The organism is Corynebacterium sp. HMSC035E02, from assembly GCF_001836065.1.
Lineage (GTDB): Bacteria > Actinomycetota > Actinomycetes > Mycobacteriales > Mycobacteriaceae > Corynebacterium > Corynebacterium hiratae.
The window spans coordinates 1-54,981 of the sequence record NZ_KV827362.1 but is presented as its reverse complement, the minus strand read 5'-3'; the positions used below and the strand labels follow the sequence as shown (position 1 = coordinate 54,981).

The 54,981-nt window shown below is 61.2% G+C and carries 54 protein-coding genes, 4 tRNA genes and 5 pseudogenes (1 of these 63 only partly in view); 37 read left to right on the top strand and 26 right to left on the bottom strand.

Annotation, left to right across the window (positions count from 1 at the left end; genetic code table 11):
- On the top strand, positions 1-1,036 hold the 3' portion of the coding sequence (locus tag HMPREF2635_RS09350; protein ID WP_070701467.1) for a phospholipase D family protein. The gene continues 224 nt to the left of window position 1, outside the view; the window shows 1,036 of its 1,260 coding nt (coding positions 225-1,260); the start codon falls outside the window, past its left edge; the stop codon is at positions 1,034-1,036.
- On the opposite strand, the gene HMPREF2635_RS13085 is transcribed toward HMPREF2635_RS09350, so the two are convergent.
- The 6 genes from HMPREF2635_RS13085 to HMPREF2635_RS09325 all read right to left on the bottom strand — a co-directional run bounded on the left by HMPREF2635_RS13085 (position 1,013) and on the right by HMPREF2635_RS09325 (position 7,903).
- The gene (locus HMPREF2635_RS13085) at positions 1,013-1,693 is read right to left on the bottom strand and encodes a DNA adenine methylase (protein WP_210401607.1); all 681 of its coding nucleotides are present in this window, start codon (positions 1,691-1,693) and stop codon (positions 1,013-1,015) included. The two genes, HMPREF2635_RS09350 and HMPREF2635_RS13085, sit on opposite strands and share 24 nt — an antisense overlap.
- Before the next feature lie 161 nt (positions 1,694-1,854).
- Complete coding sequence (locus HMPREF2635_RS09345; RefSeq protein WP_070821653.1) at positions 1,855-3,120, bottom strand: type II toxin-antitoxin system RelB/DinJ family antitoxin; 1,266 nt, start codon at positions 3,118-3,120, stop codon at positions 1,855-1,857.
- A gap of 512 nt (positions 3,121-3,632) precedes the next feature.
- Positions 3,633-4,928: an ABC transporter permease gene (locus tag HMPREF2635_RS09340; RefSeq protein WP_070821652.1), complete on the bottom strand. Its 1,296-nt coding sequence runs from the start codon at positions 4,926-4,928 to the stop codon at positions 3,633-3,635.
- Positions 4,925-5,599: an ABC transporter ATP-binding protein gene (locus HMPREF2635_RS09335; protein WP_070821651.1), complete on the bottom strand. Its 675-nt coding sequence runs from the start codon at positions 5,597-5,599 to the stop codon at positions 4,925-4,927. The genes HMPREF2635_RS09340 and HMPREF2635_RS09335 overlap by 4 nt, the downstream gene beginning before the upstream one ends.
- Positions 5,596-7,206 (bottom strand): permuted SH3 domain-containing protein, encoded by a 1,611-nt coding sequence (locus HMPREF2635_RS09330; protein ID WP_070701470.1) that lies wholly within the window; start codon positions 7,204-7,206, stop codon positions 5,596-5,598. Before HMPREF2635_RS09330 ends, HMPREF2635_RS09335 begins: the two co-directional genes overlap by 4 nt.
- A 223-nt stretch (positions 7,207-7,429) precedes the next feature.
- Complete coding sequence (locus tag HMPREF2635_RS09325; RefSeq protein ID WP_010189769.1) at positions 7,430-7,903, bottom strand: hypothetical protein; 474 nt, start codon at positions 7,901-7,903, stop codon at positions 7,430-7,432.
- A 202-nt stretch (positions 7,904-8,105) separates the two neighbouring features.
- Between HMPREF2635_RS09325 and hemL the strand changes: the two genes are divergently transcribed.
- From hemL to HMPREF2635_RS09290, 7 genes are all read left to right on the top strand, one after another.
- The gene (gene hemL / locus HMPREF2635_RS09320; protein ID WP_070821650.1) at positions 8,106-9,440 is read left to right on the top strand and encodes a glutamate-1-semialdehyde 2,1-aminomutase; all 1,335 of its coding nucleotides are present in this window, start codon (positions 8,106-8,108) and stop codon (positions 9,438-9,440) included.
- A gap of 32 nt (positions 9,441-9,472) precedes the next feature.
- A complete protein-coding gene (locus tag HMPREF2635_RS09315) occupies positions 9,473-10,081 on the top strand; it encodes a histidine phosphatase family protein (protein ID WP_070547311.1) in 609 nt (202 codons plus the stop codon).
- Entirely contained in the window at positions 10,081-10,686 is a 606-nt protein-coding gene (locus HMPREF2635_RS09310; protein ID WP_046647790.1) for a TlpA disulfide reductase family protein, read from the top strand. The genes HMPREF2635_RS09315 and HMPREF2635_RS09310 overlap by 1 nt, the downstream gene beginning before the upstream one ends.
- Positions 10,687-10,703: 17 nt before the next feature.
- A complete protein-coding gene (locus HMPREF2635_RS09305; protein WP_046647905.1) occupies positions 10,704-11,489 on the top strand; it encodes a cytochrome c biogenesis CcdA family protein in 786 nt (261 codons plus the stop codon).
- A gap of 12 nt (positions 11,490-11,501) precedes the next feature.
- Positions 11,502-13,133, top strand: a complete 1,632-nt coding sequence (locus tag HMPREF2635_RS09300) for a cytochrome c biogenesis protein ResB (protein WP_070821649.1) — start codon at positions 11,502-11,504, stop codon at positions 13,131-13,133.
- 125 nt (positions 13,134-13,258) lie between these two features.
- Positions 13,259-14,275: a c-type cytochrome biogenesis protein CcsB gene (gene ccsB / locus HMPREF2635_RS09295; protein ID WP_070821648.1), complete on the top strand. Its 1,017-nt coding sequence runs from the start codon at positions 13,259-13,261 to the stop codon at positions 14,273-14,275.
- The gene (locus HMPREF2635_RS09290; RefSeq protein WP_070537506.1) at positions 14,276-14,542 is read left to right on the top strand and encodes a helix-turn-helix domain-containing protein; all 267 of its coding nucleotides are present in this window, start codon (positions 14,276-14,278) and stop codon (positions 14,540-14,542) included.
- Here the strand turns inward: HMPREF2635_RS09290 and HMPREF2635_RS09285 are convergent.
- Complete coding sequence (locus HMPREF2635_RS09285; protein WP_070821647.1) at positions 14,539-14,829, bottom strand: hypothetical protein; 291 nt, start codon at positions 14,827-14,829, stop codon at positions 14,539-14,541. The genes HMPREF2635_RS09290 and HMPREF2635_RS09285 overlap by 4 nt on opposite strands.
- Positions 14,830-14,872: 43 nt before the next feature.
- On the opposite strand from HMPREF2635_RS09285, the gene HMPREF2635_RS09280 reads away from it, so the two are divergent.
- On the top strand, positions 14,873-15,214 hold the full coding sequence (locus HMPREF2635_RS09280; protein ID WP_070669685.1) for a DUF4229 domain-containing protein: 342 nt from the start codon (positions 14,873-14,875) through the stop codon (positions 15,212-15,214).
- A gap of 6 nt (positions 15,215-15,220) precedes the next feature.
- On the opposite strand, the gene HMPREF2635_RS09275 is transcribed toward HMPREF2635_RS09280, so the two are convergent.
- Genes HMPREF2635_RS09275 through HMPREF2635_RS09255 form a run of 5 tightly spaced genes read right to left on the bottom strand, consistent with a single transcriptional unit; the run spans position 15,221 to position 19,449 of the window.
- Complete coding sequence (locus HMPREF2635_RS09275) at positions 15,221-16,105, bottom strand: 1,4-dihydroxy-2-naphthoate polyprenyltransferase (RefSeq protein ID WP_070821646.1); 885 nt, start codon at positions 16,103-16,105, stop codon at positions 15,221-15,223.
- A 5-nt stretch (positions 16,106-16,110) separates the two neighbouring features.
- Complete coding sequence (locus HMPREF2635_RS09270; protein WP_010189755.1) at positions 16,111-16,965, bottom strand: metal ABC transporter permease; 855 nt, start codon at positions 16,963-16,965, stop codon at positions 16,111-16,113.
- A complete protein-coding gene (locus HMPREF2635_RS09265; RefSeq protein ID WP_010189752.1) occupies positions 16,962-17,816 on the bottom strand; it encodes a metal ABC transporter permease in 855 nt (284 codons plus the stop codon). The genes HMPREF2635_RS09270 and HMPREF2635_RS09265 overlap by 4 nt, the downstream gene beginning before the upstream one ends.
- A complete protein-coding gene (locus HMPREF2635_RS09260) occupies positions 17,813-18,523 on the bottom strand; it encodes a metal ABC transporter ATP-binding protein (RefSeq protein WP_010189751.1) in 711 nt (236 codons plus the stop codon). The genes HMPREF2635_RS09265 and HMPREF2635_RS09260 overlap by 4 nt, the downstream gene beginning before the upstream one ends.
- Complete coding sequence (locus tag HMPREF2635_RS09255) at positions 18,523-19,449, bottom strand: metal ABC transporter substrate-binding protein (RefSeq protein ID WP_070821645.1); 927 nt, start codon at positions 19,447-19,449, stop codon at positions 18,523-18,525. Before HMPREF2635_RS09255 ends, HMPREF2635_RS09260 begins: the two co-directional genes overlap by 1 nt.
- Positions 19,450-19,556: 107 nt before the next feature.
- Between HMPREF2635_RS09255 and HMPREF2635_RS09250 the strand changes: the two genes are divergently transcribed.
- On the top strand, positions 19,557-20,246 hold the full coding sequence (locus HMPREF2635_RS09250) for a metal-dependent transcriptional regulator (protein ID WP_046647781.1): 690 nt from the start codon (positions 19,557-19,559) through the stop codon (positions 20,244-20,246).
- Here HMPREF2635_RS09250 and menE read toward each other — a convergent pair.
- The 6 genes from menE to dcuC form a co-directional block, all read right to left on the bottom strand.
- On the bottom strand, positions 20,243-21,391 hold the full coding sequence (gene menE / locus HMPREF2635_RS09245) for an o-succinylbenzoate--CoA ligase (protein ID WP_070561621.1): 1,149 nt from the start codon (positions 21,389-21,391) through the stop codon (positions 20,243-20,245). The genes HMPREF2635_RS09250 and menE overlap by 4 nt on opposite strands.
- 11 nt (positions 21,392-21,402) lie before the next feature.
- Positions 21,403-21,564, bottom strand: a complete 162-nt coding sequence (locus HMPREF2635_RS13440; protein ID WP_010189743.1) for a hypothetical protein — start codon at positions 21,562-21,564, stop codon at positions 21,403-21,405.
- An 84-nt stretch (positions 21,565-21,648) separates the two neighbouring features.
- Positions 21,649-21,867, bottom strand: coding sequence for a hypothetical protein (locus HMPREF2635_RS09240; RefSeq protein WP_039673551.1), 219 nt, complete (start codon positions 21,865-21,867; stop codon positions 21,649-21,651).
- 103 nt (positions 21,868-21,970) lie between these two features.
- Positions 21,971-22,951, bottom strand: a complete 981-nt coding sequence (locus HMPREF2635_RS09235; protein ID WP_070821644.1) for a 1,4-dihydroxy-2-naphthoyl-CoA synthase — start codon at positions 22,949-22,951, stop codon at positions 21,971-21,973.
- A gap of 344 nt (positions 22,952-23,295) precedes the next feature.
- Entirely contained in the window at positions 23,296-23,757 is a 462-nt protein-coding gene (locus HMPREF2635_RS09230; RefSeq protein ID WP_070821643.1) for a DIP1984 family protein, read from the bottom strand.
- 257 nt (positions 23,758-24,014) lie between these two features.
- Complete coding sequence (gene dcuC, locus HMPREF2635_RS09225) at positions 24,015-25,424, bottom strand: C4-dicarboxylate transporter DcuC (RefSeq protein WP_070821642.1); 1,410 nt, start codon at positions 25,422-25,424, stop codon at positions 24,015-24,017.
- 85 nt (positions 25,425-25,509) lie between these two features.
- Between dcuC and HMPREF2635_RS09220 the strand changes: the two genes are divergently transcribed.
- Genes HMPREF2635_RS09220 through HMPREF2635_RS09190 form a run of 7 tightly spaced genes read left to right on the top strand, consistent with a single transcriptional unit; the run spans position 25,510 to position 33,569 of the window.
- Positions 25,510-26,529 (top strand): o-succinylbenzoate synthase, encoded by a 1,020-nt coding sequence (locus tag HMPREF2635_RS09220; protein ID WP_070669553.1) that lies wholly within the window; start codon positions 25,510-25,512, stop codon positions 26,527-26,529.
- Between the two features lie 48 nt (positions 26,530-26,577).
- Positions 26,578-28,914 (top strand): ATP-binding cassette domain-containing protein, encoded by a 2,337-nt coding sequence (locus tag HMPREF2635_RS09215; RefSeq protein WP_070821641.1) that lies wholly within the window; start codon positions 26,578-26,580, stop codon positions 28,912-28,914.
- 23 nt (positions 28,915-28,937) lie between these two features.
- Positions 28,938-29,531 carry a hypothetical protein gene (locus HMPREF2635_RS09210; protein WP_070821640.1) on the top strand — a complete coding sequence of 198 codons (594 nt, stop codon included), beginning with the start codon at positions 28,938-28,940 and terminating at the stop codon, positions 29,529-29,531.
- Positions 29,524-31,215, top strand: a complete 1,692-nt coding sequence (gene menD, locus HMPREF2635_RS09205; RefSeq protein WP_070821639.1) for a 2-succinyl-5-enolpyruvyl-6-hydroxy-3-cyclohexene-1-carboxylic-acid synthase — start codon at positions 29,524-29,526, stop codon at positions 31,213-31,215. The genes HMPREF2635_RS09210 and menD overlap by 8 nt, the downstream gene beginning before the upstream one ends.
- Before the next feature lies 1 nt (position 31,216).
- The gene (locus tag HMPREF2635_RS09200; RefSeq protein WP_039673566.1) at positions 31,217-31,660 is read left to right on the top strand and encodes a DUF3592 domain-containing protein; all 444 of its coding nucleotides are present in this window, start codon (positions 31,217-31,219) and stop codon (positions 31,658-31,660) included.
- Between the two features lie 8 nt (positions 31,661-31,668).
- Positions 31,669-32,868, top strand: a complete 1,200-nt coding sequence (locus HMPREF2635_RS09195; RefSeq protein WP_070669548.1) for a glycosyltransferase family 4 protein — start codon at positions 31,669-31,671, stop codon at positions 32,866-32,868.
- A gap of 11 nt (positions 32,869-32,879) precedes the next feature.
- Positions 32,880-33,569: a demethylmenaquinone methyltransferase gene (locus HMPREF2635_RS09190; RefSeq protein WP_070821638.1), complete on the top strand. Its 690-nt coding sequence runs from the start codon at positions 32,880-32,882 to the stop codon at positions 33,567-33,569.
- A gap of 21 nt (positions 33,570-33,590) precedes the next feature.
- On the opposite strand, the gene HMPREF2635_RS09185 is transcribed toward HMPREF2635_RS09190, so the two are convergent.
- The gene (locus tag HMPREF2635_RS09185) at positions 33,591-34,829 is read right to left on the bottom strand and encodes a geranylgeranyl reductase family protein (protein ID WP_070821637.1); all 1,239 of its coding nucleotides are present in this window, start codon (positions 34,827-34,829) and stop codon (positions 33,591-33,593) included.
- A 94-nt stretch (positions 34,830-34,923) separates the two neighbouring features.
- On the opposite strand from HMPREF2635_RS09185, the gene HMPREF2635_RS09180 reads away from it, so the two are divergent.
- From HMPREF2635_RS09180 to rplA, 9 genes are all read left to right on the top strand, one after another.
- A complete protein-coding gene (locus tag HMPREF2635_RS09180; protein WP_070821636.1) occupies positions 34,924-35,928 on the top strand; it encodes a polyprenyl synthetase family protein in 1,005 nt (334 codons plus the stop codon).
- Positions 35,929-36,004: 76 nt separating this feature from the next.
- Positions 36,005-36,086, top strand: a tRNA-Tyr gene (locus HMPREF2635_RS09175).
- A gap of 242 nt (positions 36,087-36,328) precedes the next feature.
- Positions 36,329-36,404 (top strand) — tRNA-Thr (locus HMPREF2635_RS09170).
- Positions 36,405-36,438: 34 nt separating this feature from the next.
- Positions 36,439-36,510, top strand: a tRNA-Met gene (locus HMPREF2635_RS09165).
- A gap of 129 nt (positions 36,511-36,639) precedes the next feature.
- A tRNA-Trp gene (locus tag HMPREF2635_RS09160) sits at positions 36,640-36,715 on the top strand.
- A gap of 24 nt (positions 36,716-36,739) precedes the next feature.
- Positions 36,740-37,069: a preprotein translocase subunit SecE gene (secE, locus tag HMPREF2635_RS09155; protein WP_070669544.1), complete on the top strand. Its 330-nt coding sequence runs from the start codon at positions 36,740-36,742 to the stop codon at positions 37,067-37,069.
- 122 nt (positions 37,070-37,191) lie between these two features.
- Positions 37,192-38,115 carry a transcription termination/antitermination protein NusG gene (gene nusG, locus HMPREF2635_RS09150; protein WP_070821635.1) on the top strand — a complete coding sequence of 308 codons (924 nt, stop codon included), beginning with the start codon at positions 37,192-37,194 and terminating at the stop codon, positions 38,113-38,115.
- Positions 38,116-38,280: 165 nt separating this feature from the next.
- A complete protein-coding gene (rplK, locus tag HMPREF2635_RS09145; RefSeq protein WP_070520976.1) occupies positions 38,281-38,724 on the top strand; it encodes a 50S ribosomal protein L11 in 444 nt (147 codons plus the stop codon).
- 110 nt (positions 38,725-38,834) lie between these two features.
- Positions 38,835-39,539, top strand: a complete 705-nt coding sequence (rplA, locus tag HMPREF2635_RS09140; protein ID WP_070821634.1) for a 50S ribosomal protein L1 — start codon at positions 38,835-38,837, stop codon at positions 39,537-39,539.
- Positions 39,540-39,642: 103 nt separating this feature from the next.
- On the opposite strand, the gene HMPREF2635_RS09135 is transcribed toward rplA, so the two are convergent.
- The 5 genes and pseudogenes from HMPREF2635_RS09135 to HMPREF2635_RS09120 all read right to left on the bottom strand — a co-directional run bounded on the left by HMPREF2635_RS09135 (position 39,643) and on the right by HMPREF2635_RS09120 (position 44,325).
- Positions 39,643-41,031, bottom strand: a complete 1,389-nt coding sequence (locus HMPREF2635_RS09135; RefSeq protein WP_070821633.1) for a type III PLP-dependent enzyme domain-containing protein — start codon at positions 41,029-41,031, stop codon at positions 39,643-39,645.
- Positions 41,028-42,329 carry an FAD/NAD(P)-binding protein gene (locus tag HMPREF2635_RS09130; protein WP_070821632.1) on the bottom strand — a complete coding sequence of 434 codons (1,302 nt, stop codon included), beginning with the start codon at positions 42,327-42,329 and terminating at the stop codon, positions 41,028-41,030. The genes HMPREF2635_RS09135 and HMPREF2635_RS09130 overlap by 4 nt, the downstream gene beginning before the upstream one ends.
- Positions 42,326-43,342 (bottom strand): pyridoxal-phosphate dependent enzyme, encoded by a 1,017-nt coding sequence (locus HMPREF2635_RS09125; RefSeq protein WP_070821670.1) that lies wholly within the window; start codon positions 43,340-43,342, stop codon positions 42,326-42,328. The genes HMPREF2635_RS09130 and HMPREF2635_RS09125 overlap by 4 nt, the downstream gene beginning before the upstream one ends.
- Positions 43,343-43,381: 39 nt before the next feature.
- Positions 43,382-43,697 (bottom strand): annotated as a pseudogene (locus HMPREF2635_RS13080) (FAD-binding domain-containing protein); the annotation flags it as partial.
- Positions 43,698-43,803: 106 nt separating this feature from the next.
- Positions 43,804-44,325, bottom strand: coding sequence for a TetR/AcrR family transcriptional regulator (locus tag HMPREF2635_RS09120; RefSeq protein ID WP_070821669.1), 522 nt, complete (start codon positions 44,323-44,325; stop codon positions 43,804-43,806).
- A gap of 134 nt (positions 44,326-44,459) precedes the next feature.
- Between HMPREF2635_RS09120 and HMPREF2635_RS09115 the strand changes: the two genes are divergently transcribed.
- From HMPREF2635_RS09115 to HMPREF2635_RS09090, 7 genes and pseudogenes are all read left to right on the top strand, one after another.
- A complete protein-coding gene (locus HMPREF2635_RS09115) occupies positions 44,460-45,539 on the top strand; it encodes a GNAT family N-acetyltransferase (protein ID WP_070821631.1) in 1,080 nt (359 codons plus the stop codon).
- 93 nt (positions 45,540-45,632) lie between these two features.
- Positions 45,633-45,860, top strand: a pseudogene (locus HMPREF2635_RS13880) (hypothetical protein); the annotation flags it as partial.
- Between the two features lie 256 nt (positions 45,861-46,116).
- Positions 46,117-46,293: pseudogene (locus tag HMPREF2635_RS13875) on the top strand (MFS transporter); the annotation flags it as partial.
- Between the two features lie 37 nt (positions 46,294-46,330).
- On the top strand, positions 46,331-47,113 hold the full coding sequence (locus tag HMPREF2635_RS09105) for an MFS transporter (RefSeq protein WP_168167660.1): 783 nt from the start codon (positions 46,331-46,333) through the stop codon (positions 47,111-47,113).
- An 82-nt stretch (positions 47,114-47,195) separates the two neighbouring features.
- Entirely contained in the window at positions 47,196-47,732 is a 537-nt protein-coding gene (locus tag HMPREF2635_RS13870; protein WP_070821628.1) for a helix-turn-helix domain-containing protein, read from the top strand.
- Positions 47,733-47,839: 107 nt separating this feature from the next.
- Entirely contained in the window at positions 47,840-48,724 is an 885-nt protein-coding gene (locus HMPREF2635_RS09095) for an NAD(P)-dependent oxidoreductase (RefSeq protein ID WP_070821627.1), read from the top strand.
- Entirely contained in the window at positions 48,721-49,929 is a 1,209-nt protein-coding gene (locus HMPREF2635_RS09090) for an MFS transporter (RefSeq protein ID WP_070821626.1), read from the top strand. The genes HMPREF2635_RS09095 and HMPREF2635_RS09090 overlap by 4 nt, the downstream gene beginning before the upstream one ends.
- Here the strand turns inward: HMPREF2635_RS09090 and HMPREF2635_RS09085 are convergent.
- A complete protein-coding gene (locus HMPREF2635_RS09085; protein WP_070821625.1) occupies positions 49,884-50,795 on the bottom strand; it encodes a LysR substrate-binding domain-containing protein in 912 nt (303 codons plus the stop codon). The genes HMPREF2635_RS09090 and HMPREF2635_RS09085 overlap by 46 nt on opposite strands.
- A 79-nt stretch (positions 50,796-50,874) precedes the next feature.
- Between HMPREF2635_RS09085 and HMPREF2635_RS09080 the strand changes: the two genes are divergently transcribed.
- The 4 genes and pseudogenes from HMPREF2635_RS09080 to HMPREF2635_RS13860 form a co-directional block, all read left to right on the top strand.
- The gene (locus HMPREF2635_RS09080; protein ID WP_070821668.1) at positions 50,875-51,768 is read left to right on the top strand and encodes an EamA family transporter; all 894 of its coding nucleotides are present in this window, start codon (positions 50,875-50,877) and stop codon (positions 51,766-51,768) included.
- Positions 51,768-53,141, top strand: a complete 1,374-nt coding sequence (locus HMPREF2635_RS09075; RefSeq protein ID WP_070821624.1) for an MFS transporter — start codon at positions 51,768-51,770, stop codon at positions 53,139-53,141. Before HMPREF2635_RS09080 ends, HMPREF2635_RS09075 begins: the two co-directional genes overlap by 1 nt.
- 94 nt (positions 53,142-53,235) lie before the next feature.
- Entirely contained in the window at positions 53,236-53,769 is a 534-nt protein-coding gene (locus tag HMPREF2635_RS13865) for a helix-turn-helix transcriptional regulator (RefSeq protein WP_083321296.1), read from the top strand.
- 12 nt (positions 53,770-53,781) lie between these two features.
- Positions 53,782-54,066 (top strand): annotated as a pseudogene (locus HMPREF2635_RS13860) (bifunctional DNA primase/polymerase); the annotation flags it as partial.
- A 551-nt stretch (positions 54,067-54,617) separates the two neighbouring features.
- Here the strand turns inward: HMPREF2635_RS13860 and HMPREF2635_RS09070 are convergent.
- A pseudogene (locus HMPREF2635_RS09070) lies at positions 54,618-54,981 on the bottom strand (IS256 family transposase); the annotation flags it as partial.

The window sequence follows — 54,981 nt, the reverse complement described above, 5'->3', positions numbered from 1 at the left end:
CTTGTTAAGTATCGTTACGAGCCTCCACGTGATTCATGATGAAAACGGCCAGACATTCCACACAAAACTTTTCAACTTTGTAGGGACCAAGCAAGCTTCTCTCGTCGTTGGATCAAATAATCTGACTGCAGGCGGATTGTGGACGAACTATGAATCGTCGATTCAACTCTCACTGGACTTGGCTAAGCCAGAATTCCAAGTGATGCAGCAATCTGTAGACAACTACCTTTCAAAGTTGAGCTCTAACACTGAGACTGTGAAGCAGATTAAAAGTCGGGCCGATATTGATGAATTAGAGGCGAATGGATATGTAGAAAAAGAAGTTAGGAGCAAAGTCCATACAAAAAAGAAAAGCGGAAATCGGGAAAACAGGAAGAGTTCTTTTGGTTCGAGTAAGCGTGCTCCGCTACCTGGTTTATCCACATTTAGCAAGACGGTTGAGGGAATCGTTGTTTCGGGAGATGCTACAGTTGACAATCCCGATCTATCGTCTCTCATTGATGCGAGCGATTTTACGGAAGCAACTTTGTGGTTAGAAACACGCAAAATGACAGGTGGTTCCCGCAATATTCTTGATCTTTCAAAGACCTCTTTACTGCTTAGCGGTACGGTTGCGGGGACTGAGTATGCCCACAGCGATAAAAAATACATGCGGGGGGCTGTGGAATTTTTTGGCCTTGACCCAGACGATACCGATGTAGAGAAAGAGATTGTTATTAACTTTGATGGTGTCGACTATGGGGGAAATATTATTAAGTTTCCAGAAGGTGAGAAAGCAAACGGCACGTGGCGTGTTCAAATTCGCGGAGTATCTGCAGCTGGAAAAAGAATTACGTCAACGTTTAGAGAAAAAGCTAATGGTGGGCACTATCTTCCTGAAAAAATCGTCTCGTTTACTCGATTGAATCCGAACTATTACTTTCTTTCTGTCTTTGATGGGGGAGAGCTTAGCAACTTTATGAAAGCGTCATCGATTACTGCGTATAACGGCCGTACTGATCAAGCGAAGCTTCTAGGAATCTTGGAAGGGCGTTAGCCATTCGCGATGCTTTTTTACGCGCCTACCTGAAATTCCACCATTGGCGCCTCCGAGAGTCAGCTCGATAGCATTATCGTTCAAGGGGATTCCTTCGGAAATGAAGATCGACGCATTGGTGTGAGTGCGAAGATATTTGGCAAATTCCCTGACATCAAAGCCGAAGCCATACTTTGTGGTTCCTGAATATGGAGGGTCGACGTAAATGACGGCGTTGTCCGGAACCTCCTTTTCTAGGATTTCAGAAACGTCACAACGGTGCGCTTGCACTCCTATTGCGTGACGTGCAATCTCATGGATTCTACGCTCCAATTCCTTCGGCTGGGGCTGCATGGGGTTTGCTGGGCTTCGGCGAACACTGGTGGCTGTGGGCTGCCAGTATTCTCGGAAAAAAGCATTCTTCCAAGCGACACCGTCCCACCATAGTTGTTTCCCGCCGAATGAACATGCTTGTAAAATTGGATAAATTTCAGCCTCGTATTGATCAGGGCTACGCTTTGATAGACGCGTCATATAATCTTTGACTTGGCGCTTATCGTCTGGGATATCTGCGATAAGCTCTGCAAAGACTTGTATATTAAAGGTCCCTGTTCCAATAGCAGACCAAAAGGTTCCCCATGAACTTGAATCCAACATGGTGATGCGAGCTGGGTCCACTCCCCTATTGATGAGTTCAACCGAAATGGCACCCGAGCCACAGCACAAGTCGTAAAAGGGAGTGTTTGAATCAGGGGCAGAGTGAATTAGTATGTCTGCAATTTGTGCTGCAATGCGTTGCTTCCCACCTTGGTAAGTGCACGGAACCCGTAGTTGAGGGATCATTTTTTAACTCTCCGGATGAGGATCCGAGCATAAGAGCGCCGACCATTTATAATTCCAACCCCGCCTCTGTCTTCCGGATGGGGGATATATCCTGCAGAAGTAAGGGTGTTTTGTGAGACATTGGTGCGTGCGTTTCCGTTCGCAAGCATCACAATTTCAAACTGCTCTGGGGTGTAGCGATCTAGGAATGTAATAGGAACCCCCATCAAACCAGGGTAATCCGTGGGGATGTCCATGGTGCGGCCTACCTCGATAGCGTCGTAGTTGTCAAACTTGGGATACATTGTTGGATTGTATGATTTGGATAGCTCGATTCTTTCATGCCGACGTGAGTTATCTAGATTCGTGAACCAACGGACGCCTTTGACACGAATGAATCGGCGTCCTGATTCGTCAATTCCGCAGTTTGCTGCACCCAGGGGGTAGGAGTCGGGAACGTGAAATTTCCTATCCCCTGAACGAATCGATTCCCCATACCAAACTTTATTGTCTCGGAAAAGTGGAAAAACTTCCTTGTAAGTTGATGCATTCATGTTCCCTAGGATCAGAAATGTTTTATCGTATTCAATGAGTTGGGAAATGTATTCGCGAAAAAGGCTAAATGGGGGGTTCGTAACGATGATGTCTGATTCTTTGAGGAGTGCAATGCACTCGGGAGAACGGAAATCTCCATCTCCGTCGAGCAGGCAGATCGAGTTTCCAGCTATATCAAATACTGGATCAAGATTAAGGGAACCGTCTGGCAAGACTAAGTCCTCTCCAGGGACTCTCGTCACTGTCGTGATGTAGGGCTGTCGTTCATCCTCCAGAGGGTAGTCTTGTCCTGCAATTTGAGAGGATGCATAGCAAATTGACTTTAGGCTTGCTAAGCCTAGCTTCTCGAAGTTGAGGAGAAAGTACCTAAAAAAGGCAGATTCAAAAGGATCGTCACAATTGCATAGGACGCTCTTTCCTGAGAATTGATCAGGATAATGCGCTAACTCTTTTTCAATATCTTCGTATTGGGTATAAAATTCGTCCTTCTTGGCGCGAAAAGCTTGGTTTAATGTTGCGTTTCTGGGTGTGGTATGGGGGCGTGGAGGAGTTGCCTTTCTCGTTGCTTTTGTGTCGAATTCAAAAGGAATGCGTCCAGTGCGTGCAACGTTAGAGAGGAAAGCATTGATTGCCGCACTCATTGTGATACCCAGTTCTTTAAAAACTGCGTTTGCATCGTCCTTAAGGGATTGTGGGATGCGAATGGTGGTGGTTGGGTTATGGTTCATGTTGTCTCTATCTCGTTTCTTGCGAAGCTTTTGTAGCACATTGTAGCACAAACTTAGGTGTCCCTTAGATTGAAATTCGGTTCCTAGTTAGAGAAACATGACTGACGGCGAGTTGATTGCTTTAACTAATTCGTTGAGTCTGAACGAGGACGTGTAGCCTGTTCTCTTTAATGCTCTGGACTGGTCGATAGGTTGGTGGTTTACCAATTGCATGGACTCCGTAGCTTGGCATCGATTTTGTGGATGTGTATTCCATGTAAACGGTGCCTCCGTGCTGTTTAACCAAGTGGAGGTAGGTGTTTCGGCGAGGCACCGGCAATGCGCTAAGTATGGTCTCTGCCTCAGAATGACCTAGGTCTTGCTGTATGAGTTTCATGAGTGCCTCTTGATTGGAAGTACCGGCAAGAGGGGGTTGAGGTGCGAAGAACTCAAAACGCACCGCTTATCCAAGATGGAGTCCCCCCGAACTTTTGGGCTTCAGAATACCTGATAAGTCGGGAGGAGAAGAGGGATCATTCGTAGCGCAGCGCCTCAATCGGGTCCAGCTTCGCGGCCTTGCCCGCGGGGTAGTAGCCAAAGAAGAGGCCAATAGCCAGCGAGAAGAGCAGCGAGAGGATGACCGCCCACAGCGGCGGCGCCACGAGTGAGCCGATGGCGGCCGCACCCGCCATGCCGGCTGCGGTGCCGATGGCGATGCCGATGAGTCCACCGATGAGGCAGACCACGATGGCCTCCGTGATGAACTGGATGCGGATATCACGGCGGCGTGCGCCAAGCGCCTTGCGGATGCCAATCTCGCGGGTGCGCTCGGTGACGGTGATGAGCATAATGTTCATCACGCCGATGCCGCCGACGAGCAGCGAGATGCCACCGATAGCCGCGAGCACCAAGCTCATCGTGGTGAAGATCTGGTTCAAGGATGCGAGGTCATCGCTGAAGTCAGACACCTTCACCATGTAGTCAGGGTTGTCCTCGTAGTAGCTATCGAAGACGCGCTGCAGGTTGCTAGCCACCGCGGCCTTGTCCAAATCCGGGTTGCCGCGAACGGTGACTTCGCTGAACGCGGTGCCAGCACCCGGGGAATCGGAGAACTCGGCCTCCAGCGGGTAAGGAACGAAGGCGGTTTGGCTGGGACCACCGCCCACCAGAGGTCCGGTTTGGGGCTCTTCAAAAACGCCGACAACGGCGAGCTCAATCGGGGAGGCCTCCTGGCTTTCAAAGCTCACGTATTGGCCAATGGCGTCTTCAGGGGCGCCGAAAAGCTTGGTGGCTGTTTCCTTATCCAGCATCGTTACTGCCCGGCTGGAGTCGATATCATCCTCGCTGAGGAAGCGCCCGGCCACGATGGAATAAGAGGAGCCGGAGACATAGTCCGGGTTGGTGGGGCGGACCAGGAGGTTGGCGGTCTCCTCCCCGGATTCGCCCTCGACTACGAGGGCGCCGGAATAAGAGCTGTATTCGCCGATATTGATGCCGGCGATCTGATCTCCCAAGATCTCCTTAGCACGGTCCAACATGTCCGGGGTGAGCATAGAGGACTCGTCGTCGACATAGCCGCCGCCCATGAAGGGATCATCGGCTTCTTCCTCTTCGCCTTCCTCGGGGCGCTCCTTGACCTGGACGGTGTAGTTGTTCGCGCCGACCTTGTCCAAGTCTTTCTGCACGGAGGACTGCAAGGAGCTGCCCAGCGTGACGATGGCGATGACCGCGGCGATGCCGATGATGACGCCCAAGAGAGTCAGCGCCGAGCGCATCTTGTTGGTGCGCAGGCTGGTCAGCGCCATCTTGGTGGATTCAGCAAAATTCATGACAACACCCCGTCCTTCATCGTGACGGTGCGGCTGCACTCATCAGCCAATTCCGGGTTGTGGGTAATGAACAAAATGGTCTTTCCATGCGTGCGGTGCAGTTCGTGGAAGAGGTCCATGACCATGCGGCCGGTCTGGGAATCCAGTGCGCCGGTGGGCTCGTCCGCCAGCAGAATATCCGGCTGGTTGGCCAGTGCGCGGGCTACCGCCACGCGCTGCTTTTGACCGCCGGAGAGCTCATTGGGGAGGTGGTTCATGCGGTCGCTCATACCGACCATCTCCAGAAGCTCTTCCGCGCGCTGGGTGCGCTCGTGGGCGGAAACGCCCGCATAGACCATGGGCATCTCCACGTTTTTTAGCGCGGACATGCGGCCGATCAGGTTGAAGTTCTGGAAGATGAAACCAATTTTTTGGCCGCGGAAGGAGGCTAGTTTGTCGTCGCCAAGCGCCAGCGCATCCACGCCAGCCAGCTGGTACTCCCCGGCGGTGGGACGGTCGAGCAAGCCGATGATGTTCATCAGCGTGGATTTGCCGGATCCGGACTGGCCAACGACGGCCACGAACTCGCCCTCCTCCACGCTGAAGTCGAGGCCCGGGATGACGGTCAGCTCGCTGTCGAGGCCCTCGTTGAAGCGTTTGACGATTCCCCGCATCTCAATGAGGCGGCTCATGCGTTCTCTTCCGCATCATCGGAGCCATCGACGGAGGCGGACATGCCGACCATGTCCTTGTGGGTATCCGCCTGGCTGATGACGGTTTCGCCCTCCTTGAGGCCGGAGGAGATGGCGGCGGAGAAATCAGATTCGCTGGCCACCTTGACCTCGCGCGCCTGGATCGTGCCGTTGTCGACGACGAGGACGTTCTTCTTGCCGCCTTCTTCATAGATGGCGGAGAGCGGCACGGTGATGACGTTCTTGTCCTTCTTCGTAATGATCTTTACCTTTGTGGTGGAACCGAGGCGCAGCCCCTCGCGGTTGCCGTCGACACGGATGTGCACGGGGAATTCGGGCTTGGAGGAGCCAGTTGGCTTGCCGGAGCCGCCGCCTGCGCCAGCCTCGACATCGGGCTGCTCAGCGGTGGGGGAGATGAAGGTGACCTTGCCTTTGAACTCCTTGCCTGGGCTGGAAGGCGAGGTGAACGAAACTTCATCGCCGACCTTGATGCGGGCGATATCGCCCTCCTTGACCGTGGACTTCACCAGCAGGGAGGAGTCATCCGCCACGGTGAGGATGGGGCCTTCGGCGGGCATGCCGGCTTCGCCATTGACGGCGGTGATGACTCCCGCCAATGGGGAGCGCAGGTCGGCCTGGGAGAGCCGGTACTCCAGCGGCCCATTTTCCTTGGCATTGTTCGCGTTCGCCGACGCCGCCGATTCCACCGCGTGGTTCACCGCTTGGGACTGGGAGGAAATCTGCTGTTCGATGGCGAGGTTGCTGGCTTGCAGCGCGCGTTCGGCATCGGCAACCGCTTGGTAGGAGGCGGCGGTGGCGCGCTGTTGTTCGCCTAGCTCGCGGTCGATGCCGCGGAGGACGCGACCATAGGATTCCTCGGACTGCTTGAGCTGGCGCTCGGAGTCCTGCACGGCCTCGTCAGAATCGAGGTAGCTCAAGAAAGCGCTGGCAGTGTTGATTCCGGAAGGATCTTCGGTGGCGGTGCCGAGGGAGGCCAGTGCGGACTGGAAAGACTTGGACTCAGCATCGCGCACCCCGGAGCGTGCTTGCTCGACGGCGGCGCGGGCTTCGGCAATCTCGGGGCGGTCGCCCTTGGCAGCGAGGGCATCATCGAGCTTGCGCTGTGCCTCGGCGTACTCGGTCTGCGCCGAGTTCACGGCGGACTGGGCGCTGTTGACCTCGGGGTTGAGGCCTTGGTCGAGGGAATCCTGAAGCTGGCGCAGCTGGAGCTGGGCATCCTCGATTTGGTGGACGGCCTCGAGCTTGCTGGCCTCCTGGGAGGTGCGCTGGGCCTCGAGCTCGCGCTCGGTTTCGGTGGTGTCCATGCGGCCGAGCAACTGTTGGGCTTCGACGCGATCGCCCACCTTCGCGTCTAAAGACTGGATGGGGCCGGTCAGCGAGGTGGTCAGTGAGAGTTCGCGCTCGGCAGAAACCGTTCCGGAGGCGGAGACGGAACTGATCAGGTCTTCTTTGGTGGTTTTCGTGACATCGGTTGCGGTGAGCTGAATATCGGAAGACCCACTGGTTAGTGCGTACATTCCACCGCCGCCTGCGAGGAGAACCGCAGCGATAGCGCCAGCAGTGATGCCGAGAGCTTTCTTATTCATGAATCCCTTACTGTCAGGTTAACGCCGTCATTGAAATCGGGTTCAGATTAACTCTCGGGCATGTGTCTTGTCATGCGCAGTGGGGGGAATACAGGAGGTAGATCAGGGTCTACCCTTAGATGGTGCGAGGCTATGAGGTCTGGTGACGTTTCGATCAATTAAGGTCCCGAAAATGGGTGATTTTCTGCCACTATTTGATCGAAACGTATGTGGCATCTGACTTTTAGAAGGGCACATCGATGTAGATCTCCTCCGCCTTCGGCAAAGGCGGCAGTTTGGGTAGCTGATCGAGACCCTCCTGGACTTCCGGCGGGAGGGGAATCTGCGGAGGCTCGGGCAGTTCTAGCTTGGGTTTGGGCCGCTGCGGTGGGGCCGGGCGTGGCGCCGGTGCTGGTGCGGGCGCTGGCGCGCGGACGGTGACGGTTTCTACTTCGACGCGTGGCGTGGGTGTTTCGGCTACTACGGGTGCGGGAGCTGGTGCTTCGGCCGTAGGTTCCGGTTCAGCCGGAGCTGGCGCGATGGAGGTGGTGTCACCCAAGCGGTTGACCGGCTGGGGTACCGCATCAGGCTTCCAGGAAGGCAGCTGGGCCGAGGTGGTGGGGTTGGGCTCGGCTCGCGGAGCAGGTTCTGCCTGCGTGGCAGCGCAGGCAGAAAGCGGAAGGCAAGCAAAAATGACAAGAATACGGCGCGATGCCATGGGAATCCCCCTTAAGTAGTGCCTCCCACAGCGCACCCCAGCGCTTAATTAAAGAAAGGCAGAATCAACAGTGTGCTGCCAGCATAGCGTTCCCATGGCGGGTGCGCAGCGCGAGCGCGCTCAGGGTGCTCGCGAGGTGGTGGAGAGGAGGCTGCAAGACACGAGGGGACTCCAACTTTTGTATAGGGCTAAAACCGATACAATGTGGGCTATGCCTAACTCCAGCCAGCTAAACCAGCAGAATACGTCCCAGTCCGCCGAGTGGTTCGAGCGCGCCACCAAGGTCACCCCGGGCGGTGTGAATTCCCCGGTCCGCGCCTTCGGATCCGTGGGCGGCCAAGCCCGCGTTATCGCTCGCGGTGAGGGCTCCCGCCTTTGGGATATCGACGGCAACGAGTACGTCGACCTGGTCAGCTCCTATGGCCCGATGATCCACGGCAATGCCCACCCGGCCATCGTGGAGGCAGTGCAGAAGGCGGCTGCCGACGGCCTCTCCTTCGGTGCCCCGACCGAGGGCGAGACGCTGTTGGCGGAGCACATCGTCAAGCGCACCGCCGTGGAGCAGGTGCGCCTGGTCAACTCCGGTACCGAGGCCACCATGTCCGCCGTGCGCCTGGCCCGCGGTTTTACCGGCCGCGCCAAGGTCCTGAAGTTTGAAGGCTGCTACCACGGCCACGTGGATGCGCTGTTGGCGTCGGCTGGCTCCGGCGTGGCCACCTTCGCGCTCCCGGATTCCCCGGGCGTAACCGGCGCTTCGGCCGCAGATACCATCGTTGTCCCTTACAACGATCTCGACGCCGTCCGCGAGGCCTTTGCCGCGCACCCGGGAGAGATCGCCTGCATTATCGCGGAAGCAGCCGCCGGCAACATGGGCACCGTGGCCCCGGAGGAGGGCTTCAACGCCGCGCTCAAGGAGATCGCGCATGCCGACGGCGCCCTGCTGATCCTCGACGAAGTCATGACCGGCTTCCGTACCTCCTACAAGGGTTGGTTCGGCGTCGATGGGGTAGCGGGTGACCTGGTGACCTTCGGCAAGGTGGTCTCCGGTGGCCTGCCCGCAGCCGCCTTTGGCGGCCGCGCCGACGTCATGGCCTCGCTGGCACCTGCCGGTCCCGTCTATCAGGCAGGCACGCTGTCCGGTAACCCGGTGGCGATGGCTTCTGGCCTGGCATCCCTGGAGCTGGCCAACGAAGAGCTGTACCCGCGCCTGCAGGCTAACGCGGATCGCCTGGCCGGCCTCATCACCGAGGCACTGAGCGCCGCCGGAGTGGCACACCACATCCAGCGCGCGGAGACGATGTTCTCCATCCGCTTCGCCGAGGGCCAGGGCCGTAACTTCGCCGATATGCAGGCCGCCGATACCTGGCGCTTCGCACCCTTCTTCCACGCACTGCTGGAGGGCGGCGTCTACGTCCCACCGTCAGCCTTCGAGACCTGGTTTGTGTCTGACGCGCTCACGGACAATGATTTTGAGGTAATCGAGGCAGCTCTCAAGCCTGCCGCCCAGGCCGCTGCCAGCGCGCAGCGCCCGCAATAAACCAACCATGTTGAGGGGATAGACACAGGCATATGTCCACCACCATCGTCCACTTCGTCCGCCACGGAGAGGTTTATAACCCGGATAAGATCCTCTACGGGCGCATCCCGGGCTATCACTTGTCCTCCCGTGGGCATTCCATGGCCGCACGCACGGCGAAAGCCTTCGAAGGCCATGACGTGACCTACCTGGCGGCCTCGCCGTTGCAGCGCGCGCAGGAAACCGCGATGCCGATTGCGAAGGTGACGGGCTTGGAGGTGGACGTCGACAAGGGCGTCATCGAGTCCGGTAACCGCTTCGAGGGCCTGCGCACCAAGGGCTGGAACTCGCAGCTGTGGAACCCGCAGCGCTGGCCGCTCATGGTCAACCCGCTTGAGCCCTCGTGGGGCGAGCCTTTTGAGGAGATCGCCGCGCGCATGATGGACGCTGCCGAGCGTGCTCGTTCCAAGGCCGAGGGGCACGAGGCCATCGTGGTGTCCCACCAGCTGCCCATCGTCATGGTGCAGCGCACCGTGTTGGGCAAGCGCCTGGCCCACGCGCCGTGGGACCGCGAATGCGACCTGGCCTCGGTGACCTCGCTGGTCTACCGCGACCGCGAGATCATCGATATCTTCTACTCCGAACCGGCGCAGGACATCTAATGGGACGCAGAACTATCCGCGCCGCCGCGGCCGGTGTCCTTGCTGTGTTTGCCTTGGCAGGCTGTGCGCAAAGCGAGGAAAACGCGCAGAACGCCGTGGCTTCCGGCGGCACCTTCGAGTTCATCTCGCCCGGCGGGCAGACCACCATCCGCTATGCGGAGGAAGACCGCAAGCCGCTCAAGGATTTCTCCGGTGAGGACCTGCGGGATGAGTCCACGACGATCAAGCTTTCGGATTTCAAAGACCAGATCGTCGTCCTCAACTCCTGGGGTCAGTGGTGCGCGCCGTGCCGCTCCGAATCGGATGACCTCCAGGCCATCCACGCGGAGCTGCAAAAGCGCAAGGTCGGCACCGTACTGGGTATTAACGTCAAGGACTTCAACCCGGAGATCTCCCGGGACTTTATGGCCGATAACGGCCTAGAGTACCCCTCCATCTACGACCCGCCCTTCAAGACGGCTGCGGCCCTCGGCGGCGTGCCCACCTCCGTGGTGCCCACCACCATTGTTCTGGATAAGCAGCACCGCCCCGCCGCGGTCTTCCTGACCGAGATCACGGAAAAGGATGTCCTCGAGGTCGTCGACGAACTGGAGAAAGAACAGTGATCCTTGCCGCTGACGGTATGGGGCAAAGCTTCGCCGATGCCGCCGTGTCCGGCCCGCTCCTGATCGGAGTGCTCGCCGCGGCCGTGGCCGGATTGGTCTCCTTCGCCTCACCCTGTGTGGTTCCACTGGTTCCTGGCTATATCTCTTACCTCGCCTCCGTGGTCGGCGGTGAGGTGAGCTATGACGAGGAGTTGGGGGTGGGCGTCGGCAAGCGCCGGCGTTGGGCCGTCGTCGGTGCCGCAGCACTCTTCGTGCTGGGCTTTACCGTCGTTTTCGTCCTAGCCACCGTGTCAGTCTTCGGCGCCATTTCGGCGCTGACGCTCAACGCGGATACCCTCATGCGCGCCGGCGGTGTCATCACCATCCTCATGGGTGTGGTGTTCATGGGCGTGGTGCCGGTACTACAGAAGGACACGCGCATGGCGCCGCGGCGCTGGACCACGTGGCTGGGCGCGCCGCTGCTCGGCGGGGTTTTCGCCCTGGGCTGGACCCCGTGCTTGGGCCCCACGCTGGCTGCCATCCTGTCTGTCTCCGCCGGCACCGAGGGAACCACCGCGCTGCGCGGCACCATCCTCATTATTGGCTACTGCCTGGGCCTGGGCCTGCCCTTCTTGCTCGTGGCACTGGGCTCCGCTAAGGCCATGCGCACCGTGACCTGGATGCGGGAGCACTCCCGGACCATCCAGATTCTCGGGGGCATCGCCATGATCCTCGTCGGCCTGGCGCTGCTGACCGGGCTGTGGGGAGATTTCATCAACGCCATCCGCCAGTGGACCGTGTCCTATGGCGCGACGCTGCTGTAAAGGAGGTTTTTCGTGAGATATATCCGCAAGGCCTGGCACTGGCTGACCAGCATGCGCACCGCGCTGGCGCTGCTCTTCTTGCTGGCCATCGCCGCCATTCCCGGATCGCTCCTGCCGCAGCGCTCGCTCAATGAATCTAACGTCAACGACTTCATTGAGACCAACGGCAAGGTGGCGGAGATCTACGACAAGCTGCAGCTTTTCGATGTTTTCTCCTCCGTCTGGTTCCAGGCCATCTACGTTCTGCTCATGATTTCTCTGGTGGGCTGCATCATCCCGCGCTCCTGGGATCACTACAAGGCATGGAAGACGCCGCCCACGCGTGCGCCGAAGTACTTGGAGAAGATGCCGCTCAACGCCACCGGGCATTCGGAGAAGTCCCCGGAGGAGATCGCCGCGGCCACCACGACCATGCTGAAGAAGTGGCGCGTGTCGGAAGTGTCCCCGGACAAGGACCGCGCCGGTGCCCAGTCTTTCTCCGCGGAGCGCGGCTATGCCCGTGAGCTGTGCAACCTCATCTTCCACATCGCACTGGTAGCCATCCTGCTCACCATGGCGGCCGGCCGTCTGGTCACCTACGAAGGCCAGGTCATCGTGGTCACGGAGAAGAACTCACGCGGCGAGACCCAAGAACAGACGCAGTCCACGGAGTTCTGTAATACGTCGACATCGGTGTATGACTCCTTCCGTGCGGGCCCGCTTTTCGACGGCACCGGGCTCCACCCCTTCTGCTTCCTCGCCCACGACTTCACCGCGGATTACCTGCCGAATGGCCAGGCGGAAATGTTTACCTCCAACGTGTCCTATGCCGCCGGTGACGATATCTTTACCGACCCGGAGACCTGGGAGGACTATCAGCTCCAGGTCAACCATCCGCTGCGCATTGAAAGCAACCGCGTCTATCTTCAGGGCCACGGTTTTGCGCCGACGATGACGGTGGAATGGCCCAATGGTGAAAAGCGCACGCAGACCATCCAATTCCAGCCCAACGACATGACCTACTTCCTGTCCTCGGGCGCGATGCGCTTCGACCCGCCCGCGGGCATGTACCCGGACTTGTATGAGCGCCGCCAAAACCAGATAGCCATCCAAGGACTCTTTGCCCCCACCGCTGAGTGGTCGGGCGAAAACGGTAAGCTCCTGCAGTCTTCCTTCCCAGCAATGAATGATCCGGCCGTGGCTATCGATATCTATCGCGGCGATGCAGGCTTGGACACGGGCCGTCCCCAGAGCTTTTTCTCCCTTGACCCGAGTCTGCTCCAGTCGGGCCAGCTGCAGAAGATTGACCGCGTCAACCTCACACAGGGCGAGTCAGTCACGCTCGATGACGGTACGAAAATCAGCTTCGACGGTGCCTCCGAGTTTGCGAACTACCAGATTTCCTATGACCCCTTCCAGGGATGGGTCCTGGTGTCCTCGCTCATTATGTTGGTCTCCCTCGTTGGTTCTTTGGTGATTAAGCGCCGCCGCGTGTGGGTACGTATCCGCCCGGCAGCTGATGGTGGCACCGACATTGAGATGGGTGGTCTTGCCCGCACCGACCGCGCCGGCTGGTCTGAAGAGTTTTACGCGTTGCACCGCGAGCTTCTCGAGCTGCCGGATCCGGATGAGGTTGAGGAAGACGTGCTGTATTCCGCCGACTAAAGGTGAGCAACCTATCAGTCAAAAGTTGGATACTGACAGGTAAGAGGGGTAGCCTTATGAGCACTATTCATCTCTCCGTTGAGTGAGCACTTTCGTTAGCACTGTGAAGGCAAGGTTTCTCATCCATGCAGATTGATCAGAATCTGTCCAACTTCTCCGACATCGCCGTCCAGACCGCGTTCGTCATCTACGCCCTCGCACTGGTGCTGTCCTTGGTCTACTACGGCCGCATGCAGGGCATCATTGAAGCCCTGCGCGCGCGTTCTGCCGCCGTGGCCCAGCAGCGCGAGCTGGCTACCGTCGGCGGCCCGGCAGGGGACGCGGTGCTTGGCGACGCCCCCTCGGCCGGCCTTAGCGAGGACGCCGACCTTGCCAAGAATCAGGAGAAGGTGGACAAGCTGGGCGGAATGACGCAGATGCTGCTGTGGCTGGGCATCGCACTGCACTTGGCCGCCATCGTGCTGCGCGGCTTGGCCACCAGCCGATTCCCGTTTGGCAACCTCTACGAGTACGTGCTCATGGTGACTGCTGGCGTCATGGTGGTGGCGACCATCGCGATGCAGCGCAAGGAGTGGCGCACCCTGTGGCCATGGCTGCTGACCCCGATCCTGGCGCTCATGTTCTACGGCTCCACGAAGCTGTATGCGGAGTCCGCCCCTGTGGTGCCGGCGCTGCAGTCTCACTGGCTGCCTATCCACGTCACCGTGGTCTCGCTTGGTGCCTCCATCGGTATCGTCTCCGGTATTGCCTCCTTGCTCAGTGTGCTGCGCGTGCACCAGGGCAAGGGAAGAGAGCATGGCTTCTTCGGTGCGATTGCCCGCCCACTGCCCTCCGCAAAGAAGTTGGATCAGCTGGCTTACCGCCTAGGAGTGGTGACCCTGCCGACTTTGGGCTTAGGTATTGTGCTGGGCGCTATTTGGGCGGAGTCTGCCTGGGGCCGCTACTGGGGTTGGGACCCGAAGGAAACCGTTTCCTTTGCCACCTGGATCCTCTACGCTGCCTACCTGCATGCCCGCGCCACCCCGGCGTTCCGCAAAGCTGCCCCGTACCTCAACATCGCGGCGATGCTGTTGATGGTCTTCAACCTGTTCTTCATCAACATGGTTGTCTCCGGCCTGCACTCCTACGCGGGGCTGAACTAAATGGCGGATACACATAAACCCCGGCACAAACAGGGTAAACCGGCCGGCGATAACCCGCAGCTCATTGCTTTAGGTGATGTCTTTGCTGAGCGACGCCGCGAGTTAGGCATCCTCCAGCAGGAGTTAGCTGAGAAAGCCGGTCTGTCGCGCTCTACCTTGCACACCATCGAGCACGGCGGCTCCGGTGTGCGCTGGGAGAAGATTGCGGCGGTGGCGGAGGCCCTCGACCTGGAGATGACGTTTACGCCTAAGACACCAAAGAACTAGTTGTCTTCCCCGGTGGCGTCAGGGTCTTCCGGCTTCTGAGGCTTGGGTGCGCGCCGGCGGCGCTCTTCTTCTTTGCGCTGTGCCTCGCGCTCTTTCGCGCGGCGCTCCTTGAAGCGCTGCTTTTCCAAGTTCCAGAGGAACTCTTCGTCATCATCGGGGCCCTTGATTGCGGGGCGCTGCGGCTGCTGTTGCTGCTGCGCCTTATTCTTCCAGCTGGATGGCCCAAATGCCTTCCACACGAGAAGTGCCGCGAGGATAAACAGGACTAGTAGTATCAAACGACCCATGCGTTGTATTCTACGGAATGCCCGCGAAGCAGAAGTGAGAATGATGAGCCAGACAGACAACATGACCAACGAGTCCCAGATCCCTGAGCCACCTCAGCCGGACCCGGCGCTCAAGCGCCGCTCACGTGTGGCACTGTGGAAGTATGGTGCCGCCCGCCTGGTGCTCTTCATCCTGCTGACCGTGGTGATTCAGCTGCTGGCTATGGCTATTGGTGTGGCCATCCCCGTGCTGGTGTCGGCTCTGTTGGCGTTGTTCGTGGCGCTGCCGCTGTCGATGCTGATCTTCTCCTCGTGGCGCGTGGAAGCTACCCAGACTCTGGCGGAGTATTCCGCACAGCGCAAGGCCCACAAGGAGTGGGTACAGGCGGAGCTGGCTGGCCGCTAAAAGCAGTTAGACAAAGGCAAGTGCTAGGGCGTTAATGATTGCCCATACCAGCATTGCACGGCCAGTCATGCCGAGCACCGGGATGAGTTTGGGCCCGCGCGCACCGCGGTTGACGGTGCGGATAGCGCCTAGTGCGAGGGGGAAGTAGAGCAGCGAGGCCAGCGCTGCCCAGGAATCGAAGGCCAGACCCACGGTAAGCAGCACTGGGAGCAGCAGCAGGATCATAAACAGCGTGCGGGATTTCTTATCACCCAAGCGCACGGCCAGAGTGATCTTTCCGGCGGCTGTATCGGATGGGATGTCACGGATATTGTTGGCCAAGTTCACCGCGGAGCTCATCCCGCCAATGCCCACGGCCAAGGCAAGGCCCGTCCATGTGATGCGGCCGGCCTGCGTGTACTCGGTGCCGAGGACTGCGACGAGGCCGAAGAAGATGAAGATGGCAACCTCGCCCAGCCCACGGTAGCCGTAGGGGTTCTTGCCGCCGGTATAGAACCAGGCGCCAGCGATACACACGGCGCCGACGAGGATGAACCAGGCCGCGTTGGCAGCTAGGGAGAGCGAAATGCCGGCGATGGCCGCCACGCCGAAGGAGACGAAGGCGGCGAACTTGACGTGCTGTGGTTTGGCCAGCCCGCCCCCGGTAAGCCGCTGGGGGCCGGTGCGGTCATCATCGGTGCCGCGGATGCCATCGGAGTAATCGTTGGCGTAATTCACGCCGATGATAAGCGCCCAGGCCACGATGAGCGCCAGCAACGCCCGGCCCCAGTGCAGGCCGTGGGCCGCGGCAGCGGCACCGGTACCAGCGATAACGGGAGCAAAGGCATTGGCCCAGGTGTGCGGGCGAGCACCCTGGAGCCAATCGGCAGGAGTGGCGGAATAGGCAGACATGCTCACTATTGTGCCACTGGTGTGGTGTGCTGCGGCAATGAGCTGGTGCGTTGGCGAAAGCGGTAGATGATGAGCACTGCAACGAAAATAACGGCATTGGTGACTGTCATTGCGGCAGAGGTAGCCGCGTCAAGGACATAGGCAACCCAAAATCCCACGACCGCGCTGATAGCGGCAACGCCACAGGCGGTCAACACCAGCGTGGGCACGCGCTGAGTAAGCAGCCGCGCGGTCATCGTCGGGAATACCATGAGAGCGATGACCAGCATGGCACCGGCAGCGTGAAAGGCGGCGGTGGCGGTGCAGGCAACCACGGTCATAAATATGATGTGAAGAACGCGCGTGGGCACCCCGCGTGCGGCACAAAAATCGGCGTCAAAAGTCGTGGCGGATAAACGCGGCAGTGTAAGGGCGAGGAAGAGAGCATTGATACCCAGCACTGCGGCCATGATGTAGCAATAGTTGGGATTGGAGAAGGCCGCGAGGTTGAGATCACCGACGAGAACGGCGTGGACATCAAGGTGCACGTGGCTCATGTGCGTAGAAATCAGGATGACTCCGGCGGCAAACAGGGCGGGAAAGACCAATCCGAGGGCGGAATCAGCAGTCACCAGCGGGCTGCGCTGTAGTGCGTCAGTTCCCAACGCCACCACCAAGGCGCCAGCGGCCGCGGTAACGAGCAAGATGGGTGAATCTAGATCTGCGGTAAAGAGGTAGCCGACGGCAATTCCGGGAAGGACGGCATGGCCGATGCCGTCGATAAGCATGGCCTGGCCTTTGAGGACAACAAAGGTGCCGGGGATAGCACAGGCCAAGGCCGTCAGAACGGCAAGGAGACAAGCGGTCGCGGCGAGGGTCATGAGGCTAGCTTTCTACTGGTGAGGCTGATAGTGACGAGCGCCGCCTGAGCCAGGACGATGACCGGACCGGTGGGCAGCGGGCCGTGCGCAATGGAGACATAGCAGCCGAGAGCAGCGGTGGCTGCGCCGAAGAACCCGGAGAGCGCGATGAAAGGTAGCAAGCGCGTGGTCCAGGGGCGGGCAGCGGCGGCAGGGCTGATGACCACGGCGACCATGAGCACTACGCCGACGACTTTGACGCCGAGCACCGTGATGGCGGTGAGGGCGAAGAAACTAGCCGCGTTGAGGAACGAGGTGCGGATGCCGGCTACCTGGGCAAAACTTGAATCAAAAGTGACTGCGGCCTGCCGGGTGTGAATGAGGAAAAGAAAAAGCAGCACGCAGCCACCGATGATGAGTGTGGACCGTACATCCGCGCGAGTGAGCGTGGAGGCATTTCCCAGCAAATAATCCTGGATTCCGGCCTTGCCAGGCAATGGTCGGCGGGAAATATACTGCATGAGCAGCATTCCCACCGAGAAAAATGTGGTTAGCGTGGCCGCCATCGCAGTGGTTTGCCCCAGGGGAGTTAACCGCGGGATGAGGTGAATGCACCCCACCGCGAGGGTTCCGGTGAGCAGGGCGCCGCAAGAAAGAAGCCAGACATTTCGCCCGTCCCAGCCAATGGCGGTGGCCACGAGGAAGGCGGTGAGCAGTCCAGGCAGGGAAGAATGCGAGATGGCATCGGCCAGCAGGCTGGTGCGGCGAACATATACCAGTGGGCCTAGCGCGCCAGCGCAGCCACCGATGAGCACGGTGCCCAGGAGTGCCTGGGTATAGGTGTAGTTCTGAAGAAGCTCGAGTGGGTTCATGATGGCAGGGAAAACATGTCGGCAATGGCGGACTCGGTAAGTACCTGCTCGGTGGGGCCAGCAGCAATGAGCCGGCCGTGGCCGACCATGAGGACCTCATCGCAAAAGTCGGCGACCTCCGCCAGGTTGTGATGCACCAGCAGGATGGTCACGCCGTTCTCGCGCAGTTCCTTGAGTACATCCATGATGGCGCGCTGACTCGCGGCATCGACACCAGCGAAGGGCTCGTCGAGGATGATGAATTCCGGCTCGCTAACGAGCGTGCGCGCCAACAACACGCGCTGGCGCTGACCACCAGACAGGGCGGAAATCGGCAGCTGCGCGTGTGCCTGCATTCCGGTGCGGGAAAGCGCGGCGTGAGCGGCGTCTTTGTCAGCGCGGCTGGGCCACTGCCACCAGCGCAGCCCGGCGGTGCGGCCCATCAGGGCGATGTCGAAGGCGGTGGCAGGGTAATTCCAGTCGATATCCGCATGTTGTGGCATATATCCGAGACGCTGCCGAAAATGTGCCAGATCGACGCCATCGAAGGTCATCGACCCGCAGGCTAGAGGCGGAAGGAGCCCTACCAGCGTGCGGACCAGAGTAGACTTTCCCGACCCGTTCGCACCCACCAGCCCGGTGATAGTCGCGGGGGTGAGGGTGAAGGAGGCGTCGTGAAGCACCGGCGTGCGGGGATAGCCGGCGGTGAGGTTTCCTACGCTGAGCATTAGCTTAGTGCTTTCGCCACGGCGCTAGCGTTATGTTCGAAGGCTCCGAGGTAGGTATCGGTTGGGGCTTCCGGGCCGAGGGTATCGGCAAAGAGCTCTTCATCCGAGATGGTGACTGTCCAGTTGCGGGTTTCTACGGCTTCCTTGAGAGAAGTGATGGCCTGTGGGTTCGCCTGGTTATCTTGGAAGATAACGGGGACCTTCTTCTCCGCGATCGTATCCGCGAGCTCGGAGATCTCAGTGGCGGACTTGGTGGCTTCGGTGGTCACGAAGTCGGTGGCTTGGACTTCAAAGTCGAAGGTCTTGCCGAAGTAGTTGAAGGCGTCATGGCCGGTGATGAGGACGCGCGGGGAGGCGTTTTCGAGTTCCTTAGCCGCTTTGTCATGCGCGGCTGCAATCTTGTCTTCATATTCATCGGCGGCCGCGGCATAGTCTTCGGCATTGTCAGAGTCGATTTCGCCGAGTTTGGTGCCGATGTGATCGACGACCTGGCTCCACAGCTCGGGGCTATTCCAGATGTGCGGGTCGTAGAGTTTTTCGCCCTTGTCACCTTGCTCGGGCCACGGCAGAAGGTCAGCAGTATCGAGCTGTTCGCCGACAGCTAGCTGCTTCTCACCGAGGGAGGAGAGCTGGCCCACCATTTGCGCCTCGAGGTGAAGGCCATTCCAGAGGACGAGGTCGGCGTCCTGCATCTTTTCAATATCGCGCGTGGTGGGCTGGTAGGTGTGCGGATCGCCGCCGGGACCGACCATGGTGGTGATGTCGGCGTCCGGGGCGATATTGGCGGCCGCATCAGCCAAGTAACCAGTCGTGGCGAAGATCGTCAGATTGTCGTCCTGGGCTTCGGCGGAGTCGCTGCTGGTGCAGGCAGTCAGCGCGGTGGCAGCCACGAGGGAAGCGAGGGGAAGCGCAATAAGTTTCTTCACGGGAAACCTCTCTTATTAAAAGTGAATGTCGATGTTCAATAGATTGAACTTGAAAGAGCATAAGACCTGAAACCTTTGGAAGCAATAGGCTGAACTACGATGGGGGTATGCACATCAGTGAGCTGCCCGAACGCACCCAGGATTACCTCAAGATCCTCTGGACCTATGAGGAGAAAGAGGGCGCTAATACCGCGATGCCGCTGGGGGACCTAGCTAAAGCGGCGGGGCAGAAGCTGCCCACCACGTCGGAGGCGGTCAAGCGCCTGGCCGCGAAGGGGCTGGTGGAACACGAACGCTACTTCGGTGTTCGGCTTGTTGAGGAAGGCCGGCGGCTGGCTGTGGCAATGGTGCGCCGGCATCGGCTCCTGGAAACCTTCCTCGTGCGCACTCTGGGCTATACCTGGGATGAGGTGCACGATGAGGCAGAAATGCTAGAGCACGCGACGTCCGACAGGCTCGTTGAACGTCTTGATTCTTTCCTGGGCAACCCCGCCCGCGATCCGCATGGTGATCCCATACCTGCCCCGGATGGCACTGCCGAGCCGGTCTCGCGCATTACGCTTATCGACGTCCCCGCGCAGACCCCCGTCACCGTGGAGCAGGTCACTGACGCTGATGGCGAATTTTTGCGCTACCTGGATAAATATGGAGTGCGGCCGGGAGTAGAATTGACCGTCGTTGCCCCTTCGGTTGCGGGTGTGCTCGAGGTTGCCGTCGATGAAGGTTCACACTTCCCCCTCGGGGAATCCGCTGCGCGCGGCATTGCCGTACGCAGCTTTGGCGAAGCGGAGGCTTAGCTGTCCCACATGCGGGCGACGGCGAGGCGGTCAACCTTGCCGGGACCGGTGGTGGGGAGCTGGGCCAGGCGCTTGAAGTCCTTGGGGATTTGCCACCGGGGAAGGCCACTATCGTCGAGAGCCACAAGGATATCGCCGACATCCGCCCATCCGGTATAGGCAGCGACGATCATCTGTCCCAAGCGTGGGTGGGGGATGCCGACCACGCACACGCCGTCCACTCCCGGCACGCGAAGGATGTGCTGCTCGAGCTGCTCTGGGTGGAGCTTGAGCCCGCCGGTGTTCAGGATGTTGTCGAGGCGCCCGGTGACGGTGAGGTGGCCGTCGTGAAGCGCGCCGGCGTCGGAGGTAGCAAACCACGAGGTACCGGACTCATCGACCATGAAGGCATCTGAGTCCACGTTTCGATAGCCCTGCGCAATCATGGGCCCGCCAAGGTAAATGCGCCCCTCGTCGCCGATGCGAACAAGAGCGCGATCGAGGGGACGGCCGTTGTAGACGCATCCACCGGAAGTTTCTGAGGAACCGTAGGTGGTGACGATATTGATGCGCAGCTTTTTCGCAGAGTCCAATAGTTGCGGGTGGGTGGCAGCACCTCCGACGAGGATGGCATCAAAGGTGCGCAGGGCCTCGATTCCTTCTAGCGAATCCATGGCCTTGGCTAGCTGCATCGGGGTCAGGCCCGTGTATGAGCGATCCCCAGTGGCGGCCAGCTCGTGCGCGGCGCGGGCGAAACTGGGGATGGAAAAACCTTCCGACAGGTCAAGGCAGAGCGGCTCCACGCCCGCGACGAGGGAGCGCACCAATACCTGGATGCCCGCGATATGGGAGGCGGGCATGGCTAGTAGCCACTGACCGGTGCCGCCTAAAGTCCGGTGCGTGGCATCGGCACTAGACACCAAGTTGGCGGCCGTGAGTTGCGCGCCCTTCGGTGTGCCCGTGGACCCAGAGGTGGCCACGACGAGTGCGATGGAGGAGTCAATAGGTTCTCCTGCGCGCATGTGGTTGCGCAGCAGCTGCGCGCGGGTGCGGTCCTCCGCCGGAATGGGCAGGAAGGTGGCTTGTCCTGCGATGGCCGCTTCCAGATCAGGGAGGATGGCGGCAGGGTCACGCGGATCGACGGGCAGAGGAGAGAGGAAAGTCACGGTTAGTTAGGTTACCGCCCGCGGTGTTCGTAAGGGTTGATGAGCTCATCCTCCTGATCGAAGGGGCGCTCACCGTCCCTCTGAGCCTGCTGGATGCGCCGCAACATCCACACTCGCGATGCAATGACGGCAATGAGCGCGATGGCCGCGAGGGCAATGGCGAAATACAGCACTTCAGGCTCTCCCTGGGTGAAGGTGATTGGTGGTAATTAGGATAGCTGGTAGGTCCCTACCTGCCCTCCCTACTGGCTTAAGCCTTAAGAAGTGGCCTCGTGTGTCTCGGGGGTGTCTTCTTCCGTGGAGAAGCAACCTAGGACAAAAATCAGCACCAGCATGGCGGCGATGGTTGCGCCAACGGCGACGCCCGCCCTTAGCAGCCAGGACCATTCGGTAAAGTGCCGCAGGGAAACCAAAAGGATTAGGCAGAGGACAAGTCCGATTGGGCGGGTTATCTGATTGATTTTCTCCGTGGTCAAAGTTGCCTCCGTGGGAGCTATAGTTACTGGCGTTAACTGTCCCGGATATTACCCTCGCTTTATCTTTCGGGTGGAAGAGGATGCATAAGCCCTCGAAGGAGTCCTAGTAGTAGTACGGGAACTCGTCCCAGTTGGGCTCGCGCTTTTCCAGGAACGACTCCTTGCCCTCGACGGCCTCATCGGTCATGTAGGCCAAGCGCGTGGCTTCGCCGGCGAAGACCTGCTGGCCCATGAGGCCATCATCGGTGAGGTTGAACGCGAACTTGAGCATGCGCTGGGCGGTGGGGGACTTCATGTTGATTTCACGTCCCATCTGGATGGCGGCGTCCTCCAGCTCGGCGTGGTCTACTACCTCGTTGACTGCGCCCATCTCATACATGCGCTGGGCATCGTAGGTGCGTCCCAAGAAGAAGATTTCGCGGGCGTACTTTTGGCCTGCCATCTTGGCCAGGTAAGCCGAGCCGTAGCCGGCGTCGAAAGAGCCGACGTCGGCGTCGGTCTGCTTGAAGCGTGCTTCTTGGCGGGAGGCAATGGTCATATCGCACACCACGTGCAGGGAGTGACCGCCGCCAGCAGCCCAGCCGTTGACCACGGCGATGACCACCTTGGGCATGGTGCGGATGAGGCGCTGGACCTCCAGGATATGCAGGCGGCCGCCTTCGACCTTTTCGCGGGCGGTGTCTACCGTGGATTCGTCCGCAGTCGCGTCATCGTGCGCGTGCTCAGTGGCGTAACGGTATCCTGAGCGGCCGCGGATGCGCTGGTCGCCACCGGAGCAAAATGCCCAGCCGCCGTCTTTCTGGGATGGCCCGTTGCCGGTGAGCAGCACTGTGCCAACATCCGGGGTACGACGCGCATGGTCAAGCGCGCGGTAAAGCTCATCCACCGTGTGCGGGCGAAACGCATTGCGCACCTCGGGGCGGTCAAAAGCGATGCGGACGATGCCATCCTTACGCTGTGGCTTCGGACCATCACTGATGAGCCGGTGATAGGTAATATCCGTCAGGTCCTCAAAGCCCTCGACGGTCTGCCAGAGCTCCGGCTTGAAAGGATTATCGGTGCTGTAGTTCTTCTGCTCGCTCATGGCACACCAGCTTAATTGGAAAGTAGTGCGCCGGAAGTATAGTCCCCATTCCCAACCCTCACCCACACTCTCCGCCCAGCGCGGCGGTGATAAACAATAAACAATACTGCGGGATTATCCCCGTCAATGTGCACGTGTACTCCGTACCAGCGCGGTACACCATACAGTGGGACGGAATCGAACCTCCCTGCCTTCTTGCGCTACGAAGGCGCCTGAGAAGCACTGGGCTCTTCCCTGCCCAGTAAGGGTTGCGCTCGCTGCGAAAAGTGTGGGCTACCGTCGCGCGCTTGGTGCGCGCGACATGACTACGTGCCGCAAGAATGCGGCACAACTAGCGGCAGACCTTATTTAGTTATCAGTTCCGTATTCCAGTTCAACTGCTGAATACGGGTATCTAGCTCGCGGTACTGGCGGGCCAGGTCATCAGCGCGTTCGCGCAGCTTCGGCACGGGCACGGTGGCCACGAACTTGATCTCCGAGCGGGAGTAACGGTCCTGGCGTGCACCAGCCTGCTCCGCTAAACCCTGGTAGATGCGGCGCTTGCGCAAGAGGCCATCGCGAAGTGCCAAGGCCTCCATCAGCGTGATCTCTTCATCGAACTTCGTAGCCGTGTTCGTGGCGTTGATGGCGATGACGAGTTCGTCGATGCGCTTGGTCACACCTTCGAGCTCACGGAGGAGATCCGTTGGATTCTCATCCGGTTCATCGCCCTCCTGCACACGGACCGTCGCGGCGAGGCGGTCACTCAGTGAGTTAAGGCGCTCCTGCGCCTGGGCACGCTCGGCCAAGGCCTCAGCAAGTAGCATGGGTCCTCCTTAATGGGAATCTTTATCTGCACAATCGTACAGAAGGGATGGGGGAACGCCGTATGGTCGTGACGGTTTTAACAAATAGCGCCCCAAAACTTCGATGATCTGGGGCCTTAATTGATCGATATGTACGTCGTGCGCGGTTGGTTGGTACGTTTTCGTAGATATGCCCGAAATTCTTCGGATTTGGGGGACCTTGTTTACCAAAACGTACTACGGACTCCGTGATTAACGTTGAGCCCGCGCGAAAACCGCTACCCAATAAACATAAATGCAAACAGCGTGTTGAGCACCGTCGCCACGATCATGGGCACGGAGGTGCGCTTGACCAGTTGGATGGGGTTGACCTTGATGGCGCCGGAAACGATGAGCACCGCGGCGTTAACTGGGGAGACCTGGCGCATGAGGTTCGACGTACCCCAAATGGCGGTGAGCATCTGCGGGGCGTGGATGGAGGTCTGCGAAGCCAGGTTGGGCACCACCTCAGAGAAGGCGAAGTAAGGCGCAGTACCGGAGCCGGTGAGTGCGGCCATCGCGGCGGTGGCGGCAACGAAGATGAGGACGATGATGACGGCGGCACCGGAGGAGCCTTCGGCGGCGTTAATAAGCATGTCGATAACGCCCATCTGCGTGATGCCCTCCACCAGGACGGCGGCGGCGACTAGCAGGGCGACCACGCCGGCAGCGCCCTCACCCATGCCCTTGAAGAAGGTGGCCATGGAATCCACGGCGCCGGAGACGGTGCGCTTGCGGATGGATTCAATAATCATCGCGATGAACAGGGACACCACGGTTACCGGCAGGATGCCGCCTTCAAAGGGGATGACACCCAAACGGTTGAGGATGGCGGAGACGATGATGAGTAGCAGCGGCATGAGCGGAAGCACAGCGTAGTAGCCCGGCAGGGAAGCAGCGCGGGCGATGGCTTCCTCGGTGGCGTCATCGTGCATCGAATCGGCGCTGACCTCGCCGGAGCTTTCGGCCTTGCGGGCATCCACCTTGTCGCAATGGCGCTGCCACCACATGTGGACGAAGGCGGTGATGAGCAGGGTGGGAACCGTTGCGCGGGCAACTGCGCCGTAGACGAATTCTGTTGGCGTCATGTTGGTGAGGTCAGCGCCTTGGATGAGGCCTGCTTCCAGCGGGGTGGGCACGATGGTGGAAGAGGTCACCACGATGGCGCCCACGGTCAGTGGTGTCAGGCCCGCGGCGATGAGCGCCGGCAAGAGCGTGGCCACGAGCAATAGGGATAGCGCCGCGGCCGAGGGAATCACCAGTGAGAGCAGCGTGCCCAGGATGAAGCCCACTGGAACCAGCCAGTACGAGCCTTTGAAGCGCTTGAGCGGTGAGGAGAGCACCACGACGGTCTTGGCATCCGCACCGATGTGGCGCATATAGGACACGAAGCCAAAGAGCACCATAATCGCCATACCGATGCCGGAGAAGCGCGCCTTGAACAGGGCGTCCACAACCAGCAGCTGGTCGTAGAAAGCATTGCCGGTTGCTTCAATTTCGGTGGTGCGGAAGTCGGCGCGCCCGGTGAGCGCGGCGAGCATGAGCAGGACGACGCCAACGGCGAAGATGGAAGCCGCGGCGTGAACTTTCTTATAGATGAGGTAGACAACTGCAGCGATGGCCAGCAGTGCGATGAGAAGATAGAGCATATCTGGTCCTTCTTCTGGTTATAACCAATTACCGTATTAATTTATCACTACCCATTACAGTTGTCGCATTCGGAGTCGACGTACGATGAACCCCATGCATATTGATGACGTCTTTGATCGCGCCCACGTGGTTTCCCTCCCACTCGCCGTTCAGTTCCGCGGTATCACCACGCGGGAAGCATTGCTTATCGATGGCCCCGCGGGCTGGGGTGAGTTCGCCCCCTTCCTGGAGTATGGCCCAGAAGAATCCGCGCGCTGGCTCGCCGCCGGTTTGGAAGCCGCCTACGAGGGTTTTCCGAAGCCAGTGCGTGAGTGGGTAGAAGTCAACGGCACTATCCCCGCGGTTCCTGCTGCGCAGGTGCCGGAAGTGATGGCGCGCTACCCGGGCTGCCGCACCTTCAAAATCAAGGTGGCGGAGAAAGGGCAGACGCTGGAGGACGACATTGCCCGCGTGGCCGCGGTGCGCGCCCACATCGAGTCCCAGGGCCGCGTGCCGGTTCTTCGCGTTGATGCCAACTGCGGCTGGAGTGTCGAGGAAGCCATTACCGCGGCGAAGGAGCTTATGCCGCTGGATTATATGGAGCAGCCGTGCAAGACCGTTGAGGAACTCAAGGAAGTTCGTGCTCAACTCATGCGCGCCGGAATTTTCGTCCGCGTGGCGGCTGATGAATCCATTCGCAAGGCCAGCGACCCGTACCGGGTGGCGGAATTGCAGGCTGCCGACGTCGCCGTGGTCAAACCAGCCCCATTGGGCGGTGTGCGCAAGGTCCTTGAGGTGGCGCAGCACCTGCGCGAGCGCCACATGGACATTACGGTCGCCTCCGCGCTGGATACCTCCGTGGGTATCTCGATGGGGCTGGCTGCGGTGGCTGCACTGCCGCAGATCTATGACGACGAAGATATCGACGTCACCCCAGCCGCAGCCGGCCTCGCCACAGGGTCACTCTTTAAAGAGGATGTCACCGCACCGCGTGAGCTTGTCGACGGCCACCTGCGCGCCGAGTTCCTCACCCCCGACCCGGATCGGCTCAGCGCGCTTGCCGCGCCGACTGATCGACGTGAGTGGTGGTTCGACCGCGTCCGACAGTGCTATCCGTACCTATAAAAGTACAGCTCACGGTACATGTCCTAAGGCCCGCGTAGGCTGGCTGGCATGACCATTTCAGTGAGAGACGCGCACCTACACAACCTTCGCAATGTCGACGTCGACATTCCCCGCGGCAAGCTCGTGGCGGTGACGGGCGTGTCGGGCTCCGGCAAGTCCTCTCTGGCGTTTGGCACCATTCACGGTGAGGGCCAGCGCCGCTACCTCGAGTCCGTGGCACCTTTCGCTCGCCGCCTCATTGCCTCTGCCGTGGATCCGCAGGTTGGCGGTATCGATGGCCTGCCGCCGACGGTGGCCTTGCAGCAGTCGGCATCGGCAGGTGGCGCACGTTCCACCGTGGGCACGATTTCCGCTATTTCCAACTCTGTGCGCCTTTTGTACTCGCGGTGCGGTGACAACCCTGAAGGGTTGTACTCGGATTCCTTCTCACCTAATACCCCGGAGGGCATGTGTCCGGAGTGCCAAGGCACCGGAGTAGTCCACGAGCCGACGGAAGCCTCCATGGTTCCGGACCCCTCCTTGAGCATCGAAGAGGGTGCTATCAAGGCGTGGCCCGGTGCCTGGGCGGGCAAGAACTTCCACGACATCTTGGAGGAGCTGGGCTATGACCTAGATTCGCCGTGGGAAGACCTGCCACAGAAGGACCGCGACTGGATTCTCTTCACCGAAGAGCGCCCGGTTGTCACCGTCAAACCGCACCGCGGTGCAGACCAGATCCAACGCAACTACGAAGGTACGTGGCGTTCCGTGGCGTCCTATCTGCGCAAGACCTACGCGGAGACGAAGTCGGACACGCTGCGTGCGCGCACGTTGAGTTTCATGGAATCCCATGAATGCACCACGTGTGAAGGCCGCCGCCTCAATCCGCGGGCGCTCAAGGTGACCTACGCCGGGCTGCCTATCGATGCTTTTAATAACCTTCCCCTCGCTGAGACTCTGGAGCTTCTTCAGTCGCGGTCCCCGCAGCCGAATGACGCAGAAGACCTGCTGCTCAAAACGATTCGCCCGGCCTTGGAATCCGCGCTGGAGTTGGGGCTTGGGCACCTGAGCCTGGATCGTCCCACCGAAACTCTCTCCGCCGGCGAGGTACAGCGCCTGCGTCTGGCCGCGCAGTTGCGCTCGGGCCTTTTCGGCGTGACCTACGTCTTGGATGAGCCTTCTGCGGGTCTCCATCCGGCGGAGCGCGATGCTGTCCGGGATATCTGCCGCCGCTTCATCAATGAGGGCAATTCCGTCCTCTTGGTGGAACACGACATGAATTTGGTCAAGGACGCGGATTGGCTGGTTGACGTCGGGCCACTGGCCGGCGAGCGCGGCGGCCAGGTGGTGTACTCGGGGACCGTTGCGGACTATGACGCTGATACCCCCACCGCCCGTGCGTTGGCGCGCCCGCATCCTGAGCCGAAGTCGGAACCGCGCCAGGCTCATGGTGAGGTGGAACTGCGCAACGTGCACTCGAATAACATCGACGGCCTCGACGTGAGCTTTGGTCTGGGCCAGTTCACCGCCCTGACTGGGCTTTCGGGATCCGGTAAATCCACACTGCTCCAGGTTCTTGAAGAAAAACTCACGGGCGAGGACAGCCCACAGGCCGTCAAGCGCGTGGTGTCCATTACCCAAAAACCCATCGGCCGCACGCCGCGCTCCACCGTCGCGACGTATACCAACCTCTTTGACAACGTGCGCAAGCTCTTCGCTGCCACTCCGGAGGCGAAGAAAAAGAAGTGGACAGTCTCTCGCTTTTCCTACAACGTGAAGCAAGGCCAGTGCCCCACCTGTGGTGGTGCGGGCCAGATTGAGGTCGAACTCGTCTTCCTCCCCGGCTCCTACACGCAGTGCCCGGACTGCCAGGGCAAGCGCTACAACGAGGACACCTTGTCCATCCGCTGGAAGGGCTACACCATCGCGGACATCTTGGACCTCACTGTGGAAGAGGCCCTCGAGGTCTTCGCCGAGGAGGAACCGATCCTCCACGCCGTCCAGACCCTTGATGCCGTGGGCTTGGGCTATCTGCGCTTGGGCCAAGGTGCTCCGGAGCTTTCCGGTGGCGAAGCCCAGCGCATCAAGCTGGCCACCGAGTTGCAGCGCTCGCGCAATTCACGCCGCGGACACACTGTCTACTTGCTGGATGAGCCCACGACGGGCCTGCACCCGGCCGATATTGACCTGCTCATTAAGGAACTGCATTCGCTGGTGGATGCGTCTCACAGCGTCGTCACCGTGGACCATGATCTCCACCTCATCGCCGGCGCGGACCGCGTCATCGAGATGGGCCCCGGTTCCGGTGCTGAAGGCGGAAAGATCGTGGCAGACGGCGCACCGGGTGACGTCGCCAAGGGCGAAACACCCACTGGCCGAGTGTTGAGCGGCGTAGGCACACGTTAAGGACGCACGATAAGGTAAATCCCATGACCAACAACAACGGCGAGAACGAGACGCGCCAATTCGGCCGCGTCAACGGTGACAACGAAACCCGCCAATTTGGCGCACCCCAGCAGGGCCACGGCAACCAGCAGCCCTACCAGCAACCGCCGCAGCGCCCGCAGCAGTACTTCCCGGAACCGGGTTCCCAGAACCCGTCCGGATACGAGCAGAACTACCAGCAGCCGCAGTATGACCCGGTGCCCTCGAGCTACCAGGTAGAAGAGCAAAAGCAGGGCGGAGGTGCACTCGCGTACGTCTTTGCAGCTATTGCAGCCATCGCAGTGGTGATTGCCGGCATTCTCTTCTTCCTTTGGCGCGGTGCTGCGGAAGACGCCAACAAGCCTGCCCCGGAGCCGGTCACCGAGACTCAGACGGTGACCACGGAGGTTCCCACCACGGTGACGACCACAAAGGAAGCACCGCGTGAGGAAGATTCACCGGAGCCGCCGGCGGATCTGCCGACCGAACTCCCGCCAGAGCTGCAGGACCAGTTGGATGAGAGCGGATCTGACATCGAGAGCTTGCTCAACGATCTCCTTGGTGACCTTGAAACGAACGGTGGCGGGGAAAATGTCTAACACCGCTGCCGCAGATAGCGCTGCCTCAAGTGAGCAGCCGGAGTCGATGGAGCTGGCCCAAACACTGGCAGCGCAGCTCTCGCGGCACCTTACCGATGTCGTGCTGTGCCCCGGTTCGCGCAATGCGCCGCTGGCGCTGGCGTTGCTCGCGCGTTCCGATATTCGCGTGCATACCCGCCTGGATGAGCGCTCGGCAGCTTTTGCCGCCTTAGGATTGGCGCGCGTGCAGCGTCGCCACGTGGGCGTTGTCATGACGTCCGGAACTGCGGTGGCTAATACGCTGCCTGCGATGGTGGAAGCGCACTACTCGCATACCCCGCTGGCGGTCATCAGCACAGACCGCCCTGCACGCATGGTGGGAACCGGCGCGTCCCAGACCATCGAGCAGCAGGGTATTTTTGGTGTCTATGCCTCCACCACGCAGGTGGAGAAGACTAGCGATGTTCCGCTCATCGCCGAGCGTTTCCTTGCTGACCGTCAGGTGCACATCAACGTGGCCTTTGATGTTCCGCTCGTGGGGGAAGAGCTGCCGAGCACGCCGAGTGATGTCACGCAGCACCGCGCGCGGACCCCGCGCTGGTCCAACCATGGTGAGGTCGCCGTGGACCTGAGCCGCAACACGCTCGTCGTCGCGGGCGACGAAGCCTGGGAGGTCGAAGGCCTCGAGGACGTGCCGACCATTGCCGAGCCCACCGCACCGGCGCCTTATCACCCGGTACACCCAGCCGCAGCGCACCTTTTCCGCCGCGCGCAGGTCTCCGCCAATGACTACGTGGTCAACACCAAGGTGGACCAGGTCATTGTCGTGGGCCACCCCACCCTGCACCGCGGGGTATTGGCGCTGTTGAGTGACCCCGATATTGATCTCATCTGCCTCTCACGCACGGAGGACTTCACCAACCCCCGCGGCGAGTCCGCGCAACTGGGCACCACGGTGAAGACCAGCGGCGAGCCCACCCGCGAGTGGATGAAGATCTGCGAAGGCGCAGCCCAGATGGCCGCCGACGGCGTGCGCGAGGTGCTCGCGGAGTCCGCCGGCGAAGAGGCTAAAGACTCCGACATCGGCTTTACCGGTCTGCACGTGGCCGCCGCGGTGGGAGACACCTTGTCCGTGGGAGACGTGCTGGTACTCGGTGCATCGAATCCGGTGCGGGATGCCTCCCTCATCGGCCTGCCCTTCGATGGCGTGGAGACCTACTCGCCGCGAGGTGCTGCTGGCATTGACGGCACGATTGCCCAAGCCATCGGAATCGCGCTGGCCACACAGTCCCGCGAGGCAGATGCGCCGCGCGCGCCGCGCACCGTAGCACTCATGGGGGACGTGACGTTCCTGCATGACGCCACCTCGCTCATCCTCCCCGAAGACAACCCCCGCCCGGAGAACCTCACCATCGTCGTCTCAAACGACGACGGCGGCGGAATCTTTGAGCTGCTCGAGCAGGGCCGCGAGCCGCTGCGTGCGTCCTTCGAGAAAGCTTTTGGGACGCCGCATGGGGTGGGCGTGGCCAAGCTGGCGGAAGCATGCGGTGCCGACTACCGCGAGGCGAGCTCGGCGCAGGAGCTTCTCGACGTCCTCGCCGAGCTCAAGGAATACTCCACCGGCATCACCGTGGTGGAGGCCCACACCACGCGGTCCTCGCGGCGCGCACTGCAGGAGGCGCTGGCGGCCAAGGTAGGCCAGTAAGGTGACCAGGCGACGGGTGCGCCAGATCATCCTGGTGCTCTATGCGGCGGCGCTGGTGGGCATGGCGGGAATGGTCATTGGGCCTTTTCTCAATGACCGCGCTATTAACGCCAACCCCGGCCGCGCGCTGGCCACGGTGACCGATGTGGGTCGTTTACGCACCTTCGTAGACTTCCAAGACGGCGAGGGCATCTATCACTCCCCGCCGACCGGTCTGCTCTATCCCACTGGCCTGGGAGAGGGCCAACAGGTGTGGGTACTCTACGCCAAGAACAACCCTGACCTGGTGAAAGTGGAGGGGCGTGAGTGGACGCTCTCCATCATCCCGGGGTTGTCGTCGGCACTCGTGGCCACGCTGATCGCGGGTGCGTTGTGGTGGGGGAGTGGAAAAATTAACCGGAATTTAGCGCATCCGTTACCAACGGAGAACTCGGACAAGGAATGATAGGGCACATGCGTGTAGCTATCGTCGCGGAATCCTTCTTGCCTAACGTCAACGGAGTGACCAACTCCGTGCTGCGCGTGCTCGAATACCTCCACGAGCACGGACATGAGGCCATTGTTGTGGCCCCCGGTGCCCGGGACGGGCAGGAGGAAATTCCTGACTACTTAGGGTTCAGCATCGTCCGCGTCCCCACCGTGCGGGTGCCGCTGGTGGATTCCCTTCCAGTGGGTGTGCCCACGAGCGCGGTGGATGAGGCACTCCGAGCCTTTAAGCCGGACATTATCCACCTGGCTAGCCCGTTCGTTCTCGGTGCGGCGGGAGCCTTCTCCGCGCGCCAGTTGCGCATCCCGGCCGTGGCTTTGTATCAGACTGACGTGGCAGGATTTGCCACCAAGTACCACGCTTCCGCCTTGGCTTATGGCGTGTGGGAGTGGCTGCGCACCATTCACAACGCCTGCCAGATGACCCTCGCGCCGTCGTCCCTCACCATTGCTGACTTGGAGAAGCACCACATCAAGAACGTGCGCCATTGGGGCCGCGGTGTGGACTCGGAGCGTTTCCATCCGTCGAAACGTTCGGACGCGCTGCGCCGCGAGTGGGAGCCCACTGGCCGCAAGAAGATCGTTGGCTTTGTTGGCCGTTTGGCTGCGGAAAAAGGCGTGCACCGTTTGTCGGCGCTTAATGATCGCGAGGATATCCAGCTCGTCATCGTTGGCGATGGCCCTGAGCGCCCGTTGCTGGAAGCCCAGCTGCCCAGTGCGGTCTTTACTGGAGCACTTGGCGGCGAGGAACTCGCTGCGGCCTATGCCTCCCTCGATGTCTTCGTCCACGCGGGCGAGTTTGAGACTTTCTGCCAGGCCATTCAGGAGGCGCAGGCTTCCGGTGTGCCGACCATCGGTCCGCGTGCGGGCGGCCCAGTGGACCTCATTGAGGAGGGCTATAACGGGCTGCTTCTCGACGTTTCAACGTTCGTCGAAGACCTCCCCAACGCCGTCGATGCGCTGCTTAACCCGGAGATCCACGAGGAGCTGCGCGCGAATGCCCGCGAGTCCATCTCCACGAAGACGTGGCCTGCACTGTGCGAGCAGCTGCTGGGTTATTACGAGGAGGTCTTGGAAGATGTGCGCGAGGTTCCCCTGACCATCTTGGGCCAGCGCCCAGAGCTGCCGCGTTGGGCCGCTCGCGCCCTCGGTGCACGCGTAGCCTAGACTTGGCTTTTGTGTCTAAGGCAGATCTGGATAAAAAGCCCTTCGATGTCGCGCGCATGTTTGACGCGGTGGGCAAGAAGTACGACATCACCAACACGGTGCTGTCCTTTGGCCAGGATGCGCGCTGGCGCCGTCTGACCCGCGAGCGACTTAACCTTAAGCCGGGGGAGAAGGTTCTCGACCTCGCTGCCGGTACCGCAGTGTCCACCGTGGAGCTAGCTAAGTCTGGTGCGTGGTGCGTTGCCTGTGACTTCTCGCGCGGCATGCTCGCAGCCGGTAAGGACCGTGACGTGCCCAAGGTCGCCGGCGATGGCATGCGCCTGCCGTTTGCCGATAACACCTTTGATGCGGTGACAATCTCCTATGGCCTGCGCAATATCCACGATTTCGAGCTCGGCTTGCGCGAGATGGCCCGCGTGACCAAACCGGGTGGGCGCTTGGCGGTCGCGGAGTTTTCCAAACCCGTCATTCCGGTCTTTGGCACCGTGTACAAGGAATATCTGACCCGCCTGCTGCCGCCGATTGCCAAGGTGGTCTCCTCCAACCCGGAGGCCTACGTTTACCTTGCAGAGTCCATTCGCGCGTGGCCGGAGCAGCACGAGCTAGCTGCCGCCATCAACCGCAATGGGTGGGAGCAGGCAGGCTGGCGCAACCTGACGTGCGGCATCGTGGCGCTGCACTCAGCGGTTAAACCGGCTTAAGGGGCCTAAGTCCCACAGGCCTTAGGCCCAGAGAGGGGTATCGCGGCGCAGCGCGGACACTGCGCCACCAGCTAAACGCCAAGCACGGGCGATGAGGTCTTTGTCTTCTTCCGTGATGAGGTTGCCCATCAGGCGCGCGGCGGCAGGCATGAGCATGCGGCCGACCGGACCGCGCATGGCGATAGGTCCGGCAAGCGGCAGGAACTGCGGGTAGGTCAGAAGGCGCGCGGCCGTGCGAGCCAGCAGGAAAGCCTCCCCGTACTCGGTGCGTAGGCGGTCTGGCCAGGCCAAGGTGAGATCCTTCGTGCCGAGCATCTCGACGGCAAGAGCAGCCGTTTCCAAGCCATAGTCAATCCCTTCGCCGTTGAGTGGGTTGACGCAGGCGGCAGCGTCCCCAATGAACGCCCAGTTTGCACCCGCGACACCAGAGACCGCTCCGCCCATGGGTAACATCGCCGAGGTGACGTCGCGGAGCTCGCTGAGGCCCCATTCACCGCGCTGCTGCTCGGCGTAGAAACTCAAGGCTTTCTTTGTGTTGAGGCCGGCCGGCCGGGCAGCCGTGGACAGTGCACCGAGGCCGATGTTGACCCCTTGCCCGAGCGGAAAAATCCAGCCGTAGCCGGGCTGGACAACGCCATCTGAGTCCTTGAGCTCGACGTGGGAGTGCATCCACTCTTCACCATCGTGTGGGGAGTCGGCATAGGCGCGCGCAGCGATGCCGTAGACCTCATTGCGGTCCCACCGGCGGCCCAGTTGCTTGCCGAAGGTGGAACGCACGCCGTCGGCAACGATGACCCACTTCGCACTCACGCGCCGCTGGCCTACAGCGAAAGAGGTGAGGCGGTTGCCGTTAAGCTGTGGATCCGTGGCGGTGCCGGTGAGAAGACGCGCACCGGCGTCCTGGGCGGCGGTGACGAGGAGCGCGTCGAACTCATAGCGCGGTAGGGCCGTTCCTTCCTGTGAGGGGTATGTCGCTGGCCACGGCGCAGTGACTGAACCGCCGAAGCCGTGCAGCTTCAGCCCACGGTTGCGGTAGGAGGCGTTGACCTCGATGCCGAGAAGGTCCAGCTGATGCATGGCTCGTGGGGTGAGTCCATCGCCGCAGGTTTTGTCGCGGGGGAAGGAGGAGGCGTCGATAAGCACAGTGTCGTGACCGGCCCGTGCGGCATGGATAGCGGCCGCAGCGCCTGCGGGGCCGGCGCCGACAACAGCGACGTCTGCATGGATGGAATCGATCTGCTCCGACATGGGGACTATCATTGCACGGGATAGTGGCCTTGAGTGTGTTGAGGGCCGTGCTATGGGCTACGGTAAGTAAACACTAGGATTTTTGAGTTAATAAGGAACGCGTTTAATGTCACACGGCCAAACTCACGCCAAGCACGTGAACTTGGGGGATGCGCAGCTCACCGAGCGTATCAACGCCGGGATGACTGCCGTTGAAGATCTGCTCAGCGCGGAGCTCGACCGCGGGCAGGACTTCATCAAGGAGAAGGTGCGGCACCTCTCGATGGCTGGTGGTAAGCGTTTTCGCCCGATGATGGCGCTGCTGGCCTCCGAATTCGGTGAGCGCCCGGAGTCGCCTGAGGTGATCAAGGCAGCCACGGCTGTGGAGATGGTGCACGTGGCTACGTTGTACCACGACGACGTCATGGATGAAGCTGACCGTCGCCGCGGTGTGGAATCCGCCAACTTCCGGTGGACAAATTCCGTGGCGATTCTGGCTGGTGACGCCCTTCTTGCGCATGCCTCGCGGCTGATGAGCCAGCTGGATACGCACACCGTCGAGCACTTTGCCGAGACTTTTGAAGAGCTCGTTACCGGTCAGATGCGTGAGACAATCGGCGCCGGTGAGGCCAATGCGGTGGAGCACTACACGGCGGTTATTCGGGAAAAGACCGCCGTGCTTATTGCCTCCGCCGGCTACCTGGGTGCTTATCACTCGGGTGCAGGCCCCGAGCAGTGCGAGGCCCTGCGTCAGATTGGCTCTGCCGTGGGCATGATTTTCCAGATTGTGGACGACATCATCGACATCTTCTCCGACCCTGAGGAGTCCGGAAAGACGCCAGGCACTGATTTGCGCGAAGGCGTTTTCACGCTCCCAGTGCTCTATGCCTTGGAGGAAGAAGGTGAGGTCGGCGACGAGCTGCGTGGCTTGCTTACGGGACCGCTGACTGATGACGCCTCGGTGGACCGCGCTATCGAATTGTTGTGGAAGTCCACCGGCCGCGACAAGGCCATGGCGGATGTCAACGCCTACCTGCGCGTGGTGGAGGATCAGCTCTCGCTCTTGCCCGAATGCACGGCGAGTGAAGCGCTGCGTCAGCTCGCGGATTACACGGTCCAGCGCGTAGGCTAATTGGGGCTCCTGCCAGCTGATTTGCATGTTGGGCGGGACTTCGTAGTAAAGTACATAACCGCACTCACGAGTGCATGCCAGGTTGCCCGAGCGGCCAAAGGGAGCGGACTGTAAATCCGCCGGCATTGCCTTCAGAAGTTCGAATCTTCTACCTGGCACAGAATGAATCCCGCAGACACAGAAATGTGGCTGCGGGATTTCGCGTTGCGCGGGAACGCGATCGCGGACACACAGGGCTGGGTTGGGCAAGGGCGGAGTTGAGGGGTGTTTAAACGCTTCTTCTAAAGGCCTAAAAACATTCACTATGCTGGCGATTTGTGTTGTTTACGCGTTTCGGGTTAATCTTTTCAAGGCTTCAACGAGAGCACAGCGGAGATAATCCGTTACTCAAAGAGGCTGTGCCCCCTTAGCTCAGTCGGCAGAGCGTTTCCATGGTAAGGAAAAGGTCGACAGTTCGATTCTGTCAGGGGGCTCCATTCATGTTTCCAGACATTTCTGGAAGGTGAATATGGCGGTGTAGCTCAGTGGTAGAGCAAGCGACTCATAATCGCTGTGTCGCGAGTTCAATTCTCGCCATCGCTACCGGGAAGGAAAAGCGCCCGTGATCTGGGCGCTTTTTTACTACCGACTCCCAGCCTTACACGGCACGTGGTTTCCATGTGGGATCACCGTTCTGGTAGGGTTGTGCGTTGTCCCAAAAAGGACACGCAAAGGGGCGTGGCGCAATTGGTAGCGCAACGGTCTCCAAAACCGTAGGTTGCAGGTTCGAGTCCTGTCGCCCCTGCCACATCACTTCAAGGAGGAAATCGCCGTGAGCGATGAAAAGCAGCCGAGCACCGGGGCAGCCCGCCCAACCGGCAAGCGTCAGCTCTCTGGCGCAGCGACCACCTCTACTGAGTCCTACACTGACAAGCGCGTTGTACGCGTCGAGGACAAGAAGGAAGAATCTGCCGGTGGTTCCGTGGCCTCCTTCCCGAGTGAGGTTGTTTCCGAGGTGAAGAAGGTTGTCTGGCCTACTGGCAAGGAGATGGTCCAGTACGTGCTCGTGACCTTTGCCTTCCTCGTCGTGCTGACCGCACTGGTCTGGGGCGTTGACACGTTGACGGGCCTCGGAGTTGAAGCGGTCCTCGCGCCCAAGTAGAATCAACCGCATACTTTCATCCCGCCGAATCCCACTAGGGGAACGGCGGGATACTTTTTGCCCTAGCCACCCCGAGTACCCTGGTAGTGACTAGACGGATTAATACACAGATGGAGCAAACAATGAGCGACGAAACCACCGGCACTTCTCTGGAACAGGCCATGATCGATAATGTCCAGGACCAGGCCGCTGAGGCTGCTGAGGAAGCGGAAGCTGCCGAGGAGACCATGGACGCAGCTGCCGCCGAGGAACAGCAGGAGGAACTCTCTGCAGAAGAGCAGGAAGCTGCCGAGAAGGAAGCCGCTGCAAAGGCCGCTGAGGCAGCGCTGGGTGGCGGTGCTGATGAGGAGGAGGCGTCGGAAAGCGCAGCAGCCCCTGGTGCTGACGCCGCCGCAGCAGAGGCTGAGTACAAGACTCGCCTGCGCGCCTTTACTCGTGAGCTGAAGAAGCAGCCGGGCCAGTGGTACATCATCCAGTGCTACTCCGGTTACGAGAACAAGGTGAAGACCAACCTGGACATGCGCGCCCAGACGCTTGAGGTGGAGGATTCCATTTTCGAGGTTGTCGTGCCGGTCGAGCAGGTCCTGGAGAAGAAGGACGGCAAGAAGAAGGTTGTGAAGCGCAAGCTGCTGCCGGGCTACGTGCTGGTGCGCATGGAGCTTAACGACGCTGCCTGGTCCGTCGTCCGCGATACCCCAGGTGTGACGTCCTTCGTGGGCAATGAGGGTAACGCCACCCCGGTCAAGATTCGCGATGTGGCCAAGTTCCTCATGCCGAACGATGCAACTGTTACCCCGGAGAGCTCGGCTGCCGACGCTGACGGCGAGCAGGTCGTTGCCATGCCGGAGAAGGAAGTGGCCAAGGCTTATGCACATGACTTCGAGGTGGGCGAGGCTGTCACCATCCTGTCCGGCCCGCTAGCCTCTGTTTCTGCCACCATTTCCGAAATTGATCCGGAGACTGGCAAGATGCAGGGTCTGGTATCTATCTTCGGCCGCGAGACCCCGGTGGAGCTGTCCCCGACGGAGATCGAGCGCATCTCCTAGAAAGCGATTTTGAGCTGGGCGCACGGTGTTCTAAACTTGAACGCCGTGCGCTTTTGCGCATGTTGAAACGTTCATCCTCCGGTGGCCCACAACGCGTGAGCATCCGGACGGGGTGCTGTTATTCATCGTGGCGGCACCTCGGTACCACAGGAAAGAGGTAATTCGATGGCTCCCAAGAAGAAGGTTACTGGCCTGATCAAGCTCCAGATCGAGGCAGGCGCTGCTAACCCGGCCCCGCCGGTTGGCCCGGCACTCGGTGCCCACGGCGTCAACATCATGGAGTTCTGCAAGGCGTACAACGCTGCGACCGAGTCCCAGCGCGGCAACGTCGTTCCGGTGGAAATCACCGTGTACGAGGATCGCTCCTTCGACTTCAAGCTGAAGACCCCGCCGGCTGCAAAGCTCCTGCTTAAGGCTGCTGGCATCAAGAAGGGCTCCGGCGTTCCGCACACCGACAAGGTGGGCTCCGTGACCTGGGATCAGTGCAAGGAGATTGCACAGACCAAGTTCGAGGACCTCAACGCTCGTGACATCGAGAACGGCGCCCGCATCATCGCTGGTACCGCTCGCTCCATGGGCATCACCGTTGACGGCATCCCGGCTAAGTAATAATCGAATCTTTATCGAATCTTTAGTGCGCGGCACGTCGTGTGCCGCGCGTGGCAGGGCCAGCTTCGGCCCGCTATCACCACATCAATCCAAGAAAAGGAATTGCACTTATGAGCACCAAGTCCAAGGCATACAAGGCTGCCGCTGAGCTGGTAGACCGCTCCCGCCTGTACCGTCCGATCGAGGCCGCCAAGCTGGCCAAGGAGACCTCCTCCAAGAACTTCGACGCCACCGTTGACGTCGTCTTCCGCCTCGGCGTTGACCCGCGTAAGGCTGACCAGCTGGTTCGCGGTACCGTTTCCCTGCCGCACGGCACCGGTAAGGACGTCCGCGTAGCTGTCTTCGCTGAGGGCGACAACGCTGAGGCTGCTAAGGCTGCTGGCGCTGACATCGTTGGCACCGAAGAGCTGATCGCTGCCATCAACGAGGGCAACATCGACTTCGACGTTGCTATCGCTACCCCCGACCAGATGGCCAAGGTTGGCCGCGTTGCCCGCGTTCTGGGCCCGCGTGGTCTCATGCCGAACCCGAAGACCGGTACCGTGACCGCTGACGTGACCAAGGCTGTTGCTGACGTCAAGGGCGGTAAGATTTCCTTCCGCGTTGACAAGGCTTCCAACCTGCACGCCATCATCGGTAAGGCTTCCTTCGACGCTGAGAAGCTGGCTGAGAACTACGGTGCACTGTACGACGAGATCGTTCGTCTGAAGCCGTCCTCCGCCAAGGGCGTCTACGCCAAGAAGATCACCATCTCCACCACCTCCGGCCCGGGCATCCCGGTCGACGCTTCCGTGGAGAAGAACTACACCGAGTAAATCGGTCTAGCGCATCGCGCTAAATGACAAAGGGCTTCGAGGTTTACCTTCGGAGCCCTTTTCATTTACCCAGCCAGTCCCGTGTAGATAGCGGCTGGGATCGCTAGGCGTCGATATCGTCCGGCACCCAGTCGCGGCTGTCTACGTCGAGGTAGACATTGCGCGCTAACGGAATCTGGTGAGAGGAAGATTCCAAAATATGCATGAAGTAACCGGCGGTGTTGGGGATAGCGAGGGTATCGCCCACCGCTATGCCCTCCGGGAAATCGAGCTCGCGGCGCAGGATGACTTCATCTTCGATGCAATAGGCCCCCACCACGAACCCGGTGCGCGGTTCCCGGGCCACCGCACCGCGGTCTCCGGCAGTGGGTACGAGGAGCGGGTCGAGCAAGATATCATCCGCCGCGGTACGGCATTGGGTGCGGTTCATGGCGGCGCCGATGAGAGGTAGGCCGTCGGAGCGCTCTTTGAGGAAGCTGACCTCGGCGAGGATGATGCCGCAGCCATCGAGCAGGCTGCGCCCCGGCTCCAAGTGAAGAGAAATATTCCGCTCGCGCAGTGCACGGCCGGTGGGGCCAAACCCGGCCACCTCACCAGAAAGGAGTTGGTCTAACCACCGGCCGCGGGTAGGCGTCTGCCAGAAGGGGTAGGTATTAGAGAGCGGGTCGGACTTCCACGTAAAAGGCTCACCGGTGCCGGCGCGCTGGGCTGCGATGCGCTGCTGGTAATACCCCCATTGCTCGCGGGATTCGAGGTAGCTCATGGGAATACCGCCGCCGATATCGATGAAGGAAGCAGGCTGGCCAACTAAGCGGAGGTGCTCGATGAGGGCGATGGCCTCCGCGAGTGCGGTGCGGCGGTCCGATTCGCTATAACCATGCAGGTGTACGTGAACGCCGTCAGCGTGGATGGTTTCGGGCCAGGCATGGCTTTGCCATGCGTGAAGGAGCTCACCGAAGCGCGTCGGCGGAAGGTTATCCGGGTTGGGGGCAAGGCGCGGTGCGACGTGCGCGGTGTGGTGGAGGGCCTTGGCAAGAGCAGCGATGCGCTCGGCTTCCGCTCGCGAATCGCACGAAATGGTGACTCCGCGGTCGATAGCTAGGCGCAGCAACGCGTCGGTCTTAATAGCCGCGCTGAGGATAATCCGCTCGGGCGCGACTCCACGGTTGAGCACTTGGCGCAGCTCATTTTCACTGGCGACGTCCACGCCCAGGCCAGCCTTGTGGGCGGCGTCGACGAAGCACAAGGCTTTATTGGCCTTGCGAGCGAAAAATACCTGGGTGTCCACGCCATGAGAGGCGCCGGCATCGAGGAGCTCTTGGGCGTTGCGGCGCAGCGGCGCGGGGTTGAGCACATTAACGGGCGAGCCATACTCGGAGGTAAGGCGGGAAACTTGCTGTGGGTCGCCCACCAATTCCGTCATCCACTCTTCCCACCGCGCGCGCAGCGCAACGGTGCCATGAACGGGTAACGGGGTGGTGTGGCGGGTCATGGATTTCCTACTTTCTCTGCCCAGCGGGGGATGTCATTGTGCACGGAACGGTTCAACGAGTCATGGCCGGGAAGCTCAAGCTCATTCATGCGGCCGATTTCCACGACGCCGGGGACATCGTGGAAAGGGGAGGGGGTGGCTTGGGGAGCTACGGTGGCGTCGATAAGCAGGTCAATGTCACCTTGTGTGCGCCATAGGTCAACCTGGTCCGGGGCTACGAGGTAGCGGGTATCTACCACGCCTGTGCGGATGAGCTCGAGCAGGCGCCGCGCGGTGACTGGGGGTGGGCCAAAGGCCACGCGCTCGAGAGTGCGCGAGAGCTCACGGAATCCGGGCATGGCGCCATGAGTCTTATGCCATTCAACGCATTCTTGAAAGAGCCCCCGAAACGCCGCGCCCACAGCCGCCGCCGGGGTAAGGGGCCCTGTGCCCTCAGCGGCGTGGAGGGAGGCGTCCAGCTCCGCGACGGCATCGCCGGAAAAGTCGTGGCCGTCGAGCACTGCAGCGAGGTCCCCGGTGGAAAACTCACCCATCGATCCGGCGGCCGCCAGGAGGATGTCGCGCAATTCATCGGCATTGTGCACGCCGGCACAGGCGCGCCTTACATTGGCCGGGATCTCGGGCTGCGGCATGCCCGGCGCGGGTTTGACCTCCATAAAGCGCCCGCTGCGGCTCACCGGGAAGATGACCTCGGCGGCATCGCCGTACAGCAGGCAAACATCGATGAAGCTCAAGGCAGCACCGCGCACCCCAATCCGTCGCGGGGCACTGGGCAAATCGGCGCCGAAGTAGAGTCCGGTGATCGGAACGCGGGAAGGCTCGTGGACTAAGGCTCCGGGGTGGAGGTGATCGTGGCCGGTGCAGACGAGGACTTCGTCGAAGGGCGAGCCATCGACGATGAACCTGTCGTCAGCGGCAGACACCGAACGCACACGCTGGGGTAGGTGTCGAATGCGCACGTGCTGCGGGGCGCGGTGCAGGGCAGCAGCCCACGTATCGGCCAGGAATTGCCCCACCTGCGCGCGCGGCGGGAAGGCATCGGTGGTGGATTCCCCACGGCGGGTACGCCAAGCGTTGAAGCTATCGTGTGCGGTGGTGACGATGGCGCAATTGACGTTAAGGCGCCACTGCGGCGGCTGCTGCGGGCGATACACCGCGCCGGCGCCGGCGGGGTAGGGATCAAAGACGGTGATATCCAGGGGGTTGCGGGCGCGCTCGATGAGCTCTTCTACGGCCCACAGCCCGCGTGGGCCGCCGCCGATGATGGCGATGCGGCGGGAAGGTGTCTGCGGGCTCACTCTGAATCCCCTTCGACGCGCGCGGCGAGCTCGGCAGGAGAGATATCGAAGTGCTCGTAGACCCAGGAATCGCTGTAGATGGTATCGAGGTAAGGCTGGCCACCGTCGTGGAGTACGGCCACGACCTCCGCACCGGACGGAAGGGTAGGCGCGAGACGCTGGAATGCCGCGATGACCGCGCCGCCGGAGGCCCCAGGCAGAAGGCCTTCGACCTGGGCGAGGCGACGGGCTGCCACAATGGCATCCAGATCAGGCACACGCTCTACTGAGGACGGCGAGAATTTGGTGGATAGATCGGTGACAATGCCAGCACCATAGCCCGGCAGCATGCGGGTGCCGCGCTGGCCCCCAAACAGCACGGAGCCTTCGGCATCGACACCGATGGTCTCCGTATCAGCGCCAAGCTCAGTGAGCTTGCGCACGCAGCCGCCGAGAGTGCCGGTGGTGCTCATAGCGACGAGCAAGTGGGTGGGCGCCTGTCCGAGCTGGTACACGATTTCCGTCATCGTGCCTTCGGCGTGGGCGTAAAAGGCGGCCTCGTTGGAGTACTGGTTGAGATTGAAAGAATCGGGGATCTCTTCTAGAAGCTCGGCCACGCGGGTGCGGCGAGCAGTGAGCCAATCGCCGGTCTCCGGGTCCGGGTGATCCAGCAATTCTACGTGGGCGCCGTAGGCCCGCATCGTGGCCACGGTGGAGGAATTGACGCGCGGATCGACCACGCAGTGGAATTTCATACCCGCAAGTGGGGCCTGGCGGGCCAGTGCCATGCCAAGGTTGCCCGAGGAAGACTCCACCAGGGTGGATCCGGGGCCTATGTAGCCGGCGTCAAGCGCGGCTTGGATGAGTGCGCGTGCGGTGCGGTCCTTGGCGGATCCGCCCAGGTTGAATTGCTCTAGCTTGAGGTAGAGGTGCACATCGGTACGAGGATTAATGGCGTCCACGCGCATCAGCGGAGTATGGCCAATTGGTGGTTGGGCTTGAGAATGAATCCGTGGGCTCATCATTAGCCCCATGGTAGACCTCTGCCTGCGGCTTTTGTTGCCGGCTTCGTCCCTGATCTCCGCATAGCCATCGAGGGCAGCTTGGCGCGATTCCTTGAGATCTCCAATTGGCGGCGCGGACAAGGCGGGTGCCCAGCGGCGCACATAGTCGCCGTCGGGATCAAAGCGCTTGGCCTGCGTTTCGGGGTTGAAGATGCGAAAGAAGGGCGCGGCATCATCGCCGTAGCCGGCAACCCACTGTCAATTAAAGGGGTTGCAGGCGGCATCGGCATCCACCAAGGTGTCCCAATTCCTCGCATAAGTGCCAGTGAATGCCCAGGTTCTTCGGGAGGAACGAGCCCACCACCATGCGCACGCGGTTGTGCATATCAATGTTAACGGCGTCAAGGCGCCCGCTCGCTTGTTCAGTCGGGGCAGCTTTCATGTTGTGGACCTAGCGGTAGGCTTGGGCAGCCCCGAATTAAAAGGCCCCCTCATGACAGGAGTGCCGTGATGCCGTCGGAGAGAATCTCGCGTGGGCTGATGTGGTGGGTCGCGTGGAGCCGCGCATAGGTAGGAGCTTGGTCGGGGTCAATGGCGACGTGCTTCTCGTCAGATGCCATGGGTGCGGTCAGCGAGGCGCCAATCACCAGGTTGGATAATCGGTAGGCAGTTCCCAGCGGATCCGGGGTACCCGCTTGTTCGAGCAGGACGCACATCCGCTCGGAAAGGGCCAGGTACGCCGGGCCCCTGGGAGCGCGCATGCCGATGACCCGGTCGGCCCACCGGTGGGTCGTGAGGTGCGCGAAGAAGGCGTGCATCAGGGCAGGCAGATCGGCGTCGCGGATCGACTCGGACATCACGGGATCGTCTGCAAGCGCTGTGTCGAGGGCGAGGTCGAACAGATCGTCGACGGATTCGACGCGGGAGTACAGGCTGGCTGGAGCGACACCCACCTGTTGCGCCACAGATCGCAGGGTGAGGGCCCTCAACCCGCCTTCGTCCAGCAGCCTCACTGATGCCCTCGCAACCTCCACGATGTCCACTGCACGGAGGCGTTGCACAGGTTTGCGGTGTTCCCAGTAGCTCACCCCACCAGCCTAACCAAACATGCTTGAGTTAGCTATCCATTCTATGTTAGTTTTAGCGCATGCTGGATGCCACTACCCTTCCGATCACGTTGGAGAGCACTCGACTACGTCCCTTGTACGAGCTGGACGCAGACGCGTATGCGGCCGGCACCAGGGATGAAGCTGTGCGGCGCTTCGGCCACCTGCCCGAGTCCGACTACACCACAGAGTCCGTGCGACGGATGATCCGTGACGAGGTTGCTGAAGGTCTGTCGTCCGGCACGCTGGCAGTCCTCGCACTTGTCGATGCCGAGACGGATCGGTTTGTGGGTTCCTTGGTGCTCTTCGATGTCAGCTCCGAGTCTGCCGAGGTCGGGTTCTGGATTCATCCGGATGCGCGGGGAGCAGGGCACGCTCGTCGGGGCCTGGAGTTGGCATCGCGCTTCGCACACAACAGTGGACTGCGAACCTTGACGGCGCGCACACTTCCGGAGAACAAGGCCTCCCAGCGGTGCTTGACGAACGCAGGGTTCCGTGAGGTCGAGCGAGCCGTCGGGACCACGCCCGCAGGACAGTGCGAGGAGTTGATCCACTACCGGCGCGATCTCAAGCCCACCGTCCAGTGGCCGTTGGCGACGGAACGGCTTCGGCTCCGTCCACATAACGCCGACGATGCCGAATGGCTTCACGAGCTGTACTCGCGACCCGACGTTGCCCGCTACCTGCTGGACGAGCCATGGACCGCGGAAGTCACCCACGACAAGCTCACTGAACGCCTAGCGAAGACTGACATCGATGGCGAGACTGGTGCGCTTGCGCTGGTCATCGAGTATGACGGCATCCCGATCGGAGACGTCGCCCTCTGGCTCACCGATCACGAGCACCGTCAAGGCGAGATCGGGTGGGTTCTCGACCCGGCGCACGGTGGGCAAGGTTTCGCCAGCGAAGCCGTCCGAGCAGTACTCGCCCTCGGGTTTGACCACTACCGGCTCCACCGCGTCACCTCGCAGATGGATGCCCGCAACAGCGCCTCGGCAGCACTGGCTCGTCGTGTCGGGTTCCGGCTCGAAGCACATCACGTCCAGGACTGGTTCAGCAAGGGCGAATGGACCGACACCCTCATCTTCGCGCGACTTGCCTCCGAGCACATGCGCCAGTGATCGGGAGTCTGACTTTCATGCTCCCTGTAGGCGGCTCCTAAATCTACCGCGCTCTGACGACGTATCGGCATCGACTACGCCACCACTCACCCGGTGCGTTACTGCATCATCAACAAGGTCGACCGCCTCGCACGCAACCGGCTCGATGACGCCAAGATCCACGCCGCGCTACGGGATGCCGAACATCAGCCTGGTCTCGGTCACCGAGAACATCGACGAGACCCCTGTGGGATGCTCATGCACGGCATCCTGGCCTCCATGGCCGAGTTCTACTCGCTGAACCTGGCCCAGGAAGTCCTCAAAGACTTGACCGAGAAAGCCGCGAGCGGCGACACCCCCACCAAAGCCCCTCTGGGCTACCTCGCCGTCCGCGCACCAGCCTCGACCAGATCACCACCCGGCTCGACAACCTCACCGACGCCTACGCCGAGGCCCGAACAGGATTGGACCAGCTCACCGAACTCCTGGTCGACCTCGACGAGCTCTACAACAAGTACGAACCAGCCGAACGACGCATCCTCAATCGCGCCCTGCCGTGCTGCTCGGAGCCCGAGTCGGGCAGGGCATCGCCACCGCCATGGTCACCCCCGCCGCGATGGCACTGATGACCACCATGTTTCCCGAAGGCCCCGCACGATCCCGCGTGCTGGGCCTCAACGGGGCGCTCATGGCCGCCGGCTTCACAACCGGAGCGGTACTAGGTGAAGGCCTCACCGGCACCGTCTCGTGGCGCTGGGTGTTCTTCATCAACGTCATCGTCGCGGTCGCCGTCATCCTCGTTGCCCCCCGCCGTGCTGAAGGAGACTCGCGACGAGAACCGCCCCCGACTCGACGTGCCGGGCGCCATCGCCATCCCCCTGGGCCTCGGTGCGTTTGTCTTCGGGATCGACAACGCAGGCCACACAGCGTGGACCCACCCGGCCACCTGGGGATCCATCGCTGTTGCCGCGATCTTCGTGACCGCCCTCTTCCTCGTCGAGTCTCGCGTTGCCGAGCCCCTCATCGCCCCCGGTCTGCTCAAGCGCAGCAACATAGCCTGGGGCAACACCGCCGGACTGCTCGCCTTCGCCACGGAGACTTCGCTGGTGTTCCTTCTCACTCTCTACCTGCAGGAAACACTTGGCTACACGCCCGTGGCGGCTGGCCTCATCCTCGGCGTCCTGGGCATCGGCACCGTGATCGGCGGACTCATCGCCCCGAAGATCATCGGCCTCACAAGCCCCAAGAAGGCAATCATCACAGGCTTCACTGTTCAAGCACTAGCCACCTTGCCCCTTGCCTTCGTGTCTGACTCCCGAGCATGGCTCATCCCGCTCTTGCTCGCTACCTTCATCGGCGGCGTGGCCAACCTCATCGCCATCGTCGGCTACGTCGTCACCTCTACCAGCGGCGTATCCGACGACCAGCAGGGGCTCGCCACAGGCCTTGTCACCATGAGCCAGCAGGTCGGCATCGCCCTGGGCACACCAGTCATGTCGGCCATCGTCACCGCCTGGGCTGGGGCAAGCCTCCGCCAGGACTGCAAACCGCCATCGGCGTCAACGCCGCCCTCGCGATCATCACCGTCCTCGTGATCGCCGCCGCACTACGCCTTCCGAACACCTCGCCCAGCACGGCTGCGTCCACAAGCCAGTGAGCCACCCCGAACGGAAAGACATGCAACGCACGACGCGTACGTCAGCATCCACGCTCCCAACGAGCGAGGTCCTCGCGGTCATCCACGTGATGCGGCAGGACCTCGCTCGCCGCTGGACGATCAGCGAGCTGGCACGAATCGCCCACCTGTCGTCCTCAGCCCTGTACCGAGCCTTCATGCGGGAGGTGGGGACAACCCCGATCGACTGGCTCAGGCAAGCTCGGGTCATGAGAATGGCGCACCTGCTGCGTGTGTCGACGGATTCCATGGAGACGATCGCTCGCGCTGTGGGTTGGAGCAATCGTGGCCACGTAACTCGACAGTTCAAGGCCCGGACCGGGCTGGCCCCATCGCATTATCAAGCCACAACTCGCCAGTTGGCTAGTGATGAGTGCCTGTCGTGTGACAGGAGACATCACGCACGTAGAGACACCCACGCCCTGGTGTGCGACGGAGCCGATTCATGCGCGTTCCTGTGGGCAGAAAATTCCAGCCAGGCCGTAGCCACCTCGGCTCTCGAAGGGCGGGGCACCTGCACTCATGCCGGCAGTTCATAGCTGCGATGAGACGCATGTATTGGACTCACCACTGTGTTGGCCACCACCCTTGAAGGCAAGAGCCCGAACGTCGCGGGCCACTGACGATCTTGAAAGGGGAACTCGGCATGGATGTAGTGGTTGCGGGCACCGGGTCGATGGGTGCACCGATTGCGTTGAACTTGCTGAACCAGGGTTTCACGGTGGGCGTGTGGAATCGTGACCCGGCACGCCTTCAACCGTTGCTCGACGCAGGTGCGGCTCGGGCCATGGATCCAAGGGATGGTTTCGGTGTTCCCGTGGTGTTGTCGGTGTTGTCCGATGACAACGCGGTCCGAGAGGTGTTCCTGGCTGAATCGACGCTGAGCTCGATGGGAGTAGCGAGGAGCGTCCACGTCAATCTGGCGACGATCAGCCCTGAGTTGGCCCGGGAGGCGGCTGATGCTCACACGGCGCGTCAGGTGGGATACGTGCCAGCGCCGATGTTCGGTGGTGTGCCGGTGGCTGAGGCGGGGAAGTTGAATCTGGGCACGGCGGGCCGGACTGAGGATCTTGAGCGAGTGTCACCGTTCCTTGACGCGATCAGCGCCGAATTGTGGCCGGTTGGCGAGGACGCGTTCCAGGCGAATGTGGTCAAGGTTGCGGGTCAGGTGTTGATTGCGGCGGCGATTCAGTCGCTGTCCGAGGCTGCCAGCTTGGTGGAGCGCGCCGGTGGCGATGGGCACCGTGCGATGGAGATCTACACCTCCACGATCATGTCGGGGCCGGTGCATTCGATGTATGGCGCGATGATTGCGGAATCACGGTTCGAGCCGGCCCGCTTCACGCCAGCGCTGGGCCGCAAGGATGTGGACCTGGCTCGCACACTGGCACGAACCAATGGCCTCCAGCTCCCGGTGGCCGACCTGCTGTCGGACCTCTTGGGTGAGGTACTGGAGTCTGGTCTGCACGATAGGGACTGGTCAGTGCTGGCTGAGGCGCAGCGGCACCGCGAGCTCTCGAGGCAGGCATGAGCGGGACCGACGTACGTGATCGGTTGCCGTGGGGTGCTCTCCTCGCATTGTCGGCATCAGGCTTCTTAGCGATTTTCACCGAGACTATTCCGGCGGGCTTGCTGCCGGAGCTGTCTGCAGGCTTGGGGGTCTCGGAGTCGGCCGCGGGTCAGCTTGTCACCTTGTACGCGTTGGGATCGGTGGTGGCGGCGATTCCGTTGGTGTCAGCCACGAGGTCTATGAGTCGCAAGCGCGTCCTGGTGATGGCGGTGGTGACGCTGGGATTGTTCAACTTCATCACGGCGATCGCCCCGTGGTATCCGATGATTCTGGTAGCGCGCTTGGTGGCTGGCGCGGCTGCGGCACTGGTCTGGGGTGTGCTCGCGGGCTATGCCCGTGGGCTGGTGGCACCCGCCTTGCAGGGGCGCGCGCTGGCAGTGACCGGAGTCGGCCAGCCGGTCTCATTAGCTGGTGGGGTTCCGCTGGGAGCCTTCGCCGCGTCGGTGATGGATTGGCGTTGGGTCTTCGTGGTGATTTCTGCGGCGGCCTTCGGCCTCGCCCTGTGGATCGTTGTAGCGGTTCCCGACGTGGCCGGGTTGCGATCTGGTCAGCGCACGCCACTGACACGGGTGATCCGGCTCCAGGGCATCGGGATCATTTTGGGGGTGACCGCGGCATGGATCTTGGCTCACAACATGCTCTACACCTACGCGGCCCCGCTGCTGGGGGGTTCGCCCCTGCGCCTGGACATTGGCCTGGCGCTGTTCGGTCTCGCCGCCATGGCAGGGATTGCCCTGGTGGGCATGGTGATCGATCATGCGTTGCGGACCACCACTCTCCTGAGCCTGGTTTCGATGATCGGCTCTGGCTGTGCGTGGGCAGTCAGTGATCCTGGTCTCGTGCTGCCGGTGGCAGCGGTGATCGTCTGGGGTCTTGCCTTCGGCGGAGCGCCCGTCCTGCTCCAGACAGCCCTGGCTGATCGAGCCGGGGAACATACCGATGCCGCTCAGTCGGTGTTCGTGACGGTGTTCAATCTGGCCGTCGCGGGCGGCGGAGTGGCCGGCGGAGTGTTGCTTTCCAGAACGGGAACGTCAGGGATCGCCGTCGCAGCCGACACTGTGGCACTTGCAGCTCTTGTGGCGGTGATGCTGTGCCGAGGTGCGTTCCCGTCGGGGCCTCGTCACAAAGCTGGTGTGTCCGAGGAGTCGGTCGCGGCATCCGCGTGATCGTGTGGGATGGCGTCCAGGAAGGCTCGGGTGGCGGGGCTGGGGTTGAACTCGTTCCAGGCCAGGTACTCGATCCTCCGGGGGCCATCAACGAGTGGGACGACGAGCACACCCGAGTCATACGGAACGACATCGGCAGAGAGCATTCCGACCGCAAGCTCGTTGCGGATGAGACCAACGATCAAGTCGGTGGTCATGGCTTCAAAGGCGACCTCGCGGTGTAGCCCCGCCGCTTGGAATGCAAGATCGCCCTGGGCACGCCCGGCGGATCCACTTGGGAAGTCAACAAAATCCTCACCAGCAAGATCGGCGAGCTTCAGGCGCTTCCGACGCGCCAGGCGATGACTCACAGGAAGCGCTGCAACAAGTGCCTCGTGGGACAGCTCCCGGAAGGAAACCCCGTTGGGCGGTGTACATTCGGCGAGGCCGAGGAAGGCCACATCAAGTCGCCCCGCACGAATGTCGCTGACGAACTGTTCACTGCCCCCGCCCAGAAGGCGTACCTGGACTGCGGGGTGCGCGGCGTGGAAACCCGCCAGAACGCGCGGAACGTCAACAGCCGTGATGGTCGGAATCACGCCGATGGAGAGGGTTCCACGGACCTGCCCGTTGGCAGCCGCAGCATCCGCCATGGCCCGCTCAGTCGCCTGCAACGCGTCCCGCGCAGCGGCCACGAAGGCTTCTCCCGCCGCAGTGAGTTCGACACGACGCGATGTACGCGCGAACAACTGCACGCCAAGCTCTCGTTCCAGCGCCTTGATCTGATGACTCAGCGCCGACTGCACCACGAAGCATCGTTCCGCCGCCTTGGTGAAACTGCGTTCTTCCGCGACGGCGACCGCGTACCGCATCTGCTGCAATTCCATACAATCATGATGCCAATGCATGGCTTCCATGACAAGCATGTGTTGGACTCATACTCGATTCAGCACCAGGCTTGAGGGCATGACAGCAAGCAACCAGTTCGACAGACAGCAGGCGGGGTGGATTGTCCTGACTGCGGTGGCGCCGATGGTGTGGGGAACGACCTACATCGTCACCACGCACCTCCTGCCTGACGGGCACCCGATCTTCGCCGCTCTCATGCGCACTCTCCCACCGGGACTCATCGCGTTGGCCCTGTCTCGCCAACTGCCACGCGGATGCTGGTGGTGGAAGAGCCTCGTACTCGGTGGGGTGAACATGGCGGCGTTCTTTCCTCTGCTGTTCATCGCTGCACAGCGGCTGCCTGGAGGAGTTGCCGCCACGCTGGGGGCTGTCCAGCCCATCGTGATCGCTTTCCTGGCTGTGCTGATTCTTCACGAGCGACTATCTGGTTGGCGCCTGGGGTGGGGTATCACCGGCATGATCGGGATCGGCATGGTCGTGTTGGGCCCCGACGCGGCACTCGACCCGCTCGGTGTCCTTGCCGGGCTGGCTGGCGCCACCTCGATGGGGACCGGCGTCGTCCTCACGAAGAAGTGGGGACGCCCCGAACACGTGAGCGCTATCGGCCTGGCCGGCTGGCAACTCACCTCCGCAGGCCTCCTTCTCGCGATCCCCGCGCTCGTCCTTGATGGCATTCCCGAGAGGGTCGACGTCGGTGCCTGGGCCGGGTACGCCTGGCTCGGGCTAATCGGCGCTCTGCTCACATACACGATCTGGTTCGCCGGCATCCGTCATCTGTCCGTCACGCCCACCGCGCTCCTGGGACTGCTTTCGCCGCTAATGGCTACACTGCTGGGCGCACTCATCGCGGGGGAGTCTCTCACCCTCCTGCAACTGGGTGGATTTGCTGTCGCACTCACCGCACTTGTGGCAGGCCAGTTGCCCGCTCCTAGCCGAAGGGAAGCTGCATAATGACGGTCCACGCTTCGGGGGTGTTCTCCCCTGCTTTGCGAGTGCTCACAACCGCTCTCCTCGTGTCGGTGGGAGTCGTTGCGTTCGATGGTCTTGGCGTTACCACCGCGCTGCCGCGCATCGCTGCTGAGCTGGGCGGGATGTCCACCTACGGATGGGCCGTTTCTGCACTGATGTTGGCGAGCGTGGCTGGCACCGTGATCGCCGGCTATCTGGCAGATGCCAACGGTCCGCGTATCCCGATCTTGACTGGCTTCGCCGTGTTTATCGCTGGATTGGTGATGTCGGCGCTTGCCACCACCTGGACGCTCTTTCTAGTCGGCCGCATCGTACAAGGGCTTGGAGTAGGTGCCATCTTGTCGATGGCGTACCTGCTCATCGCTCTGGCGTACCCCGACGAGCTCAAGTCACGGGCGCTCGCGCTCCTGTCAGGTGCATGGACTGTACCAGCGTTGGTGGGGCCGCTGGTGGCAAGCGCTCTCGCTGAGGCTGCACATTGGCGATGGTTGTTCTGGCTCCTGGTCCCCCTTGTCTTGGTCGGGGTCGTAATGCTCCTTGCCGGAATGCACGCCACCAGTTCGACCACTTTCACTCGTGAACCGGCGGGAGGTGTTGCACGCCAGGTGGCTTTCAGCCTGCTTCTTGCTGTGTCGTCGGGGGTGTTCCTTATCGGGTTGGAGATGCGCGACCCACTCTGGACCAGCCTGGTGACTATCACTGGTGGCGTCGGGCTGATCGTTGCTCTGCAGCGGGTCACCCCGCCGGGAACGCTGACTGTGCGACGTGGGGTCCCTGCTGGGGTCGCCACCCGCGCCACCTTGTCGCTGTCGTTCTTTGGTATCGAGGTCTTCCTCCCCCTGGCTATGACCGAGCTGCGAGGCGCAAGCCTGACGATGGCAGGCACGACTCTGGCAGCCGGTGCGCTCGTATGGGTGGCAGGATCTCTGGTCCAAAGCCACCACGAGAAGAAGGCCGGAACTCACACCCGGCAAGGAGACACTGCAACAGGGCTGGTCCTGTTGACGGCAGGCATCGCGACCATCACAACCACCCTGCTCATCTCTGACGTTCCGATCACCGTTGCAGCATTGGGTTGGGCCATTGGCGGATTCGGAATGGGCATGGCCTACAACGCCACAACAGCCCAGACCTTTGCCGAGACCAATCCAGCCCTCGCCGGAGCCATGAGCGGCACCATCCAGATGGCCCAGACCCTCGCCACCGCGCTGATCGCAGGCATCGGCACCGCCATCATCGCCACAGCCCAGCCACACGAGGGTGGATTCACAGAAGGCGTCACCTGGATTCTCGCCATAACAGTGGCTTTTGCACTCGTGACAATTCCCCTCAGCCGCCGCATCGCAACCAAATGACCTCGCTCCAGCACCAGGTGCTGGGCTCGCATGGGGACTGCGCTTCGTCTCGCATGGGGCTCACCTGCCATCCAAGATTTAGCGAATACAGCGCATGAACGACGTCACGAGGCTTGCGGCGTGCGGGGCAGACCTCGGCTCGTCGGATAATTCTCGGACCGCTCGGCGAGAGGTTTCCCAGATCATCAGCGCGATACGCAGGGATCCGAGCCGAAGATGGAGGATCTCCGAGCTCGCAGCGATGGTGAGTCTCTCTCCTTCAGCATTGCATAGGGTGTTCACTCGGGATGTCGGAATGTCCCCGTTCACTTGGCTAGGTCGAGTGCGGACTGCTGAGATGGCGCGGCTACTTCGGGAGGCGGATGGATCAGTGGAGGCCATCGGACGGCAGGTGGGGTGGAAGAATCGAGGCCACGCAACCCGGCAGTTCAAGGCCAGGATTGGAATGACGCCATCGCAGTATCGGGTTGCCGTTCGCCGTACCCGTGAAACCGTGTGTCGGCTCTGTGGCGAGACTCTCTCGGCATTCGGCGGAGGTCGCTGGGGCGGGTGGCGGGTGATCTTGCTTCGGCGGGTGTGCCGGTGTTTCCGTGCGTGCCCGGGCAGAAGCCCCCCCTTCACTGCCTGAGGGTTCCACGACGCTTCCACTGACCTCGCCCAAATCGAGCATTGGTGGACGCGGTGGCCGGAGGCGAACTTGGGGCTGCCGACCGGGGCGGTCTCCAGTGTCGTGGTCGTGGACGTCGACATCCGCGACTACGTGGATGGCCGGGAGAGCATGCGCCGCGCCCTCGATGCGGGGCAGGCAGGTGTGCCGGTGTTCACGGTGGTCTCCCCCTCGGGTGGTCGCTCGAAAACCTCACCGACGCCTACGCCGAGGCCCGAACAGGCTTGGACCAGCTCACCGAATTCCTGGTCGACCTAGACGAGCTCTACCACAAGTGCGAACCAGCCTAACGACGCATCCTCAACCGTGCCCTGTTCACCCGCATCACCATCGACGACGAAGAAAACGCACCTACACACCCAACGAGACCACCGCCAGCGTCCTCGCACACACCAGCATCGATGCCCCGGCGCACGTCACCGCAGAAACAAAACTGCCCCGCCATTGTGAGCGGGGTCTTTTCCCGTTTCTAGTGCTGGATTTGTGCAGGGTAACGGTACTATTCTCTCTAACAGGTAATTGGCAGGTTGGTGGTATGGGATTACAAGGAACGTGCCGCATAATAATCTCGTGCGTTTGAGAGAGGCGCATGAGAGATAGAGAGAACACCCTGAGTCTTGCAGGGCGGGCGGCGTGAGAAACCGCCTGATAGACAAGACCCCTTGCAACGCGGGTCCCGGATTTTCCTGGGGCCCGCGTTGTGCTGTGCGCTGCGTCCCCCACCCACCACGGCCTAAACGACAAAACGGCTTAAGGGACATTTCGTGTGGATTTGCGGCGTGTCGCACTAAGGGACATTTCGTGTGGATTTAGGCGCGTCCGGCCCAGCCTTTTCTTACGCCTAAGCTGGGGTTCCATTCGTTGTCGATGCCGGTGTCGTATGTGGCGGGTCGCCCGTCTGGGTGGCCGCGGCGTTTGAGTTCTTCTTTTGCCCAGGCTGCGCGTGCTGCTTTTTCTCCTTGGCGTCCGAAGTCTTGTTGCTTGGCTAACTCCAGCGGCGCTACCGAGTCTTCGGTGTGGGTGTAGAGCCACCAGTCCATGGTGATGCGCTGATGCTCATCGAACATGCCGCGATGGTTTCCGGCTAAGTCTTTGAGTTGTTTGTTGATGCCGCCTTCCAGCAGGTTTGTGGTGGCTTTTAGATCCTGTGTGACACCTTCAGGCGGGTCAAGG

Bases quoted from the DNA above. Each gene is read 5' to 3' on its own strand.
- HMPREF2635_RS09290 (WP_070537506.1), top strand. From the start codon at position 14,276: ATGGCGGATACACATAAACCCCGGCACAAACAGGGTAAACCGGCCGGC.
- HMPREF2635_RS09080 (WP_070821668.1), top strand. From the start codon at position 50,875: ATGACAGCAAGCAACCAGTTCGACAGACAGCAGGCGGGGTGGATTGTC.
- HMPREF2635_RS09215 (WP_070821641.1), top strand. From the start codon at position 26,578: ATGACCATTTCAGTGAGAGACGCGCACCTACACAACCTTCGCAATGTC.
- HMPREF2635_RS13870 (WP_070821628.1), top strand. From the start codon at position 47,196: ATGCAACGCACGACGCGTACGTCAGCATCCACGCTCCCAACGAGCGAG.
- HMPREF2635_RS09265 (WP_010189752.1), bottom strand. From the start codon at position 17,816: ATGAACCCACTCGAGCTTCTTCAGAACTACACCTATACCCAGGCACTC.
- HMPREF2635_RS09125 (WP_070821670.1), bottom strand. From the start codon at position 43,342: ATGGGGCTAATGATGAGCCCACGGATTCATTCTCAAGCCCAACCACCA.
- HMPREF2635_RS09330 (WP_070701470.1), bottom strand. From the start codon at position 7,206: ATGAATAAGAAAGCTCTCGGCATCACTGCTGGCGCTATCGCTGCGGTT.
- HMPREF2635_RS09235 (WP_070821644.1), bottom strand. From the start codon at position 22,951: ATGAGCGAGCAGAAGAACTACAGCACCGATAATCCTTTCAAGCCGGAG.
- HMPREF2635_RS09195 (WP_070669548.1), top strand. From the start codon at position 31,669: ATGCGTGTAGCTATCGTCGCGGAATCCTTCTTGCCTAACGTCAACGGA.
- HMPREF2635_RS09095 (WP_070821627.1), top strand. From the start codon at position 47,840: ATGGATGTAGTGGTTGCGGGCACCGGGTCGATGGGTGCACCGATTGCG.
- rplK (WP_070520976.1), top strand. From the start codon at position 38,281: ATGGCTCCCAAGAAGAAGGTTACTGGCCTGATCAAGCTCCAGATCGAG.
- dcuC (WP_070821642.1), bottom strand. From the start codon at position 25,424: ATGCTCTATCTTCTCATCGCACTGCTGGCCATCGCTGCAGTTGTCTAC.
- HMPREF2635_RS09280 (WP_070669685.1), top strand. From the start codon at position 14,873: ATGAGCCAGACAGACAACATGACCAACGAGTCCCAGATCCCTGAGCCA.
- HMPREF2635_RS09180 (WP_070821636.1), top strand. From the start codon at position 34,924: ATGTCACACGGCCAAACTCACGCCAAGCACGTGAACTTGGGGGATGCG.
- HMPREF2635_RS09090 (WP_070821626.1), top strand. From the start codon at position 48,721: ATGAGCGGGACCGACGTACGTGATCGGTTGCCGTGGGGTGCTCTCCTC.
- HMPREF2635_RS09230 (WP_070821643.1), bottom strand. From the start codon at position 23,757: ATGCTACTTGCTGAGGCCTTGGCCGAGCGTGCCCAGGCGCAGGAGCGC.
- hemL (WP_070821650.1), top strand. From the start codon at position 8,106: ATGTGGGCTATGCCTAACTCCAGCCAGCTAAACCAGCAGAATACGTCC.
- ccsB (WP_070821648.1), top strand. From the start codon at position 13,259: ATGCAGATTGATCAGAATCTGTCCAACTTCTCCGACATCGCCGTCCAG.
- menD (WP_070821639.1), top strand. From the start codon at position 29,524: ATGTCTAACACCGCTGCCGCAGATAGCGCTGCCTCAAGTGAGCAGCCG.
- HMPREF2635_RS09305 (WP_046647905.1), top strand. From the start codon at position 10,704: ATGGGGCAAAGCTTCGCCGATGCCGCCGTGTCCGGCCCGCTCCTGATC.
- rplA (WP_070821634.1), top strand. From the start codon at position 38,835: ATGAGCACCAAGTCCAAGGCATACAAGGCTGCCGCTGAGCTGGTAGAC.
- HMPREF2635_RS09260 (WP_010189751.1), bottom strand. From the start codon at position 18,523: ATGCTCAGCGTAGGAAACCTCACCGCCGGCTATCCCCGCACGCCGGTG.
- HMPREF2635_RS09115 (WP_070821631.1), top strand. From the start codon at position 44,460: ATGCTGGATGCCACTACCCTTCCGATCACGTTGGAGAGCACTCGACTA.
- HMPREF2635_RS09315 (WP_070547311.1), top strand. From the start codon at position 9,473: ATGTCCACCACCATCGTCCACTTCGTCCGCCACGGAGAGGTTTATAAC.
- HMPREF2635_RS09085 (WP_070821625.1), bottom strand. From the start codon at position 50,795: ATGGAATTGCAGCAGATGCGGTACGCGGTCGCCGTCGCGGAAGAACGC.
- HMPREF2635_RS09220 (WP_070669553.1), top strand. From the start codon at position 25,510: ATGAACCCCATGCATATTGATGACGTCTTTGATCGCGCCCACGTGGTT.
- HMPREF2635_RS09270 (WP_010189755.1), bottom strand. From the start codon at position 16,965: ATGACCCTCGCCGCGACCGCTTGTCTCCTTGCCGTTCTGACGGCCTTG.
- HMPREF2635_RS09310 (WP_046647790.1), top strand. From the start codon at position 10,081: ATGGGACGCAGAACTATCCGCGCCGCCGCGGCCGGTGTCCTTGCTGTG.
- nusG (WP_070821635.1), top strand. From the start codon at position 37,192: ATGAGCGACGAAACCACCGGCACTTCTCTGGAACAGGCCATGATCGAT.
- HMPREF2635_RS13865 (WP_083321296.1), top strand. From the start codon at position 53,236: ATGAACGACGTCACGAGGCTTGCGGCGTGCGGGGCAGACCTCGGCTCG.
- HMPREF2635_RS09345 (WP_070821653.1), bottom strand. From the start codon at position 3,120: ATGAACCATAACCCAACCACCACCATTCGCATCCCACAATCCCTTAAG.
- HMPREF2635_RS09185 (WP_070821637.1), bottom strand. From the start codon at position 34,829: ATGATAGTCCCCATGTCGGAGCAGATCGATTCCATCCATGCAGACGTC.
- HMPREF2635_RS09210 (WP_070821640.1), top strand. From the start codon at position 28,938: ATGACCAACAACAACGGCGAGAACGAGACGCGCCAATTCGGCCGCGTC.
- HMPREF2635_RS09075 (WP_070821624.1), top strand. From the start codon at position 51,768: ATGACGGTCCACGCTTCGGGGGTGTTCTCCCCTGCTTTGCGAGTGCTC.
- HMPREF2635_RS09135 (WP_070821633.1), bottom strand. From the start codon at position 41,031: ATGACCCGCCACACCACCCCGTTACCCGTTCATGGCACCGTTGCGCTG.
- HMPREF2635_RS09250 (WP_046647781.1), top strand. From the start codon at position 19,557: ATGCACATCAGTGAGCTGCCCGAACGCACCCAGGATTACCTCAAGATC.
- HMPREF2635_RS09325 (WP_010189769.1), bottom strand. From the start codon at position 7,903: ATGGCATCGCGCCGTATTCTTGTCATTTTTGCTTGCCTTCCGCTTTCT.
- HMPREF2635_RS09335 (WP_070821651.1), bottom strand. From the start codon at position 5,599: ATGAGCCGCCTCATTGAGATGCGGGGAATCGTCAAACGCTTCAACGAG.
- HMPREF2635_RS09340 (WP_070821652.1), bottom strand. From the start codon at position 4,928: ATGAATTTTGCTGAATCCACCAAGATGGCGCTGACCAGCCTGCGCACC.
- HMPREF2635_RS09285 (WP_070821647.1), bottom strand. From the start codon at position 14,829: ATGGGTCGTTTGATACTACTAGTCCTGTTTATCCTCGCGGCACTTCTC.
- HMPREF2635_RS09275 (WP_070821646.1), bottom strand. From the start codon at position 16,105: ATGTCTGCCTATTCCGCCACTCCTGCCGATTGGCTCCAGGGTGCTCGC.